Annotated in this window: 47 protein-coding genes (2 of these 47 only partly in view); 30 read left to right on the forward strand and 17 right to left on the reverse strand. The window is 68.1% G+C overall.

Annotated elements, in window-relative coordinates; translation table 11 throughout:
* The 14 genes from ahpF to ASF16_RS24900 form a co-directional block, all read left to right on the forward strand.
* Positions 1-709, forward strand: partial view of an alkyl hydroperoxide reductase subunit F gene (gene ahpF, locus ASF16_RS24835; RefSeq protein ID WP_056173797.1) — the 3' portion only. Its footprint begins 908 nt before the window's first position; the window shows 709 of its 1,617 coding nt (coding positions 909-1,617); its start codon lies off the left edge, out of view; the stop codon is at positions 707-709.
* A 343-nt stretch (positions 710-1,052) separates the two neighbouring features.
* Entirely contained in the window at positions 1,053-3,308 is a 2,256-nt protein-coding gene (locus tag ASF16_RS24840; RefSeq protein ID WP_056173799.1) for a TonB-dependent hemoglobin/transferrin/lactoferrin family receptor, read from the forward strand.
* Between the two features lie 41 nt (positions 3,309-3,349).
* On the forward strand, positions 3,350-3,697 hold the full coding sequence (locus tag ASF16_RS24845) for a hypothetical protein (RefSeq protein WP_056173802.1): 348 nt from the start codon (positions 3,350-3,352) through the stop codon (positions 3,695-3,697).
* Entirely contained in the window at positions 3,694-4,848 is a 1,155-nt protein-coding gene (locus tag ASF16_RS24850; RefSeq protein ID WP_056173804.1) for a hemin-degrading factor, read from the forward strand. Before ASF16_RS24845 ends, ASF16_RS24850 begins: the two co-directional genes overlap by 4 nt.
* Positions 4,838-5,728, forward strand: coding sequence for a hemin ABC transporter substrate-binding protein (locus ASF16_RS24855; protein WP_156372226.1), 891 nt, complete (start codon positions 4,838-4,840; stop codon positions 5,726-5,728). Before ASF16_RS24850 ends, ASF16_RS24855 begins: the two co-directional genes overlap by 11 nt.
* The gene (locus tag ASF16_RS24860; RefSeq protein ID WP_056173807.1) at positions 5,725-6,807 is read left to right on the forward strand and encodes an iron ABC transporter permease; all 1,083 of its coding nucleotides are present in this window, start codon (positions 5,725-5,727) and stop codon (positions 6,805-6,807) included. The genes ASF16_RS24855 and ASF16_RS24860 overlap by 4 nt, the downstream gene beginning before the upstream one ends.
* The gene (locus ASF16_RS24865; RefSeq protein WP_056173810.1) at positions 6,804-7,616 is read left to right on the forward strand and encodes a heme ABC transporter ATP-binding protein; all 813 of its coding nucleotides are present in this window, start codon (positions 6,804-6,806) and stop codon (positions 7,614-7,616) included. Before ASF16_RS24860 ends, ASF16_RS24865 begins: the two co-directional genes overlap by 4 nt.
* A 112-nt stretch (positions 7,617-7,728) precedes the next feature.
* Positions 7,729-8,115, forward strand: a complete 387-nt coding sequence (locus tag ASF16_RS24870) for a hypothetical protein (protein ID WP_082517144.1) — start codon at positions 7,729-7,731, stop codon at positions 8,113-8,115.
* A gap of 149 nt (positions 8,116-8,264) precedes the next feature.
* A complete protein-coding gene (locus ASF16_RS24875) occupies positions 8,265-9,536 on the forward strand; it encodes a TolC family protein (RefSeq protein WP_056173818.1) in 1,272 nt (423 codons plus the stop codon).
* Positions 9,537-9,573: 37 nt separating this feature from the next.
* Positions 9,574-10,131, forward strand: a complete 558-nt coding sequence (locus ASF16_RS24880) for a hypothetical protein (RefSeq protein ID WP_056173999.1) — start codon at positions 9,574-9,576, stop codon at positions 10,129-10,131.
* Positions 10,128-11,249, forward strand: coding sequence for an efflux RND transporter periplasmic adaptor subunit (locus ASF16_RS24885; protein WP_056173821.1), 1,122 nt, complete (start codon positions 10,128-10,130; stop codon positions 11,247-11,249). The genes ASF16_RS24880 and ASF16_RS24885 overlap by 4 nt, the downstream gene beginning before the upstream one ends.
* 13 nt (positions 11,250-11,262) lie before the next feature.
* The gene (locus tag ASF16_RS24890) at positions 11,263-14,382 is read left to right on the forward strand and encodes an efflux RND transporter permease subunit (RefSeq protein WP_056173825.1); all 3,120 of its coding nucleotides are present in this window, start codon (positions 11,263-11,265) and stop codon (positions 14,380-14,382) included.
* Between the two features lie 61 nt (positions 14,383-14,443).
* Complete coding sequence (locus tag ASF16_RS24895; RefSeq protein WP_056173830.1) at positions 14,444-14,833, forward strand: hypothetical protein; 390 nt, start codon at positions 14,444-14,446, stop codon at positions 14,831-14,833.
* Positions 14,834-14,930: 97 nt separating this feature from the next.
* Positions 14,931-15,503 carry a DUF4303 domain-containing protein gene (locus ASF16_RS24900; protein ID WP_056173833.1) on the forward strand — a complete coding sequence of 191 codons (573 nt, stop codon included), beginning with the start codon at positions 14,931-14,933 and terminating at the stop codon, positions 15,501-15,503.
* A 24-nt stretch (positions 15,504-15,527) separates the two neighbouring features.
* On the opposite strand, the gene ASF16_RS24905 is transcribed toward ASF16_RS24900, so the two are convergent.
* Entirely contained in the window at positions 15,528-16,349 is an 822-nt protein-coding gene (locus tag ASF16_RS24905; protein WP_056173837.1) for a pyruvate, water dikinase regulatory protein, read from the reverse strand.
* A 205-nt stretch (positions 16,350-16,554) separates the two neighbouring features.
* On the opposite strand from ASF16_RS24905, the gene ppsA reads away from it, so the two are divergent.
* The 4 genes from ppsA (at position 16,555) to ASF16_RS24925 (ending at position 22,167) form a co-directional block, all read left to right on the forward strand.
* The gene (ppsA, locus tag ASF16_RS24910; protein ID WP_056174003.1) at positions 16,555-18,945 is read left to right on the forward strand and encodes a phosphoenolpyruvate synthase; all 2,391 of its coding nucleotides are present in this window, start codon (positions 16,555-16,557) and stop codon (positions 18,943-18,945) included.
* 79 nt (positions 18,946-19,024) lie between these two features.
* On the forward strand, positions 19,025-19,396 hold the full coding sequence (locus tag ASF16_RS24915) for a DUF4212 domain-containing protein (RefSeq protein ID WP_056173840.1): 372 nt from the start codon (positions 19,025-19,027) through the stop codon (positions 19,394-19,396).
* The gene (locus ASF16_RS24920; RefSeq protein WP_056173843.1) at positions 19,389-21,512 is read left to right on the forward strand and encodes a VC_2705 family sodium/solute symporter; all 2,124 of its coding nucleotides are present in this window, start codon (positions 19,389-19,391) and stop codon (positions 21,510-21,512) included. The genes ASF16_RS24915 and ASF16_RS24920 overlap by 8 nt, the downstream gene beginning before the upstream one ends.
* Before the next feature lie 139 nt (positions 21,513-21,651).
* A complete protein-coding gene (locus ASF16_RS24925; protein ID WP_056173846.1) occupies positions 21,652-22,167 on the forward strand; it encodes a hypothetical protein in 516 nt (171 codons plus the stop codon).
* A gap of 187 nt (positions 22,168-22,354) precedes the next feature.
* On the opposite strand, the gene ASF16_RS24930 is transcribed toward ASF16_RS24925, so the two are convergent.
* The 3 genes from ASF16_RS24930 to ASF16_RS24940 all read right to left on the reverse strand — a co-directional run bounded on the left by ASF16_RS24930 (position 22,355) and on the right by ASF16_RS24940 (position 24,313).
* The gene (locus tag ASF16_RS24930) at positions 22,355-22,714 is read right to left on the reverse strand and encodes an FKBP-type peptidyl-prolyl cis-trans isomerase (protein WP_056173849.1); all 360 of its coding nucleotides are present in this window, start codon (positions 22,712-22,714) and stop codon (positions 22,355-22,357) included.
* A 175-nt stretch (positions 22,715-22,889) separates the two neighbouring features.
* Positions 22,890-23,204: a helix-turn-helix domain-containing protein gene (locus ASF16_RS24935; protein WP_056173851.1), complete on the reverse strand. Its 315-nt coding sequence runs from the start codon at positions 23,202-23,204 to the stop codon at positions 22,890-22,892.
* Between the two features lie 161 nt (positions 23,205-23,365).
* Positions 23,366-24,313, reverse strand: a complete 948-nt coding sequence (locus ASF16_RS24940) for a LysR family transcriptional regulator (RefSeq protein WP_056173853.1) — start codon at positions 24,311-24,313, stop codon at positions 23,366-23,368.
* A gap of 151 nt (positions 24,314-24,464) precedes the next feature.
* On the opposite strand from ASF16_RS24940, the gene ASF16_RS24945 reads away from it, so the two are divergent.
* The 3 genes from ASF16_RS24945 (at position 24,465) to ASF16_RS24955 (ending at position 27,811) form a co-directional block, all read left to right on the forward strand.
* Complete coding sequence (locus tag ASF16_RS24945; protein ID WP_056174006.1) at positions 24,465-25,421, forward strand: hydroxymethylglutaryl-CoA lyase; 957 nt, start codon at positions 24,465-24,467, stop codon at positions 25,419-25,421.
* A 44-nt stretch (positions 25,422-25,465) separates the two neighbouring features.
* Complete coding sequence (locus tag ASF16_RS24950) at positions 25,466-26,710, forward strand: CaiB/BaiF CoA transferase family protein (RefSeq protein WP_369817194.1); 1,245 nt, start codon at positions 25,466-25,468, stop codon at positions 26,708-26,710.
* 81 nt (positions 26,711-26,791) lie between these two features.
* A complete protein-coding gene (locus ASF16_RS24955; RefSeq protein ID WP_056173856.1) occupies positions 26,792-27,811 on the forward strand; it encodes a tripartite tricarboxylate transporter substrate binding protein in 1,020 nt (339 codons plus the stop codon).
* 686 nt (positions 27,812-28,497) lie between these two features.
* Here ASF16_RS24955 and ASF16_RS24960 read toward each other — a convergent pair.
* The 4 genes from ASF16_RS24960 to dnaG form a co-directional block, all read right to left on the reverse strand.
* The gene (locus tag ASF16_RS24960; protein WP_056173859.1) at positions 28,498-30,072 is read right to left on the reverse strand and encodes a methyl-accepting chemotaxis protein; all 1,575 of its coding nucleotides are present in this window, start codon (positions 30,070-30,072) and stop codon (positions 28,498-28,500) included.
* A 47-nt stretch (positions 30,073-30,119) separates the two neighbouring features.
* Positions 30,120-31,151, reverse strand: a complete 1,032-nt coding sequence (locus ASF16_RS24965) for a tripartite tricarboxylate transporter substrate binding protein (RefSeq protein WP_056173863.1) — start codon at positions 31,149-31,151, stop codon at positions 30,120-30,122.
* A gap of 309 nt (positions 31,152-31,460) precedes the next feature.
* Positions 31,461-33,833, reverse strand: a complete 2,373-nt coding sequence (rpoD, locus tag ASF16_RS24970; RefSeq protein ID WP_056173865.1) for an RNA polymerase sigma factor RpoD — start codon at positions 33,831-33,833, stop codon at positions 31,461-31,463.
* A gap of 256 nt (positions 33,834-34,089) precedes the next feature.
* Positions 34,090-36,168 carry a DNA primase gene (gene dnaG / locus ASF16_RS24975; RefSeq protein WP_056173868.1) on the reverse strand — a complete coding sequence of 693 codons (2,079 nt, stop codon included), beginning with the start codon at positions 36,166-36,168 and terminating at the stop codon, positions 34,090-34,092.
* A gap of 58 nt (positions 36,169-36,226) precedes the next feature.
* On the opposite strand from dnaG, the gene ASF16_RS24980 reads away from it, so the two are divergent.
* Together ASF16_RS24980 and ASF16_RS24985 are read left to right on the forward strand one after the other, a co-directional pair.
* The gene (locus tag ASF16_RS24980) at positions 36,227-37,321 is read left to right on the forward strand and encodes a PotD/PotF family extracellular solute-binding protein (RefSeq protein WP_082517140.1); all 1,095 of its coding nucleotides are present in this window, start codon (positions 36,227-36,229) and stop codon (positions 37,319-37,321) included.
* A gap of 2 nt (positions 37,322-37,323) precedes the next feature.
* Positions 37,324-39,009 carry a GGDEF domain-containing protein gene (locus ASF16_RS24985; protein ID WP_235507507.1) on the forward strand — a complete coding sequence of 562 codons (1,686 nt, stop codon included), beginning with the start codon at positions 37,324-37,326 and terminating at the stop codon, positions 39,007-39,009.
* A 235-nt stretch (positions 39,010-39,244) separates the two neighbouring features.
* Here the strand turns inward: ASF16_RS24985 and ASF16_RS24990 are convergent, their stop codons facing one another.
* Entirely contained in the window at positions 39,245-40,129 is an 885-nt protein-coding gene (locus tag ASF16_RS24990; RefSeq protein WP_056173872.1) for an AraC family transcriptional regulator, read from the reverse strand.
* Between the two features lie 164 nt (positions 40,130-40,293).
* Between ASF16_RS24990 and ASF16_RS24995 the strand changes: the two genes are divergently transcribed.
* Together ASF16_RS24995 and ASF16_RS25000 are read left to right on the forward strand one after the other, a co-directional pair.
* A complete protein-coding gene (locus ASF16_RS24995; protein WP_056173875.1) occupies positions 40,294-40,869 on the forward strand; it encodes a carboxymuconolactone decarboxylase family protein in 576 nt (191 codons plus the stop codon).
* A 281-nt stretch (positions 40,870-41,150) separates the two neighbouring features.
* The gene (locus ASF16_RS25000; RefSeq protein ID WP_082517141.1) at positions 41,151-41,825 is read left to right on the forward strand and encodes a pyridoxamine 5'-phosphate oxidase family protein; all 675 of its coding nucleotides are present in this window, start codon (positions 41,151-41,153) and stop codon (positions 41,823-41,825) included.
* Positions 41,826-42,187: 362 nt separating this feature from the next.
* On the opposite strand, the gene ASF16_RS25005 is transcribed toward ASF16_RS25000, so the two are convergent.
* From ASF16_RS25005 to ASF16_RS25015, 3 genes are all read right to left on the reverse strand, one after another.
* Positions 42,188-44,341 carry a DUF4135 domain-containing protein gene (locus ASF16_RS25005; protein WP_056173876.1) on the reverse strand — a complete coding sequence of 718 codons (2,154 nt, stop codon included), beginning with the start codon at positions 44,339-44,341 and terminating at the stop codon, positions 42,188-42,190.
* Between the two features lie 10 nt (positions 44,342-44,351).
* A complete protein-coding gene (locus ASF16_RS25010) occupies positions 44,352-44,837 on the reverse strand; it encodes a type III secretion system chaperone (RefSeq protein WP_056173879.1) in 486 nt (161 codons plus the stop codon).
* Positions 44,838-45,321: 484 nt separating this feature from the next.
* Positions 45,322-46,299 (reverse strand): LysR substrate-binding domain-containing protein, encoded by a 978-nt coding sequence (locus tag ASF16_RS25015; protein WP_056173882.1) that lies wholly within the window; start codon positions 46,297-46,299, stop codon positions 45,322-45,324.
* Positions 46,300-46,404: 105 nt separating this feature from the next.
* Here ASF16_RS25015 and ASF16_RS25020 point away from each other — a divergent pair, with 105 nt between their 5' ends.
* Together ASF16_RS25020 and ASF16_RS25025 are read left to right on the forward strand one after the other, a co-directional pair.
* Positions 46,405-47,163, forward strand: a complete 759-nt coding sequence (locus ASF16_RS25020) for a sulfite exporter TauE/SafE family protein (protein WP_056173885.1) — start codon at positions 46,405-46,407, stop codon at positions 47,161-47,163.
* A 174-nt stretch (positions 47,164-47,337) separates the two neighbouring features.
* The gene (locus ASF16_RS25025) at positions 47,338-47,778 is read left to right on the forward strand and encodes a cupin domain-containing protein (RefSeq protein ID WP_056173887.1); all 441 of its coding nucleotides are present in this window, start codon (positions 47,338-47,340) and stop codon (positions 47,776-47,778) included.
* Positions 47,779-47,946: 168 nt separating this feature from the next.
* Here ASF16_RS25025 and ASF16_RS25030 read toward each other — a convergent pair whose 3' ends face one another.
* From ASF16_RS25030 to ASF16_RS25050, 5 genes are all read right to left on the reverse strand, one after another.
* Complete coding sequence (locus ASF16_RS25030) at positions 47,947-48,267, reverse strand: hypothetical protein (protein WP_156372227.1); 321 nt, start codon at positions 48,265-48,267, stop codon at positions 47,947-47,949.
* Positions 48,268-48,290: 23 nt separating this feature from the next.
* Entirely contained in the window at positions 48,291-50,156 is a 1,866-nt protein-coding gene (locus ASF16_RS25035) for a gamma-glutamyltransferase family protein (protein ID WP_156372228.1), read from the reverse strand.
* Positions 50,157-50,313: 157 nt separating this feature from the next.
* On the reverse strand, positions 50,314-51,879 hold the full coding sequence (locus tag ASF16_RS25040; RefSeq protein WP_056173894.1) for an alkaline phosphatase: 1,566 nt from the start codon (positions 51,877-51,879) through the stop codon (positions 50,314-50,316).
* Positions 51,880-52,120: 241 nt separating this feature from the next.
* Positions 52,121-53,662: a GGDEF domain-containing protein gene (locus ASF16_RS25045; protein ID WP_056173897.1), complete on the reverse strand. Its 1,542-nt coding sequence runs from the start codon at positions 53,660-53,662 to the stop codon at positions 52,121-52,123.
* A gap of 133 nt (positions 53,663-53,795) precedes the next feature.
* Positions 53,796-54,770 (reverse strand): NADPH:quinone oxidoreductase family protein, encoded by a 975-nt coding sequence (locus tag ASF16_RS25050; protein WP_056173901.1) that lies wholly within the window; start codon positions 54,768-54,770, stop codon positions 53,796-53,798.
* Positions 54,771-54,922: 152 nt separating this feature from the next.
* On the opposite strand from ASF16_RS25050, the gene surE reads away from it, so the two are divergent.
* The 3 genes from surE to ASF16_RS25065 form a co-directional block, all read left to right on the forward strand.
* A complete protein-coding gene (gene surE / locus ASF16_RS25055; protein WP_056173904.1) occupies positions 54,923-55,711 on the forward strand; it encodes a 5'/3'-nucleotidase SurE in 789 nt (262 codons plus the stop codon).
* A 2-nt stretch (positions 55,712-55,713) separates the two neighbouring features.
* On the forward strand, positions 55,714-56,490 hold the full coding sequence (locus ASF16_RS25060; protein WP_056173906.1) for a protein-L-isoaspartate(D-aspartate) O-methyltransferase: 777 nt from the start codon (positions 55,714-55,716) through the stop codon (positions 56,488-56,490).
* Between the two features lie 233 nt (positions 56,491-56,723).
* Positions 56,724-57,055, forward strand: the beginning of a protein-coding gene (locus ASF16_RS25065; RefSeq protein ID WP_056173909.1) for a peptidoglycan DD-metalloendopeptidase family protein. It continues 598 nt past the right edge of the window; only the first 332 of its 930 coding nucleotides appear in the window; the start codon lies at positions 56,724-56,726; its stop codon lies off the right edge, out of view.

Below are 57,055 nucleotides of genomic sequence, written 5' to 3' on the forward strand. Positions count from 1 at the left end.
CGGTGTGAAGCTGGCCAATGGCGCCACGCTGCAGTCGAAGACGGTGATCCTGTCCACCGGCGCGCGCTGGCGCAATGTCAACGTGCCCGGCGAAGCCGAGTACAAGAACAAGGGCGTGGCCTACTGTCCGCACTGCGACGGCCCGCTGTTCAAGGGCAAGCGCGTGTCGGTCATCGGCGGCGGCAACTCCGGTGTCGAGGCCGCCATCGACCTGGCCGGCATCGTGGCCCATGTCACGCTGATCGAGTTTGCCGACCAGCTGAAAGCCGACGCCGTGCTGGTCAACAAGCTCAAGAGCCTGCACAACGTGACCATCCACACCAACGCGCAGACCACCGAGATCACTGGCGCTGACGGCAAGGTCAATGGCCTCAAGTACAAGGACCGCGCGACCAATGTGGAGCACCTGGTGCAGCTCGAAGGCGTGTTCGTGCAGATCGGCCTCGTGCCCAACACCGAATGGCTCAAGGGCACGGTGGAGCTGTCCAAGTTCGGCGAGGTCATCGTCGACTCGCACGGCCGTACCAACATCCCCGGCGTGTTCGCGGCGGGTGACTGCACGACGGTGCCGTTCAAGCAGATCGTGATCGCAGCGGGCGATGGGTCCAAGGCCGCGCTGAGCGCGTTCGACCACCTGATCCGCATGCCGGTGGTGGCCCAGCCTGTGGCTGCGGCGCCCGCAGCCGCGGCGGTGGCAGAAACAGTGTGACAACGGGCATAAAAATGGCCGCTGCCGCTTGATAGTAAAGCGCTAGAAGCTATTGATTTCATAGCAAATCGCCAGCTATTGCCGTGCAGATCCAGGGAGCCTTCGGGCTCCCTTTTTTCATGGTGCGGCCGATGGATGCCGCCTGGTGCAAACTGCTGCGCCCGGGGTGGGTGCCCAAACCCCAAGACGCTACAAGGAATAATTTGCAACATATGTATTGATAATTATTCTCATATAGAATAACCGCTTCGTTGCCAGCGGACGTGCCAGCACCCGAGCGGTGAAACGGCGCGCAGAGCCAGCTTCCTGTCATTGATTTCGACCAGAGAAGAAGGGCCCCCCCGTGGCGCACGCATCCGCACTCCGCTCCCGCACGTTCAACCTCCATCCCGTGGCCTGGCTCGTGGCCTGTGCACTGGGCACCGCCTGGAACGCCCAGGCCCAGGGCGCGCCAGGCCCGCTGGGTGCAGGGCAGCTCATCGCTGCCGGCCCGGCGCTCAAGGAGGTCGTCATCAGCGGCTCGCGCAGCGAGCAGGACCCGGGCGAGCTGCCCATGAGCATCGACGTGATCAACGCGCAGGCCATCGAAGAAGGCCAGGTGCGCGACATCCGCGATGTGGCGCGCGATCTGCCCAACGTGTCGGTCGCGCGCTCGCCCGCGCGCTTCACGCTGGCCAGCGGCTCCACGGGACGCGAGCAGAACGCGGGCTTCAACATCCGCGGCCTGGACGGCAACCGCGTGCTGATGATGGTGGACGGCATCCGCCTGCCGCGCAGCTATGTCTTCAGCGCCAATGCGTTCGGGCGCGACTACCTGGACATCGGCCTGCTGCAGCGCATCGAAGTCGTGCGCGGCGCCACGTCGGCGCTGTACGGGTCGGACGGCATGGCGGGCCTGGTCAACTTCATCACGGCCGAACCATCGGCCTTCCTCGACGGCGACAAGCGCATCGGCGGGCGTGTGAGCCTGGGCTACGACGGCGACGACCACGGCAAGCGCGTGGGCGCCACGGTGGCGGGCAAGGCGGGCGACACGGTGCAGTGGCTGCTGGGCGGCAACGTCACGCGCGCCAGCGAGCTGGACAACATGGGCACCAACAGCGCGGCCAATGCCGACCGCACCCGCCCCAATCCGCAAAAGGACCAAAGCGGCGCGCTGCTGGGCAAGGTCATCCTCACGCCCGGCGGCGGCCAGCGCCATGTGTTCACGCTGGAGCATGTGGACAAGACCTCCGACTACGAGCTGCTGACCGCGCGCTCCAAGCCGCCGCTGGCCGCCACGTCCGTGCTGGGCTCCACCTCGTTCACCGACATGCAGCGCAGCCGTGCGACGTGGGAGGGCGCGTGGCGAGTGAACTCGGCGCTGGCCGACGACCTGAAGGCAACGCTGAGTTTTCAGGACTCGCATTCGCGCGAATACGTCACCGAAGACCGCAACACCGCTGCCGACCGCGTGCGCGACGTGACCTACGACGAGCGCACCTGGCAGGCCAACCTGCAGGGCAGCAAGGTGCTGCGCGCGGGCGCTGGCGGCCTGGTGCAGAAGATCACCTACGGTTTTGACTACACGTCCGCCAAGGTCGAGAACCTGCAAACCGGTGTGACCCCGCCGGTGGGCGAGACCTTCCCGCTCAAGCGCTTTCCGGACACCACCGAGACCAGCGCCGCGCTGTACGTGCAGGACGAGTTCGTGACCGGCCCCTGGAGCATCACCCCGGGCGTGCGCTTCGACACCTTCCGCATCAAGGCCGACCAGGCCGGCTTCGGCGCGCAGGCCGTGTCCCTGTCGGGCAACGCCACTTCGCCCAAGTTCGGCGTGCTCTACCGCGCCAGTGAGCAGTGGAGCGTGTTCGGCAACTACGCGGCGGGCTTCCGTGCGCCCAACGCGGGGCAGGTCAACGCCTTCTTCGAGAACCCGGTCAGCAACTACCGCACGGTGCCCAACGCCAACCTCAAACCTGAAAAGAGCCAGAACTTCGAGCTGGGCGTGCGCGGCCGGCTGGACGCGCTGTCGGTCGAGGCTGCAGCGTTCACGGGCCGCTACAAGGACTTCATCGAAGACCTGCGCCAGGTCGGCGGCACCGGTGCGCCGGGCAACCCGCTGGTGTTCCAGTCGGTCAACATCGGCCGCGTCAAGCTCAACGGCTTCGAGGTCAAGGGCGAGATGCGCTGGGGCCAGTGGGCCGGTGGGCAATGGACATCGCCCTTCAGCTACGGCCAGACGCGCGGGCGCGACACCGCCACCGGCAGGCCGGTGAACACGGTGGACCCATCGCGCCTTGCGGCGGGCCTGCGCTACGACACCGGCGGCTGGATGGCGCGCCTGGATGCCACCCACGCCGCCGCCAAGAAGCCGAGCGACGTGGCGTTGGCCACGGGCAGCACGCAGTACCTCACGCCGTCGTACACGGTGCTTGACCTGTCGGGCCAGTGGCGCATCCGCAAGGACCTGCGCCTGAACCTCGGCATCTACAACCTGACCGACAAGAAGCACTGGCGCTGGGCCGACGTGCGCGGCCTGGCCGCCAACGCCAACTTCATCGACGCCTACAGCCAGCCCGGCCGCTCCGTGCGGGTGTCGCTGGTGGCCGATTTCTGAGTTCCGCTTTCAATCCCAGGCACCCACCCCAGGAGACCACCATGAGCCACGCTCCCGACCTGCCCGATGCAGGCAGCCACACCGACGAGGAATACAGCCTGCCCTGCGCCGAGGCGCTGCTGGCCGGCACGCTCGCCCTGATGACGGGCTACGTGCAGGCCTGCTGCGACAGCCACCGCGACGCCATGGGCCGCAAGATATCGGCCAACCTGCAGATGCTGGCGGACGCCGACGGCTTTACCGCCCACTTCCGCACGGTGGTCTGGAGCCTGCAAGGGCGTTGGGAAGAGCAGTGCAAGGCCCGCCAGGACACTGCTGCCACGGCCGCCATGGTGGCCGCCGAGCAGCGCCGCGTGCTGTGGCACACCGCGCCGGAGGCCATGCAATGATCGCCGCCGTGACGACCGCACAAGGCTTTGCGGCGGCTGCTGCGCCGATTGCCGCGCCGGACATCCGCGCGCAATTCGCCGCTGCACGCGCAACGGGTAAACGCGCCAAGGATGCGGCCGAGAGCATCGGGCTGTCGGAAGGCGCTGCAGTGGCGGCCCACGCGGGCGAGCACGACCACCCGCTCAAGGTGGTACCGCTGCAGGGCTCGTGGCTGCACCTTCTGCAGGCGCTCGAAGCCTGCGGCCCCTTGATGGCGCTGACGCGCAACGAAGGCACGGTGCACGAGAAGACCGGCGTGTACACGCACGTCTCGGCCACCGGGCCGGTGGGCATTGCGCTGGGCGAAGACATCGACCTGCGCCTGTTCTTTGCGCAGTGGCATGCCGGCTTTGCCGTGACCGAGCTGGCCAACGACCCCGCCAAGCCGCCATCGCGCAGCCTGCAGTTCTACAACGCGCAGGGCCGTGCGGTGCACAAGATCTTCACGCGCGACGCGACCGATCTGGCTGCGTTCGATGCGGTGATCCACCGCTTTGCACAGCCCAGCGCCGGCTATGTGTTTGGCGCCGCACCTGCGCCAGCGGCAGTGCTGCCTGACGCTGACATCGATGCCACCGCGCTGCGCGAGGCCTGGGCCGCGATGAAGGACACGCATGAGTTCTTCGGCATCACCAAGAAGTTCGGCGTGGAGCGCCAGCAGAGCTTTCGCCTGGTCGAAGGCCAGTTCGCGTGGCGTGCCACGCCGCAGGCCGTGCCGCGCCTGTTGGACGAGGCCGCGGTGGACGGCCTGCCCATCATGGTGTTCGTGGGCAGCGGCGGCTGCATTCAGATCCACACCGGGCCGGTGCGCAACATCCAGCCGCTCGATACGCCGCACGCGCAGTGGATCAACGTGCTGGACGAAGGCTTCAACCTGCACCTGCGCACCGACATGATCGCCAGTGTGTGGGTAGTCGAAAAACCCACCGCCGATGGCGTGGTCACCTCTGTCGAAGCGTTCGACCACGCGGGCGAGCTGATGGCCATGTTCTTCGGTGCGCGCAAGCCCGGCAAGCCGGAGCTGCAGGGCTGGCGTGACCTTGTGGCGGGCCTGCCCGAGCTGCAGGAGCAAGGGGATATGCAAGCGCAGGAGACAGCCCATGCCGCGTGACGAATGCATCGATGCGCAACAGGGCCGCAGGCAACTGCTGCGCGGGCTGGCCGCACTGCCGCTGCTGCCTGCTCTGGGCGCCGAGCGCGCACTGGCGGCCGGCCCGGCGCGCATCGTCTCGCTGGGCGGTGCATTGACCGAGGTGGTCTACCTACTGGGCGCACAGGGCCAACTGGTGGGCACCGACACCACCAGCCTGTTCCCCGAGGCCGCGCTCAAGACCGCCAAGGTCGGCTACATGCGCCAGCTGTCGGCCGAGGGCCTGCTGTCCCTAAAGCCCGACGCCGTGGTGGGCACCACCGAGGCCGGTCCGCCCGTGGTGCTGGACCAGGTGCGCAGCGCCGGTGTGCGGGTGGAGCTGGTCAAGGCCGACCACACCTGGGACGAGGTGCAGCGCAAGGTCGCCACCGTGGGCCGCGTGGCCGGCCGCGAGCGCGAGGCGCAGGCCTTGCAGGCCGACCTGGATGCGCAGTGGGCCGCGGTGCAAAAGCTGGTGGCCGCGTCCACGCGCCGCCCGCGCGCGATCTTCATCCTGTCGCACGGCGGCAGCCCCATGGTGGCGGGCACCGGCACGGCGGCCGATGCGCTGATCCGCTTTGCGGGCGCGACCAACGCCATCACGCAGTTCGCAGGCTACCGGCCGCTCACGGCCGAAGCCATGGCCAGCGCCGCGCCGGAGGTGCTGCTCAACAGCACGCAGGGCATCGAGGCGCTGGGCGGCGAGGCAGCCTTCTGGCAGCGGCCGGAACTGGCCCTCACGCCCGCGTTCCGCCGCAAGGCGCTGGTGGCCATGGAGGCCAGCCACCTGCTGGGCTTTGGCCCGCGCCTGCCCGGGGCCGTGCGCGAGCTGCACACCCGCACGCAGGCGATCACGGCGTGAGCGGCGTGGCCGTGGCGCAGCCGGTTGCGCGCTGGTCTTTGCGGCGCCTGTCGCCCCGCGCGGCGCTGCTGTGGGGCGTTGCGCTGGTGGGCCTTGCGTTCGTGTGGGCCAGCACGCAGGGTGCATACGCCATTGCGCCGGCCCAGCTGTGGCAGGTGCTGCTGCAGGCCGTGGGCGCGGTGCCGTCGGCCGAGCAGGCGCCTGAATATCTGGTGTTCATCAACATCCGGCTGCCCCGGTTGCTGATGGGCGTGGCGGCTGGTGCAGGCCTGGGGCTGGCGGGTGCGCTGATGCAGGGATTGTTCCGCAACCCGCTGGCCGACCCGGGCCTGATCGGGGTCAGCAGCGGGGCCGCGCTGGCCGCTGCGCTCACCATAGTGCTGGGCAGCCACTGGCTGCCCGACCTGCCGCGCACGCTGGGCAGCTGGACGCTGGTGGGCATGGCGTTTGGCGGCGGCCTGTTGGTCACGGCGCTCATCTATGGCCTGGCGCAGGCCGATGGCGGCACGCGCATGGGGCTGATGCTGCTGGCCGGCGTGGCGGTCAATGCGCTGGCGCTGGCGGGGCTGGGCTACCTCAACTTCATCTCCACCGACGAGCAACTGCGCAACATCCAGATGTGGCTGCTGGGCAGCCTGGGCGGCGCGCGCTGGAGCGCTGTCGCCCTGGTCGGCTCCATCGTGGCCTTTGCCTGCGGTCTGGGCCTGGCGCTCGCGCGCCCGCTCAATGCGATTGCCCTGGGCGAGGCGCAGGCGGCGTTGCTGGGCGTGCCGGTGGAGCGCACCAAGCGCCTGGCGGTGCTGGTCACCGCGCTGGCGGTGGGCGCGGTGACTGCCGCCACCGGCATCATCGGTTTCATCGGCCTGGTGGCGCCGCACTGGGTGCGCCTGGTGGCCGGGCCCGACCATCGCGTGGTGCTGCCGGGCTCGGCCCTGCTGGGTGCGGCGCTGGTGCTGGCGGCCGACGTGGTGGCGCGCACCATCGTCAAGCCGGCGGAGCTGCCGCTGGGCGTGCTCACGGCCTTTATCGGCGTGCCGCTGTTCCTGGCCATGCTGCGCCAGTTCCGGAGCAAGGTATGAACGCCGCCTCGCTCCATGCCGGCGATCCGCTGGTGTGCGATCAGTTGGGTGTGGGCCTGCCGGGCCGGCCCTTGCTGGCCACCGTGCATGCACGCCTGGCACCTGGCCGATTCACCGCCATCCTCGGGCCCAATGGCGCAGGCAAGTCGACGCTGCTGTCCATGCTGTCGGGCCAGCGCGCGCCGCGGTCGGGCTCGGTCAGCCTGGGGGGCAGGGCGCTCTCTGCGTTGGGCGCATTGGAACTGGCGCGCCTGCGTGCCGTGCTGCCGCAAGAGACGGCGGTGGCCTTCGACTTCACGGTGCAGGAGGTCGTGGAGATGGGGCGCTTTCCGCACCGCCAGTCGCCCAGCCGGAGCGAGGCGCGCATCGCCCGCGATGCGATGGAGGCCACCGGCGTGGCCCACCTGGCGCAGCGCGGCGTCAACACCCTGTCTGGCGGCGAGCGCGCCCGCGCCCACCTGGCCCGTGCCCTGGCGCAGATCTGGGAGCCCCGGCCCGACGGCGCTACGCGCTGGCTGCTGCTCGATGAACCCACCGCCGCGCTCGACCTGGCGCACCAGCACCAGGCCATGGCCCTGGTGCGCCGCTGGGCAGCGGAGCAGGGCATCGGCGTGGTCGCGGTGCTGCACGACCTGAACCTGGCGCTGCGGTACGCGCACGACGTGGTGCTGATGGGGGCGGGGCGCTGTGATGTGGGGCCCGTGGAGCAGACGCTGGACGCCGCGGCGATTGCACGCGTGTGGGGCGTGGAGTGTTCCGAAGTGCGCGCCAGCGACGGCGTGCCGCAGTTTTTGGTGGCAGCGGGATGATGCGCAGATGACGACGCGGTCATCCCTCCAAGCCTTGCCCTTGACCGCGTGGGGACATGGGCGTGGGCGGATGCTGCACCGCGCCATCTTGTCACTAGAATGCGCGCACACCATGCGCCGCCTGCTCCTCGTCTTCCTGCTGCTGTTCATGCCGCTCCAGTCCATCTGGGCGGCTGCATCGCCGTACTGCAAGCACGAGACGGCGCCGCAGGCATCGCACTTCGGCCACCATGCGCACGATCACCACGGTGATGGGCCGGCCGCGCAAGCGCAGCCGTCCGCCGCCAGCGAGACCCCTGACCACAAGGCACTGGCCACCGCCGCCACGGCGGACATGGACTGCCATGCCTGCCATGGTGTGGGCAGCGGCATGGCCTTGAGTGCGAGTGGTCAGGCCATCGTGGTCGCGGTCGCTGCGCCTGCCGCCCTGGTGGCACCGGCCTGGGTCCATCCCCCGCTCACCCGCCCCGAACGCCCCAAGTGGTCCGTCCTCGCCTGAGCGGCGAGGCGGGTTGCGGGCAACCCCTGTCCTGACGATGTGAAGCGGCCCATGCAGGCTGCTGCAGTGCCTGCGCGCGAGCGCATGCGCCGGCCATCGTGCCTCGCCGATTTCAACCCCGTGGCCCTGGGCCACTGCAGAGGAATCGGATGCAAAGAACGACAAACAAGAACCACCTGCCACGGCCGTTGTTGGCCGCTGTGGCGCTGGGGTACGCACTGGCCGTGGGCGGTGCGCATGCCCAGTCACCGGCTGAAACGGAAGCAGCACCACCACTCACCCTGAAATCGCTGTTCGAGCGAGCCTGGGAGCGCCAGCCCGAGGCGCAGTCCGCGGCGCTGCGGCGCGAGTCTGCACAGGCCGCGCGCAGCGGCGCATCGTCCTGGACGGCCGAGCCTGCCGCGCTGGAGCTGTCCCGCAAGAGCGACCGCCCCGGCAGCAACCAGGGCAGCCGGGAATACGAAGTGGGCGTGGCCCTGCCGCTGTGGCTGCCCGGCGAGCGCGCGCGCAAGGCCGCGCTGGGCGACGCCGAGATCAAGGCCGTGGAAAGCCGCCGCCTGGCCGCGCAGCTGCAACTGGCCGCCACCGTGCGCGAAGCCTGGTGGACCCTGCAACGCGCGCAGGCAGAACTCGGCCTGGCGCAGGACCGGCTGCAGAACGCGCAGCGCCTGGCGGCCGACGTGGCGCGGCGCTTCAAGGCGGGCGACATGTCGCGTGCCGACCAGACCCAGGCCGACGCCGCCGTGGCCCAGGCCGAGGCCGCGGTGGCCGAGGCCACGGGCGCACGCGATGTGGCGCAGGCAGCCCTGGCGGCCTGGGGCGGCAACGTGGTACTGGCCGACGGCACAGACCCCGAGGCCGAAGCCCTGCCAGCGCCCGGCCTGCCCGCCGACCACCCGGCCGTGGCCGACTGGCAGGACCAGGCCGCAGTGGCGCGCCGCGCGGCCGACCTGGCCGCCGTGCAGACCCGGGCCAACCCCGAGCTGACGGTGGCCGCCACGCGCGGGCGCGAGCAGGCCGGTGAGCGCTACCTGCAAAGCTTCACCGTCGGCGTGCGCGTGCCCCTGGGCGGTGGCGACCGTGCCCGCGCCAAGGAAACGGCTGCACGCGCCGATGCCCTCGACGCCGAGGTGCGCGCCCGCGTCGAGCAGGACCGCCTGGTCGCCGACGTGGCCGCCGCCACGGCCCGTGTAAAGGCCACACAGGCCCAGCGCGAGGCCATGGCCCGCCATGCAGCCCTGGCGCGCGACACGCGCGGCTTCATCGACAAGGCCTTTCGCCTGGGCGAGGCCGACTGGCCCACCCGCCTGCGTGTGGAGCTCGAAGCCGTGCAGGCCGAGCGCCAGTGGGCACGTGCCCGCATCGATGCCGCCGCCGCCGTCTCCACCCTGCGCCAGGCCCTGGGCCTGTTGCCGCAGTGAGCGCGCTGTTTATCACCACCTCATTTTTGTGATCACCATGCAACTCCTCTCTCTCTTTTCCACACTGGGCCTTGCCCTGGTGCTGGGCCTCGTGCCGCCGGCAGCCTTTGCCGATGCGGGGCATGACCATGGCGAAGCCCCCACCGCCGCAGCCGGCCCCGCCATCCCGCGCTTTGCCGCCACCTCCGACCTGTTCGAGCTGGTCGGTGTGCTCGATGGGCAAAAGCTGGCGCTCTACCTCGACCATGCGGGCGACAACAGCCCGGTGAAGGAGGCGCAGCTCGAGCTCGACATTGCCGGCACGCGCGTGCCCGTCACCCGCGTGGCGGACGGCGAGTTCCAGGCCGCGCTGGCTGCACCACTGGCCGAGGGCGTGAGCCCCATCACCGCCACCGTGGTGGCTGGCAAAGACACCGACCTGCTGGCCGGCGAGGTCGACATCCATGCCGCAGCGCATGCCCATGCCGAGCCCACGGGCCGGCGCAATGCGCTGGTAGCCGGCGCCGTGGCCGCCGTGCTGCTGGCCCTGGCAGCGGTCTGGGGCTTGCGGCGTGGCCGCGCCGCGCGCTCGCAGCGTCTGGGAGGTGCAGCATGAAGCGGCTGACCTCTCACCATTCCGTGACGGCCCTGTTGATGGCCGCTGCGCTGTGCGCCCCGTTGATGGCGCACGCTGGCGAAGGCCATGACCATGGCGATGCCCCACCGGCCGCCGATGGCAATGGCCCCAAGCGCCAGCCCGATGGCAGCGTGTTTTTGCCCAAGCCCGCGCAGCGCCAACTGGGCGTGCGCACCCTGGTGGCCGCCGAAGGCCAGCACCCCAAGGCCTTCGAGTTGGCCGGCACGGTGGTGATGGACCCCAACGCCGGTGGCAAGGTGCAGGCCGCGCTGGCCGGCCGGCTGGAGGCAGGCCCCAAGGGTCTGCCCGGCGTGGGCCAGGCGGTGCGTAAGGGCGAGGTGCTGGCCTATGTGGTGCCCACGGCGGGCGCCATCGAGCGCTCCAACCAACTGGCCCAGCAGGCCGAGCTACGCGCGGGGCGCGACCTGGCGGCGCGGCGTGTGGCGCGCCTCAAGGATCTGTCAGACACCGTGCCGCGCAAGGAGATCGAGGCGGCCGAGAGCGAGCTGCAAAGCTTCACCCAGCGCCTGGGCGCCGTGGGGGCGGGCCTGTCCACGCGTGATGCGCTGGTGGCACCCGTCTCTGGCGTGATCGCCTCGGCCAACGCGGTGGCAGGGCAGGTGGTGGATGCGCGCGAACTGGTGTTCGAGGTGGTGGACCCTGCGCGCTTGCGTGTGGAGGCCCTGGCCTACGACACCGCGCAGGCCCACAGCGTGGCCGGTGCCGCGCTGGCCGTGGGTGCGCAGCGCGTGCCGCTGCGCTTTCTGGGTGCGGCGCGCAGCCTGCGCGACCAGGCGCTGCCGCTGCAGTTTGCGGGCGACTCGGCGGTGCTGGGCACCCTGGCCCTGGGGCAACCGGTGCGCGTGTTCGTGCAATCCACCGAGCAGGCCGTGGGCGTGCAGGTACCGGTGGCCTCGCTGCTGCGCAACCCCGCCAACCAGACCATCGTTTGGGTCAAGGAGTCGCCCGAGCGCTTTGTGCCGCGCGTGGTCACCTTCGTGCCGCTCGACGGCGCCTCGGTGGCAGTGACCTCGGGCCTGAAGGCCGGTGACCGCGTGGCCACGCAGGGCGCCACGCTGATCAACCAGGTCCGCTGAAGGGAGTGCCGCAATGTTCAAGTGGTTACTCGAAAGCAGCCTGGCCAACCGGCTGCTGGTGCTCATCGCCGCCGGTGTGCTCATGGCCTACGGGGCCTTCACGCTGTCGCGCACGCCAGTGGACGTGTTCCCCGACCTCAACAAGCCCACCGTCACGCTGATGACCGAGGCCGGCGGCATGGCCGCCGAAGAGGTGGAGCAGCTCATTACCTTCCCGCTGGAAACCACGATGAATGGCCTGCCCGGTGTGGAGAGCGTGCGCTCCACCTCCAGCGCGGGGCTGTCCTTCATCTACGTCACCTTCGACTGGAGCACGGACATCTTCCGCGCCCGGCAGATGGTGTCCGAGCGCCTGTCGTCCATGGAGGAAGGGTTGCCCACGGGCGTCACGCCGCGCATGGGGCCCATCAGCTCCATCATGGGCGAGATCATGCAGGTGGCGATCCCCATCGACGTGCAGCGCACCACGCCCATGGCCGTGCGCGAGTACGCCGACTGGGTGCTGCGCCCGCGCCTCTTGGCGATTGCCGGCGTGGCGCAGGTGATCCCCATCGGCGGCGAGGTGCGCCAGTTTCAGGTGCAGCCCAACACGGCGCGCATGGCCGAGCTGGGCATCACGCACGACCAGCTCACGGGGGCGCTCAAGGGCTTCTCCAGCAACACCTCGGGCGGTTTCCTGGAGCTCAATGGGCGCGAGTACCTCATCCGGCACCTGGGCCGCACCTCGCGCCTGGAGGATCTGCAGAACCTGGCGCTCGCCGCGAAGAACGGCCAGCCGGTGCTGCTGCGCCAGGTGGCCGAGGTGACGTTTGCTGCGGCGCTCAAGCGCGGCGACGCGGGCTTCGAGGGCAAGCCGGCCGTGATCCTGGGCATTCAGAAGCAGCCCACGGCCGACACCATCGCGCTCACGCGCAGCATCGAGTCGGCGCTGGGTGATCTGAAGAAGTCGCTGCCCGCGGGCATGGAAGCGCCGCGCGTCACCTTCCGCCAGGCCAGCTTCATCGAGGCCTCGGTCACCACGCTGCAGGGCAAGCTCATGGGCGCCTCGGTGTTCGTGGCGGTGATCCTGTTCGTTTTCCTGGGCACGCTGCGCCCCACGGTCATTGCGCTCACAGCCATCCCGGTGTCGATCTTCATCACGGCGCTGGTGTTCAAGTACTTCGGCCTGTCGATCAACACCATGACGCTGGGGGGGCTGGCCATCGCCATCGGCGGCCTGGTGGACGATGCGGTGGTGGACGTGGAGAACGTGCTGCGCCGCCTGAAGATGGACCGCGCCAAGCACCCCCAGCACCGGCTGCACCCGCTGGAGGTGGTCAAGCTCGCGTCGATGGAGGTGCGCTCGGGCATCCTCTACGCCACGGCCATCATCGTGCTGGTGTTTTTGCCGCTGTTCGCGCTGCCAGGCATCGAGGGGCGGCTGTTCGTGCCGCTGGGCATCGCGTTCATCGTCTCCACCGTGGCGTCGCTGCTGGTGTCGGTCACGGTCACGCCGGTGCTGGCCTTCTACCTGCTGCCACGCATGAAGAACCTGGACCACGGCGACACGCGCGTGGTGGCCTGGCTCAAGGCGCGCTACCGCGGCGGGCTCACCCGGGTGCTGGCGCACCCGCGCGTCGCCATGGCGGTGGGTGCCGTGGCGGTGGTGCTGTCGGTGGCGGCGGTGCCGTTCTTTCCGACCACCTTTTTACCGCCGTTCAACGAGGGCACGCTGCTCATCGGCATGCGCCTGAACCCGGGCGTGACGCTGGCCGAATCGGCCGCGTTGGCCAGCCAGGCCGAGGTGCTGGTGCGCCAGGTGCCCGAGGTCACGCACGTGGGCCGGCGCAGCGGCCGGGCCGAGCTGGACGAACATGCCGAGGGCGTGCACGTGAGCGAGCTCGACGTGGGCCTGCTGCCCGCGGCCGAGCTCCAACGCAGCATGGCCGAGGTGCAGGCCGACATCCGCAGCCGTCTGGCGCAGATGCCGGCAGCGATTGCCATCGGCCAGCCGATCTCGCACCGCATCGACCACATGCTCTCGGGCGTGCGCTCGCAGATCGCGATCAAGCTCTTCGGCGAGGACCTCGATACCCTGCGCGGGCAGGCCGATGCGCTGCGCGCACGCCTGGCCAGCATCGACGGCCTGGCCGATCTGGAGGTGGAAAAGCAGGTGCTGGCGCCGCAGATCACCGTGCGCGTGGACCATGCCGCGGCCGCCCAGTACGGTGTGCCCGCAGCGCAGGTGCTGGCCACCTTGCAGGGCCTGGTGGAGGGCGAAAAGGTGACGCAGATCGTGGAGGGCAGCCGGCGCTTTGCGCTGGTGGTGCGCCTGCCCGAGAGCGCGCGCTCGCTGGACGGCCTGGCGCAGATCATGATCGAGACCCCACGCGGACGCGTTCCGCTGTCGCGCCTGGCGAGCATCGAGGACGGCGACGGCCCCAACCAGATCAGCCGCGACGACGGCAAGCGCCGCATCGTGCTCTCGGCCAACGCGCAGGGCAGGGCGCTGTCCGACGTGGTGGCCGACATCCGCAAGGTGGTGGGCGACACGCGCCTGCCGGATGGCTACTTCATCACCCTGGGCGGCCAGTTCCAGGCGCAGGAAGAGGCCAGCCGCCTGGTGGGCATGCTGGCCGTGGTCTCGCTGGTGCTGATGTTCGTGGTGCTGTACACGCGCTACCGCTCGGCCACGCTGTCGGCGCTGATCATGGCCAACATCCCGCTGGCGCTGGTGGGGGCGGTGCTGGGGCTGTGGATCTCGGGCCAGCCGCTGTCGGTGGCGGCGCTGATCGGCTTCATCACGCTGGCGGGCATCTCGGTGCGCAACGGCATCCTGAAGGTGAGCCACTACCTGAACCTGATGCGCGTGGAGGGCGAGAACTTCGACACCGCGATGATCGTGCGCGGCTCGCTGGAGCGCCTGTCCCCTGTGCTCATGACGGCCCTGGTCACCGCCTTTGCGCTGGCCCCGCTGCTGCTGGAGGCCGAACGCCCCGGCACCGAAATCTTGCACCCGGTGGCGGTGGTGATCTTCTCGGGCCTGATCAGCTCGACCCTGCTCGACACCTTCCTCACCCCGGCCCTGTTCTGGCTGTTTGGCCGCCGCGATGCCGAGCGCCTGCTGGACGACAAGAACGCCGAGGCTTTTTGATTTCTGTCGCTGTCTCAATGACCCTTTGACCACCCTTTGACCACCCTTTGAAAGGATTTTCATGAACACCCGATATTTCATCGCCACGCTCGCACTGGCCGTGAGCGGCGCTGCGTTTGCCGCCGGCAACCATGCCCATGGCGACGACCACAAGCCCCAGCACGGCGGCATTGTGGCCGGCACCAACGACATGGACTACGAGCTGGTCGCCAAGCCGAACGCCATCACGCTGTACCTGCGCGACCACGGCAAGGCCGCCAGTTCCGAGGGGGTGACCGCCAAGCTCACGCTGCTCAACGGCACGGAGAAATCCGAAGCCGTGCTGGCGCCAGCGGGCGAGGGCAAGCTCGAAGCCAAGGGCACCTTCAAGGTGGCAGCGGGCACCAAGGTGGTGGCGCTGGTGACCTTGCCGGGCAAGAAGCCGGCGAATGTGCGGTTTGCGGTGAAGTAAGCAGGCACCCACGCAGGCCAGCGCGAAAAGCGTCGTCAAAACCGCGTCTGGCGGCGGCGCTGGCTGCTGGCGGCCCTGGCTGGCCTACCATGCGCCCATGTCTGATTCCACCGACTTCGATTTCGCCGCGCTGGCCGAGGGCATCGCCCAGGCCAGCCGCGCCGCACTGGCCGACATCTCCGGGCGCTGCGGCCCGCACGACCCCGTGTGTGCCTTCACTCTTTACACCGACGACGGGGCCATGACCGTTTGCCCGGCCCTGTTGACCGAATCGCAAGAGCGCGCATTGACCGAGCGCCATCCGGACGATGCCAGCTACTACCGCTACAGCGCCTCGGAATGGCCGCTGGAGGGCGAGGGGGCCAACGGCGCATTCAATGACCTGTGCACGCTGGTGCGTGAGCATGTACTGGCGCTGGAGGACGGGCTGGAGGACGAAGGGGGCGAGGCCGCCTTCGTGGCCTTTCGCGCGCAATTGCTCGAAACCATGGTCCAGGTGCTGGAACGCCTGCGTCGCGAAGACCCGGCCTTCGGCCGCGAATCCCTGATGCTGCAGGTCTCGGTCTCGGATGGCGACGAACCTGCCATGGTCTTGAACGGGTGGGTGGCACGCCTGAACCCGCCCGCCCTCGCCGCCGGATTCAAGGCCTGGACCGACTCCTGGGACTGAAGGCTGCCGCTGTCCCTTTCCCTGTCAGTACACCAGCCGCTCCGGCCGGATCTCCTGCAGGATCGTCGTCGCGATCTCTTCGATCGACTTGGTCGTGGTCGACAGCCACCGGATGCCCGATCGCCGCATCATCGCCTCGGCCTCGGCCACCTCGTGGCGGCAGTTCACCAGGTCGGCGTATTTGGAGCCGGGGCGGCGTTCGTTGCGGATCTCGGACAGGCGCTCGGGCTGGATGGTCAGCCCGAAGATCTTGGCGCGGTGCGGTACCAGCGCGGGCGGCAACTGGCGGCGCTCGAAGTCTTCGGGGATCAGCGGGTAGTTGGCGGCTTTCAGGCCGCACTGCATGGCCAGGTACAGGCTGGTGGGGGTCTTGCCGCTGCGGCTCACTCCTACCAGGATCACGTCGGCGCCGGCCAGGTCGCGGTTGCTCTGGCCGTCGTCGTGGGCCAGGCTGAAGTTGATGGCCTCGATGCGGTCGGTGTATTCCTTGCTGCGGCTCACGTCACTGAAACGGCCGACGCGGTGGTGCGACTTGATGCCCAGCTCTTCTTCCAGCGGGTGCACGAAGGTGCCGAACATGTCCAGCAGCATGCCCTTGCAGCCTTCCTGGATGACGCGCAGCACCTCCATGTTCACCAGCGTGGTGAACACGATGGGCTTTTTGCCCTCCATCTCGGCGGTGTGGTTGATCTGGCGGACCGTCTGGTGGGCCTTGTCCACGCTGTCGATGAAGGGCAGGCGCACGTGGCGCGGCTTCATCTCGAACTGGGCCAGGATGGCATTGCCAAAAGTCTCGGCGGTGATGCCGGTGCCGTCAGAGACAAAAAATACGGTGCGCGTGTGCATGGAGCAGGGTGCCTTTCAGTGCGTCAGCCTGCCGCCAGTGCCGCAGGCCTACAATTGTGACAATTATCCAAATTCTCACCATGCACTTCGTCGGCCTACAACCACAACGACAAAGCCACCCGCCGTGCATGGCAGCTCGCCCATCGCTCCCACGTACAGCAAGGGGCAGGCGCGCAGACCCGGTTTCAACTTCTGGAGCTTTCCCATGTCTGCACTTTTCAGCCCGACCGCCCTGGTCGTACCGTTTGAAAACCTGAGAATGACCGATGTCGAGGCCGTAGGCGGTAAAAACGCCTCCCTCGGCGAGATGATCTCCCAACTGCCAGAGGGCGTGCGGGTGCCCACGGGCTTTGCCACCACAGCGCACGCGTTTCGCCAGTTCCTGGCGAACGACGGCCTGGCCGACAAGATCAGCGCCAAGCTCAAGAGCCTGGACACCGAAGACGTCCGCGCCCTGGCCACGGTGGGCGCCGAAATCCGCGCCATGGTCGAGGCCCAGCCCTTTCCGGCCGACCTGCAGGCCGCCATTGCTGAAGCCTTCGCCACGCTGAGCGCCGGCAACCCCGCCGCATCGTTCGCCGTGCGCTCGTCCGCCACGGCCGAAGACCTGCCCGACGCCTCGTTTGCGGGCCAGCAAGAAACCTTCCTGAACGTGGTGGGCATCGACGACGTGCTGCACAAGATGAAGGAAGTGTTCGCGTCGCTGTACAACGACCGCGCCATTTCTTACCGCGTCCACAAGGGCTTCGAGCACGACGTGGTGGCCCTGTCCGCCGGCGTGCAGCGCATGGTGCGCTCCGACCTGGGCGCCGCTGGCGTGATGTTCACCATCGACACCGAATCGGGCTTTGAAGAAGTCGTGTTCATCACCAGCAGCTACGGCCTGGGCGAGACCGTGGTGCAGGGCGCCGTGAACCCCGACGAGTTCTACGTGCACAAGCCCATGCTCAAGGCCGGCAAGAAGGCCGTGATCCGCCGCAACCTGGGCAGCAAGCTGCTGCAGATGGTGTTCTCCACCGCCGAAGAAAAAGCCGCTTCGGGCAAGCTGGTCAAGACCATCGACGTGGCCACCGAGCAGCGCAACCGTTATTCGCTGACCGACGCCGACGTGCAGCAGCTGGCGCACTACGCGCTGGTGATCGAGCAGCACTATGGCCGCCCGATGGACATCGAATGGGGCAAGGACGGCACCGACGGCCTGCTCTACATCCTGCAGGCCCGCCCCGAGACGGTGAAAAGCCAGTCCAAGGGCCAGGCCGAGATGCGCTACAAGCTCAAGGGCTCGGGCACCGTGCTGGCCGAAGGCCGCGCCATCGGCCAGAAGATCGGCACCGGCCCCGTGCGCCTGGTGCACAACATTTCCGAGATGGACAAGGTGCAGCCCGGCGACGTGCTGGTCACCGACATGACCGACCCCAACTGGGAGCCCGTGATGAAGCGCGCGAGCGCCATCGTCACCAACCGCGGCGGGCGCACCTGCCACGCGGCCATCATTGCGCGCGAGCTGGGCATTCCGGCCGTGGTGGGCTGCGGTGACGCGACCGAGCTGCTAAAAGACGGCACGCTGGTCACCGTGAGCTGCGCCGAGGGCGACACCGGCCACATCTACGACGGCCTGCTCGAGACCGAGGTCACCGAGGTGCAGCGCGGCGAGATGCCCGCCATCAAGACCAAGATCATGATGAACGTGGGCAACCCCCAGCTGGCCTTCGACTTCTGCCAGCTGCCCAACGAAGGCGTGGGCCTGGCGCGGCTCGAGTTCATCATCAACAACAACATCGGCGTGCACCCCAAGGCCATCCTGGACTACCCCCAGATCGATGCCGACCTGAAGAAAGCGGTGGAGTCGGTGGCCCGCGGCCATGCCAGCCCGCGCGCGTTCTACGTGGACAAGGTCGCCGAAGGCGTGGCCACCATCGCCGCCGCGTTCTACCCCAAGCCCGTGATCGTGCGCCTGTCGGACTTCAAGTCCAACGAGTACCGCAAGCTCATCGGCGGCAGCCGCTACGAGCCCGAGGAAGAAAACCCGATGCTGGGCTTTCGCGGTGCGGCGCGCTACATCAGCGAAGACTTCGGCGAAGCCTTTGCGATGGAGTGCGAGGCTTTGAAGCGCGTGCGCAACGACATGGGCCTGACCAACGTACAGGTGATGGTGCCCTTTGTCCGCACGCTGGGCCAGGCCGAGCGCGTGACCAAGCTGCTGGCCACCCACGGCCTCCAGCGGGGCAAGGACGACCTCAAGGTCATCATGATGTGCGAGGTGCCGAGCAACGCCATCCTGGCCGAGCGCTTCCTGGAGTTCTTCGACGGTTTTTCCATCGGCTCCAACGACCTGACCCAGCTCACCCTGGGCCTGGACCGCGATTCGGGCCTGGAGCTGCTGGCGCAGGACTTTGACGAGCGCGACCCCGCCGTACTGGCGCTGGTGGAGAAGGCCATCAAGGCCTGTCTGGCCGAGGGCAAGTACATCGGCATCTGCGGCCAGGGCCCCAGCGACCACCCTGACTTTGCGCAGTGGCTGGCCAAGGAAGGCATTTCGTCGATCTCGCTCAATCCTGACAGCGTGATCGCCACCTGGCAGCAACTGGCGAGCTGAAGGCCCAGGCCCTCAGGCACGGCGGTATGCGCGGACTGTTTGCATTCCCTGCCGCAGTGTCGGCGCCGTGGTGCCTGTGATGCCGCTCCCGCAGCAGCACCTGCACCAGCCCGGTCGCCCTGCGGAGGCCGAGATGGCGGGCCCGTTCCCGCCCGACCTGCACGACGTGCGCCACCTCAAGCTCAAGGCAGGCCTGCTGCTGCTGTGGGCGCTGGTGTCGTTCGTGGCCACGTACTTCGCACGCGACCTGCAGTCCCTGGTGGTGGGCGGCTGGCCACTGGGCTACTGGATCGCAGCGCAGGGCGCGGTGGTGGTGTTCATCGGGATCGTGGTGGCGTACTGCTGGGCCATGAACCGCTTCGAGCGGCAGGACGCTGACCTTCAGGCCTCGGCACCCGCGCAAGCCCACGCGCAGGGGCCGGCTGCCGACGGCGCGCGCACCCATGGCTGACCCAGGCGCTGGCCCCCACAGCACCGACGCACACGGGCGGGCGACCTCGGGGCCGGCCTACCTGTGGCGTCTGCACCGCATCCTGGCGCTGTATGTGATCGGGGTGCTGGCCTTTTTGGCGCTGATGACCTGGGCCGAACACCAGGGCCTGTCGCGCCACTGGATCGGGCCGATCTTTCTGTTCATCACCGTCATGGCCTACGCCGGCATCGGCGTGTACGGCCGCACCAGCGACCCCGAGGAATACTACGTGGCCGGGCGGCGCATTCCGCCCATGTACAACGGCATGGCCGCAGCGGCAGACTGGATGAGTGCGGCGTCGTTTATCAGCCTGTCCGGGGCCTTGTACCTGCAGGGCTTCTCGGGCACGCCGGGGCAGGCGGGGGGCCTGGCCTACCTGCTGGGGTGGACCGGGGGCTTTTGCCTGGTGGCGATGCTGATCGCCCCGCACCTCAGGGCCATGGGCCTGTACACCGTGCCCGACTTCTTTCACGTGCGGTTCGGCGGCCGCTGGCCGCGCGTGATCGCGGCGCTGGCGGCGGTGCTGTGCTCGTTCACCTATGTCGTTGCGCAGATCTACGGCGTGGGGCTGATTGCCTCGCGCCTGACCGGGGTGCAGTTCGAGATCGGCATCATGCTGGGCCTGGGCGGTGTGCTGCTGTGCTCTTTCCTGGGCGGCATGCGCGCCATCACCTGGACGCAGGTGGCGCAGTACGTGGTGCTGCTGCTGGCCTTTTTGATACCCGTGTCCTGGCTGGCCTACAAGCAGCTGGGCAGCCCGCTCGCGCCGCTGGTCTACGGCACGCAGATCAGCAAGATCGCGGACCTGGAAGCGCAGCTCCTTGACTCCCCCGCCGAGCACCAGGTGGTGCAGACCTACCTGCAGCGCGCCAAGGACTACGAGGCGCGCCTGCAGGACGTCGAGGGCGCGCTGGAGCGTGAGCGCGAAAAGGGCCGCGAGCGCATCCGCACGCTGCGCACCCAGAACGCCGATGTGGGGCTCATCGTCACCGCCAGCCGCGAACTGGCCGCGCTGCCGCGCGACGCCGCTGCTGCCCGCGAGCGCTGGACCCGCGAGATGCGCGAGAACTACGAGCGCGCCCGCCCCCTGGGCGGGCTGCCGCTGCACAGCCAGGCCTACGTGGGCGACCCGGACGGCACCCCGGATGAGCAGCGCGACTATGAACTCACGCGGCGCAACTTCCTCGCGCTGATGTTCTGCCTGATGGTGGGCACCGCGGGGCTGCCGCACCTGCTCACGCGCTACTACACATCGCCCACCGTGGGCGGGGCGCGGGCGTCGGTGGCGTGGTCGCTGTTCTTCATTGCGCTCTTGTACCTGAGCGCCCCGGCGCTGGCGGTGCTGGTGAAGTTCGAGGTCATGCAGAACCTGGTGGGGAGCAGCTTCGAGGCGCTGCCCAACTGGATGGCCCAGTGGGCGCGCGTGGACAGCTCGCTGCTGTCGATCGAGGACGTCAACGGCGACGGCATCGTGCAGTTCGGCGAGATTCGCCTGGGGGCCGACTTGATCATGCTGGCCACGCCCGAGCTGGGCGGGCTGCCGTATGTGGTGTCGGGCCTGGTCGCCGCGGGCGGACTGGCGGCGGCGCTGTCTACCGCAGACGGCCTGCTGCTCACCATCAGCAACGCGCTGGTGCGCGACCTGTATTTTCACGATGCGCCGCGGCGGGCCTCGCCCGAGCAGCGGGTGATTTTGACCAAGTTCACGCTGCTGGCGGTGGCCTTGTCCGCCGCCTTCGTGGCCGCTCTCAAGCCGTCGGAAATTTTGCCCATGGTGTCCGCATCGTTTTCGCTCGCGGCATCGGCTTTCGTGCCGGTGATGGTGCTGGGCATCTTCTGGCGCGGCACCACACGCCAGGGGGCTGTGGCCGGCATGGTGGCAGGGTTGGGTGTGGCGGTGTACTACATGCTGTCGCACGTGCCCGCCCTGCGTGCGACGCTGCCGCCCTGGCTGCTGGCGGATGGCCTGTGGTTCGGCATCCAGCCGATATCCGCTGGCGTGTTCGGCGTGCCCGCGGGCGCTGCCGTGGCGACCGTGGTGAGCTGGATCACCCGGCCCGCGCCCGAGCTGCCGCGCATCCGCTCCGAGATGTAGCGCTGCCCTGTGGCTTCCCAGGAGCACGGAATGCCGTGGTTTATGTGAAAACCCCGATATTCAACTGTGTCAAAACGTGAGAGTCTGGGAAAGCATGTGCGGCCGATGGGCGGCCGCGTGCGCAACCTCAAGGAGATTCATGGTTCTCGTCAAGACGCAGGCAGGGCAGGAAGCACTCAAGGACCGGCGTGGCAGCCTCAGTTCTCGCCAGCGTTCGGCCTTCATACTTTTTGACGGCAAGCGCACGACGGGTGAAATCCTTGCAGCCACCGCAGCCATGGGTATCACCCAGGACGACGTGCAGGCCATGCTCGCGCAGGGCCTGCTGGAGCCGCTGTCAGGCAAGTCCGCATCAGGTCCCGTAGCGGTGGCTGGCACGCCGGATGTGGCGGCAGCGTCACTGGCAGACGCGATGGACCTGGGCACGGTGGCTACCGCCGGAGAGGGCTCGGGCCGCACGCCCAAGGAGCGCTACCAGGCGGCCTACCCGATTGCCACAGAGCTTACTGCGGGCCTGGGCCTGCGCGGCTTTCGGCTGAACCTGGCCGTCGAAGGTGCAGGCAGCTTCGACGACCTGGCAGCGCTGGCGCCGAAGATCCGCGAAGCGGTGGGCGATGCGAAATTCGAGCGGTTGGACCAGGCACTGTTTGACTAGTGATGCCCCCTGAGCCGCTCTGCGGCTTCCGCCGGAGGGGGAGGCACCCGGTGGCCTGGCGGAGTCAGATCCACGGGTGCACTGGCGTTGGGGGCGCGCCAGTTTTGGACAGCGGGATCGATAAAAGCAAAAAGCGGCCCGGAGGCCGCTTTTTGCTTTTGCGCCAAGGCGCCGTAGGAGGGCTGGATCAGCGGCCGACCTTGAGCAGTTCGACGTCGAACTTCAGCGTGGCGTTCGGGGGGATCACGCCGCCGGCGCCGCGGGCGCCGTAGCCCAGGGCTGCGGGGATGATCAGGGTGCGCTGGCCGCCGATCTTCATGCCCTGCACGCCTTCGTCCCAGCCCTTGATGACCATGCCGGCGCCCAGCGAGAACTCGAAGGGGTCGTTGCGGTCGCGGCTGGAGTCGAACTTGGCGCCTTGCTCGCCGTTGTTGTACAGCCAGCCGGTGTAGTGCACCGACACGTTCTGGCCCTTGGCGGCTTCAGCGCCTTCGCCCACGGTGGTGTCTTCGTACTGCAGGCCGGATGCGGTGGTGGTCAATGCCATGGTGATTCCTTGAGTGCTATTAAAAATATAGCTCCTAGCGCTTTGTGGATGGGCGCTAGAAGCTGTTCAGACTGTCATTTTAACGGCTGCCCCGGGTGAGCCTGCCAAGAGGCCCTGCAGACCCTGCAGAGCGGCAGGGCTGGTGCGGGGCAGGGGGAATTGGCAGCCCCGGGGCTCAGGGCGTTTGCTTCTTGGCGCGGCCGGCGACCCAGCGGGTGGCGAAGGCCTGCACGTCCGACAGGCGCTTGAGCAGGTCGGCGCCCGAGGGGGTGACGGTGTAGCCGTCGCTGCCGTGGTCCACGAAGCCGGCCTCGCGCAGTTCCTTGATGCGGGTGTTGAGCGTGTTGGGGGTGATGCCCCCCACGCTGTCCTGCAGCAGGCGGAAGGTCTGGGGGTGGCCGTCCTTCAGGGCCCACAGCACGCGCAGTGCGTAACGGCATTCGAGCCGCTCGAACAACTGGTTGATGGCGGCATTTTCTTTGGAGCTCATGGACGCTTCTCCTCGCGCAAGTGTTGGTTCGAAAGTTCGTTCTGGGCGGATGCGAGACCGGCCCGACGATGTGCGTTGACTATAGCTCGGAACCTAATTTGCTACAAGTTTGGTAGCTCAGAACGCACAGCACATATGCGCTAAACACCAAAAATACGGCGTTACATATCAAACTGTTGCGGAGCGGCCACGCCGCCGGAGTCCGGACCGCCGGCTCCCAGCCGGGCCAGATGGTCTACCAGCAGACGCGCCGCCGGGGTGAGCATCTGGGCGCTGCGAAAGCAGATGGCGAAGCGTCTGCGCGCCCACGGGTCGGACAGCGGAATCACCCGCACCGGGGCGATGTCGGCAAAGGGCTGGGCCACTTCTTGCGGCACCACGCTGATGGCCAGGTTGGCGCGCACCACCCGCAGCGCAGCGTCGAAGTTGGACACCAGCACGCGGTGGGCGAGCATCTTTCCCTCCACCGCCGCCGCGCGGGCCAGCAGCACCTGCACGGCGCTCAGGGCGGGCATGCTGACGAATTCATGGTCCAGCACGTCGGCAAAACGCACGCTCTGGTGCTGCGCCACCGGGTGCGAGGCGTGGGCCACCACCGCCAGGTGGTCGTGGCGGTAGCCGCAGACTTCGAGGCCCGACAGGTCGGCCGCGTCCCAGCAGATGCCGATGGAGGCGCTGCCGTCGCGGATGCCCTGCACCACGTCCGGGCTGACGCGCTCTTCGAGGCTCACCTGGATGTCGCGGTGCGCCGGGTCTTGCAAAAACGCCGCCACGTCGTCGGCCAGCGACTCGGCCATGACCGAGGCCGTGACCAGCATGCGCACATGGCCGCGCGTGCCGGTGGCGTAGGCGGCCATGTCCCGCTCGATCTGGCCCACGCTGGCCAGCATGGTGCGCGCGTGCTCCAGCAGCGTCTCGCCCGCCGGGGTGGGGATGACGCCGCGCCGCTTGCGCACCAAGAGCGGCGTGCCCACCGTGTCCTCCAACTGCGCCAGCCGCTTGCTGATGGCCGAGCCCACGATGGCCTCCTGCTCGGCCGCGCGCGCAATGCTGCGGTGCTCGCATACGGCGGCGAAGAGGCGCAGGGTCTGAAGGTCGAGGTCGCGCATGGATGCTGAGATATTCCGTTTGGGAATCATAGAGCTTCCACAATGTATTTTCTGATTCAAATGGGAATTCCTAGAATTCGCCATAGGTCGCAGACACAAGAAATGGAGACGTCCCGTGAGCAGCCCCCCATCGACAGGCGCCTCTTTCGAACTGCCGCGGGCACCGCGCCCCGCAGCCGCCGCCCTGGTGCGCGAAGTCGGCCTGCGCGATGGCCTGCAGAGCATTGCCACCATCGTCTCCACGGCCCGCAAGATCGAGTGGGTGGACGCGGCCTACGCGGCGGGCCAGCGCGAGATCGAGGTCGGCTCCTTCGTGCCCGCCCGTCTGCTGCCGCAACTGGCCGACACCGCCGAGGTGCTGGCCCACGCCAAGACGCTGCCGGGGCTCGTCGCCTCGGTGCTGGTGCCCAACTACAAGGGGGCGGAACGCGCGCTTGAATGTGGCGCCGACCTCATGGTCGTGCCCCTGTCGGCCAGCCACGCCCACAGCCTGGCCAACCTGCGCAAGACGCCGGACGAGGTGGTGGCGGAGGTGGCGCGCATCCGCGCGCTGCGCGATGCCAGCGGCAGCCGCACGCTCATCGAAGGGGGCGTGGGCACGGCGTTTGGCTGCACGCTGCAGGGCGAGGTGGCCGAGAGCGAGGTGCTGCGCCTGATGCAGGCCCTGCTCGACGCGGGTGCTGACCGCGTGAGCCTGGCCGACACCGTGGGCTACGCCGACCCGGCCTCGGTCGCCCGGCTGTTCGGCAAGGCCCGGGCGCTGGTGGGCGACCGGCTGGCCTGCGCGCATTTTCACGACACGCGCGGCATGGGGATGGCCAACGTCTATGCCGCGTGGCAGACAGGCATTACCCGCTTCGACGCCTGCCTGGCCGGCATCGGCGGCTGCCCGCACGCGCCCGGCGCCAGCGGCAACGTCACCACCGAAGACCTAGTGTTCATGCTGGAGCGCATGGGTGTGGCAACCGGTATCGACGTGGCCGCGCTGCTGGCACTGCGCGAGCGCGTGGCGGGCTGGCTGGCTGGCGAGACGCTGCACGGCACGCTCTGGCAGGCCGGGGTACCGCGCACCGGCGCGGGAGCCACCTCCCTGGCCGCCACCCACTGACCTGATCCACCGCCGCGCGTCCTTCCATCCCGTATCGTCACCCCATGACTTCCCACACCGATTCTTCCTTTGCCCCGCCCACGCCGCCCGACACTCCGGCCCCCCGCGCCTTGCCCCTGCAGGGCATGCGCGTGGTCGAGTTCACCCACATGGTCATGGGCCCCACCTGCGGCATGGTGCTGGCCGACCTGGGGGCCGAGGTCATCAAGGTCGAGCCCGTGGACGGCGACCGCACCCGCCACCTGCTGGGCGCGGGCGCGGGCTTCTTCCCCATGTTCAACCGCAACAAGAAGAGCATCGCCATCGACCTGCGCAGCCCCGAGGGCCTGGCGGCCGCGCGCAAGCTGGCGGCATCGGCCGACGTGGTGGCGCAGAACTTCAAGCCCGGCGTGATGACCAAATACGGCCTGGACTACGCGGCGCTGAGCCAGCTCAACCCGCGCCTCATCTACGTCAACCACACGGGCTTTCTGCCCGGCCCGTACGAGCACCGCACGGCGCTCGACGAGGTGGTGCAGATGATGGGCGGCCTGGCCTACATGACCGGCCGGCCCGGCGACCCGCTGCGCGCGGGCACCAGCGTGAACGACATCATGGGCGGCATGTTCGGCGCCATCGGCGCCATGGCCGCGCTGATGCAGCGCGGCATCACCGGGCGCGGGCAGGAGGTGGACTCGGCCCTGTTCGAGAACAACGTCTTCCTGGTGGGCCAGCACATGATGCAGTACGCCGTCACCGGCCAGCCAGCGGCGCCCATGCCCGACCGCATCTCGTCCTGGGCCGTGTACGACGTGTTCAGCGTGAAGGACGGCGGGCAGATCTTCCTGGCCGCGGTGAGCGACGCGCAGTGGCAGACTTTTTGCGACGCTATGGGCTACGCCGACCTGAGGGCCGACCCGCAGCTGGCCACCAACAACGACCGCGTGCGCGCGCGGCCCACGCTGATGCCGGTGCTGCGCGAGCGCCTGGCGCAGCACCCGGCCGACGCACTGGCCGCGATCTTCGAGCGCAACGGTCTGCCATTCGCACCCATCCGCCGGCCCGAAGAACTGTTCGACGACCCGCACCTCAAAGCCACAGGGGGGCTCGCCGACATCACGCTGCCCGATGGCGAGTGTGCGGGCCACACCGCGCAGGTCACGCTGATGCCGCTGCGCATGGACGGCCAGCGCCTGGATGTGCGCTGCGACCCACCCCGCCTGGGCCAGCACACGGCCGAGCTGCTGCACAGCCTGGGCTACACGCCCGAGGCCGTGGCGGCGCTGCACGCCGCGGGCGCGATTGCCTGATTTATTTCTCGACGGCCCGGGGCACCCACGCGGCGCAGACCGCAGCCCCGGGATTGCATGACAACGACTGGAGACAAACCCATGACCACCCTTGCCCCCGCCATTTCCTCGTCCCGCAGCCTGTTCACACGCCGCCAGGCCCTGGCCGCCAGCGCCGCTGCGTTGGGTGCCGCCGCCTGGTGCCTGCCGCGCACCGCCCGCGCCCAGGGCGACGGCAAGCCGCTGCGCGTGATCCTGCCGCTGTCGGCGGGCTCGGGGGCGGACGGCGCCATCCGCGCCATCAGCAACAGCCTGTCCAAGGCGCTGGGCCAGCCGGTGGTCATCGAGAACCTGCCGGGCGCGGGCGGCATCACCGGCACGGCGCAGATCGTGCGCGCACCCAAGGACGGCTCGGTCATCGGTGTGGTGTCGAACAACCACGTGGTCAACCCCAGCGTCTACAAGAACATTCCGTTCGACTCGCTCGCCGACATCACGCCCATCACCATCCTTGGCGCCACGCCCTTCGTGCTGGTGGCGCACCCCGGGGTGCCCGCCAGGACGGTGCAAGAGCTGATCGCCTATGCGAAATCCAAGCCCGGCGTACTGAACTACGGCTCGTCGGGCAACGGCACCATCCTGCACCTGGGGGCTGCGATGTTCGTGGACCAGGCCAGGCTGGACATCAAACACATCCCATACCGCGGCATGGGCCCGCTGATGAACGACATCCTGGGCGGCCAGGTGCAATTGGGCGTGGTGGCGGTGGCGCCTGCGGCCGCGCACATCAAGTCGGGTGCCCTGCGCGCGCTGGGTGTGACCACGGGCAGCCGCGTGGCGTCGCTGCCCGGTGTGCCCACGATTGCCGAGCAGGGGCTCCCCGGCTTCGAACTGGACGGCTGGATCGCCCCGGTGGGACCGGCCGGGCTGTCCAAGGCCGAACTGGCGCGGCTGTACAACGGCTTCAAGGCCGCCATGGAGATGCCCGAGGCACACGATGCGCTGATCGCACAGGGCTATGAGATCAAGCTCACGCCGCCCGAGCAGGCCGCGGCGTTCTTCAAGAGCGAGGCTGCGCGCATGGCGCAGGTGGTGAAGAACGCGAATGTGAAGGTGGATTAAATTGAAACACCCCCTGAGTCGCTTCGCGCCTTCACCCCTCTCTCGCTGCGCGGGAGGGGGACGCACCCGGTGGCCTGGCAGAGCCAGTTCCACGGGTGCGCTGGCCTGGGCCGTGCCAGTTTCATGCGTCGCGGGTGGCGTGAAGCGGCTGTACCCCTCACCATCCCTTGCCCCGAACCGTTCACCCTGAGCTTGTCGAAGGGCTGCGCTGAGGTCGTGCCCCGGCTTCGACAGGCTCAGCCCGAACGGGCGGATTTGGATGTGGATGTGGATCCCAGTCCGTCACCAGCCCCTGAACCGTTCACCCTGAGCTTGTCGAAGGGCTGCACTGAGGTCTTGCCCCGGCTTCGACAGGCTCAGCCCGAACGGGTGGATGTGGATGTGAATCCCAGCCCGTCCCCAGCCCCTGAACCGTTCACCCTGAGCTTGTCGAAGGGCTGCACTGAGGTCTTGCCCCGGCTTCGACACGCTCAGCCCGAACGGGTGGATGTGGATGTGGATCCCAACCCGTCCCTAGCCCCTGAACCGTTCACCCTGAGCTTGTCGAAGGGCTGCACTGAGGTCGTGCCCCGGCTTCGACAGGCTCAGCCCGAACGGGTGGGGGCGGGCGGGCAGGACACTTGGCCTATCTCAGGCTCTAACCACACCCTCGCCAAGACCGTATCAAAGGTCCGGCGTGCGAGATATCAAGCCTTTGGACCTGGCAGCGCCGCGTGGTGCTGCCGCACCCGGAACACCGCCACGGCCTCCACCATCTGGCGGGCCTGGCCGCTCAGGCTGCCCGCGGCGGCGGCGCTTTCTTCCACCAGCGCGGCGTTCTGCTGCGTGACGTCGTCCATGCGCACGATGGCCTGGGTCACGCGCTGCATGTCCGAGGTCTGCGCGGCGCTGGCCTGGCTGATCTCTTCCATGAGGCTGCTCACCTCGCGGATGGAGGACACCACTTCGGCCATGGTGGTGCCCGCGTCGCGCGCCAGGTCGGAACCGGCCTGCACGCGCTCCACGCTGGTCTGGATCAGCGCCTTGATCTCGCGCGCAGCGCTGGCGCTGCGCGTGGCGAGGTTGCGCACCTCGCTGGCCACCACGGCAAAGCCGCGGCCTTGTTCGCCCGCGCGTGCGGCCTCCACTGCGGCATTGAGCGCGAGGATGTTGGTCTGAAACGCAATGCCGTCGATCACGCCGATGATGTCCGAGATGCGGCGCGAGCTGTCCTGGATGCCCTGGACCACTTCCACCATCTGCGTGACCACGTCGCCGCCGCGCTGCGCGACGGTGGCGCCGTTGCGGGCAAGTTCGTTGGCGCGCTGTGCGTTCGACGCGTTCTGCTGCACCGTGGCCTGCAGCTGCTGCATGGACGACGAGGTCTCGTCCAGCGAGGCGGCCTGCTCTTCGGTGCGCATGCTCAGGTCGGCATTGCCCTGGGCGATCTCGGCGCTGGCGCTGGCCACGCCTTCGGCATTCCTGCGCACGCCGGCCACCACGTTCTCCAGGTTGTCCTGCATGGCGCGCAGGGCTTCGAGCAGCTTCGCGGGTTCGTCCCGGCCTTCGACACGGATGCTGGTGGTCAGGTCGCCCGCCGCCACCTTGTGGGCCAGCGACACGGCCACGCCCAGCGGGCGCACCACCGAGCGGGTGAGCAGCCAGCCGGCGCAGGCGCCCAGCGCCGTCACCAGCGCCAGTGCCACCAGGCTGCTGACCAGGGCCCGCCGCGCGTCCTGCGCCGCCTGCTGGGCAATGGCCGCACTGCTGGCCGCCACCTGCTGGCTCAGTTCGGTCAGCAGCTTGGCCGGGCCCTGGTCGATGTCGGCCACGTCGGCGTCACCCGCGGACGGCACGAAGCCCAGCGACTGGAACACTTCGAAGCCCTTGCGGTAGCCCTGCGCCATCTGCGTGTGGGCCTGGGTGAATTTTTGCAGCGCAGCCTTTTCCTGCGCGTCGGTCAGCTGCGGCTCCAAAGACTTGGCGGCTTCGGCCACGCGTTTTTCGCTGGCCTGGAACGCGGCCCAGTGCAGCTCGCGCTTGCGCGAGTCCTCGCCGCGCAGCAGGGTGTTCTTCCACTCCAGCACCTGCGTCTTGAAGTCGCTTTCCATGCGGCTCACGGCGCGCTCCTGCGCCACGCGTTCCTGCACCGTGGTGTCGTAGGTGCCCAGCGTGCGGTACAGCGCCGCAATGCCGAACAGGGCGGCGCCGATCATCAGCGCCAGCACCAGGCCGAGCGCCGTCGCCATGCGGGCGCCGATGGAGTGGTTGGACATCTTCATGGGTCAGTTCCAGAGATCAGCAGGGGTCTTGCCTTGGGCCGCAAGGCTCAGGCCTTGAGCTTGAGCAGGTAGACCATCACGCGCGCGGTGGTCAGGTCCAGCTCCATGAACTCCGCCAGGTCCTTGCCCGCCAGCCAGGACGGGTCCCAGCGGTTGGTCTTGAGCGTGCGCAGCCACGACTCGTGGCCGGTGGCGGCCTCGACGGCGGTCAGCATGTCCGCCGTGCGAGCGGCCGACACGCCCTTGCCGGTGAACACGCCACGCCAGTTGGCCATGGTGGCGTCCAGGCCCTGTTCGCGAAAAGCGGGCAGGCCGAACACGCTGCGCCGCGACGACACGCCGATGGCGCGCAGCTTGCCGGAGGCGATCGCATCGCTGAACTCGCTGTAGCCCGACAGGCCCAGTGCGGCGTTGCCCGACAGCACGGCGTCGACCACTTCCGAACCGCCGGCAAAGGGCTTGTAGACCAGGTTCTCGGGGTTTGCCTTGGAGGCGCGGGCCAGCACGCCGGCAAAGATGTGGTCCACCCCACCGGCCGAGCCACCCGCCACGGGCACCGCGCGCAGGTCGGCGCGCAGGGCGTCGGTCAAATCCTTGGTGTTCTGAATGGGGGACTTGGCGGCCACGGCGGCGACCAGGTAGTCGCTGGTCAGGCGCGCCAGCGGCTGGATCTGGGTCAGGTCCACGGCCGGTTTTTGCAGGGCCACGGCGCCCACCATCACCATGCCGCCCATCAGCAGGGTGTTGGCGTCGTTGCCGTATTTCTCGGCGTACTTGGCCAGACCGATGGTGCCGCCCTTGCCGCCGATGTTCTCGTACTCGACCTGGTCGGCTGCGCCCACGCCCACCAGGGCCGCGCCCAGCGCGCGGCCGGTCTGGTCCCAGCCGCCGCCGGGGTTGGCCGGGATCACGATGCGCAGCGTGGGGGCCAGCTTGGGCGCCTTGGCGTGCGCGTTGCGTGCGGCCGCACCTGTGGCCTGCGCCCAGGCAGCGGGCGCCATCGTGGCGCCCAGGGCGCCCACGGCGCCGGCAGCAGCGGCGCGGGCAAGGATGTCGCGGCGGTTGAAGGATGTGGTCATGCGGTGTCTCGCAAAAAGGTGGCAGGTCGTTGAACGGGCACGCGCAGGATGCACAGGGGGCAGGTGTCTGAACCGGAATCCGGTTCGGAACACAAGGCCTGCTCCTGGAGATTGCCGAACTGCATGACAGTCTCCCTCAGCGGTGTGTAATAGTCGCGTTACAACCTGTCATTTTGCTGTCTAGAGCGTCCGGGTTAACGCGGGTCTGTGGTGGAAACAGCAGAAAAAATGGCAAAAGCCCTGCACCGCAACGCGGCCAGGGCTTTTTGAGGGGTTCGCGGCATTGAATGCCGCGTCTTGTGCGCCGTGTTACAGCGAGTCGATGAAGCTGCGCAGCTTGTCCGAGCGGCTGGGGTGCTTGAGCTTGCGCAGCGCCTTGGCTTCTATCTGGCGGATGCGTTCGCGGGTCACGTCGAACTGCTTGCCCACTTCTTCCAGCGTGTGGTCGCTGGTCATCTCGATGCCGAAGCGCATGCGCAGCACCTTGGCTTCGCGGGGCGTGAGGCCGTCCAGGATGTCCTTGACCACGTCGCGCAGGCCGGCCTGCATGGCGGCTTCGATCGGGGCGGTGTTGGCACCGTCCTCGATGAAATCGCCCAGGTGGCTGTCGTCGTCGTCGCCGATCGGCGTTTCCATGGAGATCGGCTCCTTGGCGATCTTCATGATCTTGCGGATCTTGTCTTCCGGGATCTCCATCTTGGCCGCCAGGATGGACGCATCGGGCTCGAAGCCGAACTCTTGCAAGTGCTGGCGGCTGATGCGGTTCATCTTGTTGATCGTCTCGATCATGTGCACCGGGATGCGGATGGTGCGCGCCTGGTCGGCGATCGAGCGGGTGATGGCCTGGCGGATCCACCACGTGGCGTAGGTCGAGAACTTGTAGCCGCGGCGGTATTCGAACTTGTCCACCGCCTTCATCAGGCCGATGTTGCCTTCCTGGATCAGGTCCAGGAACTGCAGGCCGCGGTTCGTGTACTTCTTGGCGATCGAGATCACGAGGCGCAGGTTGGCCTCGATCATTTCCTTCTTGGCATCGCGCGAGGTGGCTTCACCTTCGTTCATGCGCTTGTTGATGCCCTTGAGCTCGGTCAGCGGCACCACCACGCGCGACTGCAGGTCCATCAGCTTTTGCTGCAGGTCCTGGATGGGCGGGATGTTGCGCGCGATGATGGACGACCAGGGCTTGCCGGCGTTGGCCTGCTTCTCGACCCACTGCAGGTTCAAGAGGTTGGGCGGGAAGTCCTTGATGAAGGTTTCCTGCGGCATGCCGCACTTGTCCACGATTATGCGGCGCAGCTCGCGTTCCTTCTTGCGCACGTCGTCCACCTGGCCGCGCACCATGTCGCACAGCTTCTCGATGGTCTTGGCGGTGAAGCGGATGGTCATCAGCTCGGCCGACAAAGCGGCTTGCGCCTTGACGTACGCAGGCGTGCCGTAGCCTTCCTTGTCGTACACCTTGTGCACTTTTTCGAACAGCTCGCGCAGCTTGTCAAAGCGCTCCAGCGCCTGCTTCTTGAGTTCTTCGAGCTTCTTGGTCAGCGCCTTGGAGCCGCCCTTGCCGTCGTCGTCGTCGGCTTCGTCGAATTCGTCGAAGTCTTCTTCGGCCACATAGTCGTCGGCCTCGTTGGGGTTGGAGAAGCCGTCCACGATGGTCGAGATGACGACCTTGCCTTCGCGGATCTCTTCACCCATGTTGAGGATCTCGGCGATGGTGGCGGGCGACGCGCTGATCGCCTCCATCATGGCCATCAGGCCGCCTTCGATGCGCTTGGCGATTTCGATTTCGCCTTCGCGGGTCAAGAGCTCGACCGTGCCCATTTCGCGCATGTACATGCGCACCGGGTCGGTGGTGCGGCCGAATTCCGAGTCCACGGTGGACAGTGCGGCTTCGGCGGCTTCTTCGGCTTCTTCCTCGGTGGCGCCAGCGGGGGCGTTGTCCGTGATGATCAGCGCTTCGGCGTCGGGCGTCTGCTCGTACACCGCCACGCCCAGGTCGTTCAGCGTGGTGATGACGGCTTCGAGGGTTTCGGCATCGACCAGCTTGTCGGGCAAGTGGTCGTTGATTTCAACGTGCGTGAGGTAGCCGCGGGTCTTGCCCAGCTTGATCAGTGCCTTCAGGCGCGCACGGCGCTTGGCCATGTCTTCTTCGGACAGGACGGTCTCGTCCAGGCCGAATTCCTTCATCAAGGCGCGTTCCTTCGCCTTGCTGATCTTCATGCGCAGCGGCTTGACCTTCTCGACCGTGGCTGTGGCCTCCGGCGTGTCCTCGACTTCGCCTTCCAGGTCCGCTTCGATGTCGGACAGGTCGGTGTCGTCACCGCTTTCCTCGGCGCCTGCGGCGGCCTTGGGCTTGCGGCCACGCTTGGCGGGCGCCTTGGCTTCGGCGTCGCCAGCGGCCTTGGCGGGACGGCCAGGGCGCTTCTTGGGGGTATCGTCTTCGTCGGATGCAGCAACTGCCTTGGCACGGGCAGGCTTCTTCTTCAGCAATTCATCGGCAGCTTTGGTCAGCTCGGCAGAACTTTTCACGGGCACTGGTTGGACTTTCTTGGCCGCTGTGGCGGGTGCGGGGGCGGACTTTTTGGCCGCGGCCTTCGCGGGCGCCTTGGCAGCAGGGGTGGAGACGGCCTTCGCGGCGGTAGCTGGAGCAGACTTGGGCGGCTTCGCGGACTTTTGAGCGGGCATGGGCACCTCAGAATCAAAAACGGACACAAAGAAAACGCAAACGCCACAGATCCCGGCGCGGGTGGCAAAGCGAGCCCCGAAAGGCATGCGCTTTTTGAGGGGAAACCCTCAGGGGCAAGATGTCTGGGCGATCATTTGGTGTGCAGTCCTTGCGATGATTGGGCTGTTGTGCGCGTTTGTCACGGTGGCCCGGTTCGGAGGTGCTGCTGTCGCTCTTGCCGCTAACTAACCCTACATTATACCTCTTGGCAGTATTTCAAGCGGTCTTGGCGCCCACGCCCAACAAAACCCTGCGTTTCTGTTCCAGCTCGCGGTAGCGCTCCAGGGCGGTCGCGTCGGTGGCGGCCTGCAGCATCAGCAGTTTTTGCTGCTCTTCGATGTCCTCGACCTGCATGCGGTTCAGTAAATCGCGCAGTTCCGTGCGCAGCTCCTGCAAATCGCCTTCGGTCTGGGCGTGCGAGCCGGTCATCACCTTCACGGCCAGCGCCTCGCACTCGTGATCGCGCAGGCTTTCGCGCAGCACCGCCCAGGCCAGGGGCCCGTGTTCATGGAACTGTGCCTCCAGCCAGCCAAAGAGCGGGCCGTGGGGCGGCTGCAACGCGCACAGAGTGGTGTGGTCGTCGTGCGTCAGCTCTTCCAGAAACGCCATGTGCGACAGCAGCAGGCGCGCGGCGTGGTCCGTGCGGCTGGCGGTGGGTGTGCGCGGCAGGCGGGGCTGGGGCGGCCAGGGGGCGTCCTTGTCGCGTTTTTTCCAGTTGCTTTTCCAGTCGCCGCCCTTGCGGAACGGGGGCTTGTTGCCGTAGCTGCCGCCTTGGCCGCCCTGTCCCGTGCCACCGCCGCCCCCGCCGCCATAACCGCCTTGGTAGCCACCGTCATATCCCCCGGCTGGTTCGCCCTGGGGCGGCCACGCCCCCCCGTCGGGCGGGGTGTCCCAGGAAGGCGGTTCGTGGTCGTAGGCCGCAGGGGCCTGCCGGGGCTGTGGATTGCCTGTGCCCCCATGGCCGGAGTGGGAGGACCGCGGTGTCTCGCGCGCCGTGGCCTGGCCCCACAGGTCCGCCAGGTCCTGTGCCTTGAGCTGGGTCAGGTCCGCCAGCTCGCCCAGCACCTGGCGCTTGAGCACGCCGTCGGGCAGCGCCGTCCACAGCGGGCGCGCGTTGCTGGCCATGTGGGCGCGGCCCTCGGCGGTGGCCAGGTCGCAGCCGTCGCTGGCCGATTCGACCAGAAAGCGGCTGAGCGGCACCGCCTCACTCACGTGCTTGGCAAAGGCGTCGGTGCCGTTTTCGCGGATGAAGCTGTCCGGGTCGTGCTCGGCCGGCAGAAACAGGAACTTGATGCTGCGCGTGTCCGTGGCGTGGGGCAGGGCGCCATCGAGCGCCTTGCGCGCTGCGCGCCGGCCGGCGGCGTCGCCGTCGAAGCTGAACACCACCGATTCGGTAAAACGCAGCAGCTTGTGCACATGCTCGGGCGTGCAGGCCGTGCCCAGCGTGGCCACCGCGTTCGGAAACCCCAGCTGTGCCAGCGCCACCACGTCCATGTAGCCTTCGGTGACGAGGGCGTAGCCGTGCTCGCGGATGGGGGTGCGGGCCTCGAACAGGCCGTACAGCTCGCGCCCCTTGTGGAACACCGGGGTCTCTGGCGAGTTCAGGTACTTGGGCTTGTCATCGCCCAGCACGCGCCCGCCAAAGCCGATGCATTCGCCCTTGACGTTGCGGATGGGGAACATCACCCGGTCGCGGAAGCGGTCGTAGCGCTTGTCCTGCCCGTCCTCGCCCACGATGACCAGACCGCTTTCTTCCAGCAGCGGGTCGTCGTAGTGCGGGAACACGCTCGCCAGGCTGCGCCAGCCCTCCGGCGCGTAGCCCAGGCCGTAGCGCTTGGCGATGGCACCCGAGACGCCACGCCCCTTGAAGTACGCGATGGCCCGCTGCGATTCGCGCAGCTGGCGGCGGTACGCGTCGCCCGCTTTCTCCAGCACATCGGTCAGCGTGGCCTGCTTCTGGCGGGCGGCGGCGGCGCGCTCTTTCTCTTGCGGGGAGATGTCGTCGTCGGGCACCTGCAGGCCCACCTGCTGGGCCAGGTCCTGCACCGCCTCGACGAAGCCCATGCCCGCGTGGTCCATCAGAAAGCTGATGGCGTTGCCGTTCTTGCCGCAGCCAAAGCAGTGATAGAACTGCTTGGCGGGGCTCACGCTGAAGGAGGGGGATTTTTCGCCGTGGAAGGGGCACAGCCCCATGAAATTGGCCCCGCCTTTCTTGAGCTGCACGTAGCGGCCCACGATGTCGACCACATCGACGCGGGCAAGCAGTTCCTGGATGAAAGACTGGGGGATCGTCACCAGCCTATTGTCCGCGTAAACTGTTTGTTACCAAGTATTGCAAAAAAGGCTTTCGGGCATGGTGGCAATGGCACGGTGGCGGGCGACGCACGCGTCCAGCACCTCTGCGCTGCGGCGCAGGGACCTGGCTGCGCTGCTGCCTTGGGCTGCTGCAGTATTCGTCCCCGTGCCCGCGCGGGCCGCCACGGTGCTGCGCGTGCTGTCCTGGCCGGGCTATGCCGACCCCGACATCGTGGCGACGTTTGAAAAGCGCCACGGGGTCAAGGTGGAGATCACCACCGTGGCGTCCGACGACGTGATGCGCGCCAAACTGGCCAGCACCGCAGCGCCGGGCTTTGACCTGGTGGCCGCCAACACGGCGGAAATCGCCCGGCTGGTGGCCAGGCGCCTGCTGGCACCGTTGCCGCTCAACAACATCCCCAACACGCAGCGCCAGTTGCCGCGCTTTCGCAACCTGCAGGCCATCGCTGGCCTGGCCCAGGGCATGGATGTCTATGGCATGCCCTACACCTATTCGGAGATGGGCCTCATCTACGACCGCCAGCAGTTCACGACTCCGCCGCAGTCCATCGGCGTGCTGTGGGAGCCGCGCTGGCGCGGCCGGGTGCTGGCGTTCGACGGCAGCAGCCACGGGTTTTCGCTGGCGGCCATGTACCGGGGGCTGCCGCCGTTTCACATCGCCGCCAGCCAGTTCGGCCCGCTGGCCCGGGACCTGGTGGCGCTGCGGCGCAACGTGCGCTCGTTCTACAGCCTGCCCGAAGAATCGCTGGAGCTGTTTCGCAAGCACCGCATCGCGGTCATGCATGCCAACTACGGCCAGCAGCAGCTCAAGCAATTGCGCGACGCGGGGCTGGACGTGGGCTACGTGGTGCCGCGCGAGGGGGCGCTGGCCTGGCTCGACTGCTGGGCCATCACCCGCCGCTCCACGCAGGCGGGCTTGGCGGCGCAGTGGATCGACTACATGCTCAAGCCGGCCGTAAGCCGCGAGCTCACGCGGCGCCAGGGCCTGGCCAACACGCTGGAGGAGCCGCCCGCGCTGTCGGGCGATGCGCCCGCCGGCACCATCGTGTGGCTGCAGCCGGTGGAGGACGAAGCCCGCCGCGCGCAGCTGTGGCGGCGCATCCTGTCGGGCGACCGGCCCGCGAGGTTCTGACGATGGCGTCGCCTCACAGCCGCGGCGTGACCTGGGGCATTGCGCTGCGCCTGGCCGTGCTGCTCGCGTCCTTCAGCGTGCTGGCCGCGCTGCTGGCGGGCTACTACACCTTCGAGTCCAGCCGCACGCGCCTGCAGGGGCGGGCGGAGCAGGCGCTGCTGGCCACCACGCAGGTGCTGGCGCGGCACCTGCAGGCGGGCTTCGGCGCAGTGGCGCGGGACGCCGCCTTCCTGGCCAGCGTGGCCAGCATCGAGCAGGACCGCAACGTGCTGGCCGATGTGTTCCGCGCCAGCCTGATCACCCACCCCAGCTACCTGCAGATCCGCTTCATCGCGGCGCAGGACTATGGCCTCGAGCAGGTGCGCATCGACCGCAAGGGTGACGCCTGGATACGCGCTGGCGACGACGAGCTGCAGGAGAAGGCGCACTTCCCCTTCGTGTTCGAAACCCTGGCGCTGGGCGCGGGCGAGGTGTATGTGTCGGAGTTCGGCATCAACCACGAAGGCGCGGACGATGCCGAGGCGCTGCCGGTCTTCAGCATGGCCTCTCCGGTGGTGCGCGGCGGCCAGGTGCGGGGCGTGGTGGTGGTGCGGGTGGCGGCGCAGCGGTTCTTGCAGAGCTTCCATGCAGCGCTGCCCGCGCCGTATGGCTTCTTCCTGAGCAACCGCTGGGGCGACTTTCTGGTGCACCCGGATGCCACCCAGGCCTTCGGCTTCGACCGCGGGCAGCGCATTCTGGTGCAGGACACCTTTGCGCCCGCCGCCCCGCTGATCAGCGGCGCCCGCACGGAGGCCGTGTTCAGCCAGCCGGCCACCGACGACGACGAGGAGGCGCGCGCGTTCTCGTTCGTGCGCATGCCGTTCGGGCGGGAGGGTGAGGGCCGGTTCATGGTGGTGGGGCTGTCGCAGCCGCTGGCTGCGGTGCAGGGCGAGGTGCTGGAGCTCGGCCGCAGCGTGTTCAAGATCCTGCTGGTGCTCAGCGCGGTGGGCGTGCTGCTGGCCGCAGGGGTGTCGCGCCTGGTCACGCAGCCGCTGCAGGCCATGGTGCGTGCCGCGCAGGCGTTTTCGCAGGGCCGGCCCCACAGCGACCTGCCGCTGCAGCGCAAGGACGAGATCGGCGAGCTGGCGCGCAGCTTTCACGACATGGAGCAGCAGATCGGCCGCCAGATCACCGAGCTGAACGCCAGCCGCGACGCCATGGCCCACCTGGCCCACCACGATGCGCTCACCGGCCTGCCCAACCGCCGCATGTTCGAGCAGCGGCTGGCCCAGGCGCTGGAGCTGTCGCGCCGCAGCGGCCGCGCCTGCGCGCTGCTGTTCGTGGACCTCGATGAGTTCAAGCGCATCAACGACGCGCACGGCCATGCGGTGGGCGACCTGGTGCTGCAGGCTGCAGCCCGCACAATCGTGGGGGCGGTGCGCCAGTCCGACACGGTGGCGCGGCTGGCGGGCGATGAGTTCACGGTGCTGTGCGAGAACGTCGACTCCGAAGACGCAGCGCTGCAGATCGCCGCCAAGCTCGAGCGCGCCTTCCACGTGCCCCTGAGCATCGAAGGCCGCCCGCTGCCCGTGCGCCCCAGCATCGGCGTGAGCCTGTTCCCGCGCGATGCGCAGGACGCGCACACCTTGCTGGCCAACGCGGATGCGGCGATGTACCGCACCAAGCAAAGCCATCGCCGCCGCGTGTGAGCGGTGCGGGGGGATGCACACGCGTTGCCACTCAGGGCCACTGTCCCCGGGTGCTGAAAGTGATAGGCGCTACTGTTTTGATAGCTGTTCGCGCTTGTCCAGAGAGCGGTAGAGGCATTTTTCATTTATGAAAAGCGCCCTGTACGCTGCTGCAGTGCCCGCGCCCGCCAGGCCTGCACGCCTCCGTCTCGCCTTCCTACCGCCTTCCTACCGCATCACCGCGCCCTGGCGTCCGTCACGGCTGCCCCATGGCATCGAGCCACGCGCGTGGCGACAGCCCCAGCTTTTGCGCGAACACGCGCGACAGCGCGGACGGGTTGGCGTAGCCCAGCTCCTGCGCCATCGACTTGATCGACCGGCCGCCGCGCAGGTGGGCCTGCGCCAGCGTCAGCCGCCAGTGGGCCAGGTAGTCCGCAGGCGTCTCGCCCACCACTGCCTTGAAGCGGGCGGCAAACGCGCTGCGCGACATGCCGGCCTGCGCGGCCATCTGCTCCAGGCTCCACGGCTCGCCGGGCGCTTCGTGCAGGGCCGTGAGCGTGCGCGCAAGCTGCGGGTCGGCCAGCCCGGTGAGCAGGCCGGGCGGCATCTGCGCCCTGCCGGGGTGGTCCAGCAGCCAGCGCAGCAACTGCAGCAGCACGACCTCGAAGAGCCGGTCGGCCAGCACGCGGTGGCCGCAGCGCAGGTGGTCGGTTTCGGCAAACAGCAGGTCCAGCGACAGCTGCAGTCCCGGCACGTCAGCCAGCGGCAGCAGCACCAGCGGGGGCAGGGCGCGGGCCAGCGGGTGGCTGGCGCCGCCGTCAAAGTCGAGCGCGGCGCAGGTGAAGTCCGAGCCGTCCACCGGCGCGTTGTGAAAAAAATGCTCCAGCGGCCGCGCGTAGAACAGCAGGCTGGGCTCGCAGACCTCCAGCCGCTCGGGCGGGCCGGCCAGCGGCTGGTGGGTGACCACCATCTCGCCGCGCCGCAGCACATGCAAAAACCCCCGCCCGGGCGCGGCCGCGAAGTGCGTCACCCCGCACAGCGGGCCGGTGTGAAAGAGATGCGCCCGCACCCGAAAACGCTCCAGCAGCGACGACAGCCGGTCGAACGGCGCGGGCTGCGGGGTGGAGTCGCTCTGGGTCATGGCCGTGGTTTTGGATGAATGGGTATGAATTGTAGATGATTCATTCCCAATGGTGCGGCTCTCGGCCAGACACTGCAGGGGTGCTGAGTTCATCAAGCACCCGGTGCCCCAACCCCCTGGGCGCCGGCCTGCAACCTCTTTCCCAACACTTCAAGGAAACCACCATGACCTCCCAGACCGCTGCTGTCTCCGCCTCGCCCCGCATTCCCCTCGTGGACCGCGCCACCGCCACCGGCCCGGCCCGCGCGCTGCTGGACCAGATCCACGGTGCTTTCGGCGCCACACCCCACATGTTCCGCGCAGTGGCCCACTCACCGGCGGCATTGCAGAGCATGTGGAGCGCTTTCGGCGCCCTGGGAGGTGGTGTCATCGGTGCCGCGCTGGGTGAGCAGATCGCCGTCGCCGTGGCCAACCGCAATGCCTGCGACTACTGCCTGGCCGCTCACACGGCGCTGGGTCGCAAGGCGGGCGTGAGCGGCGACGCGCTGGCCGCCGCGCAGTCGGGCGAATCGGCCGACCCGCGCACCGCCGCCGTGCTGCGGTTTGCACTGCAACTGGTCAACGAGCGCGGGCAGGTCGACGCCGCCGACGTGCAGGCGCTGCGCGACCAGGGCCTGGACGACGAGCACATCGTCGAGATCGTCGCCCACGTGGCGCTGAACCTGTACACCAACTACGTGAACGTGGCGCTGGCGGTGCCAGTGGACTTTCCGGGCGTGAAGCTGCGCCCCGCGCGTTGAGGCGCTGAGGCGCTGCGCTGACAGTGAGGCGTCACGGGTCAGCGCTGGCTTCAGGGCTTTCGGCTGTGCAGTTGCTGCTGCAGCTGAAGCCACGCCGCAAAGCGTGGAGCGGAGGCGGCGCGGTGACATTGGAGGCGTCATGGCGGGCGGCATGGGGGAGACGTTGTCACGCATGCTCCGCTGCAATGTCCAATGTCCAATGTGATTTGCCAGCGGCGGCCGTCTCGCGCACCATGGACCCCGGCCCTGATCCTTGCCATCACCTACCGACCAAGACCGCCATGCCACCTCATCCCGCCACCGAAACCGCCGCCACCGCAGGCCCCGCCCTTGCGCAGGCGGACCCCCATGCCATCGACACCTTGGCCGCCCTGGAGGCGCTGATGGGCCAGCCCGGCGATGCCTCCCTCCACAAAGAGGTGCCCTACGTGCACCCCACCTACCGCGCGATGATCGAGGCCGCACCGTTTGCCGTGCTGGCCACCACCGGCCCCGGCGGGCTCGACGCATCGCCGCGCGGGGACCCGCCGGGCTTTGTGCAACTGCTGGACGATAAGACCCTGTTGCTGCCCGAGCGCCGCGGCAACAACCGCGCCGACAGCCTGCGCAACATCCTGACCGACCCGCGCGTGGCGCTGTTGTTTCTCATTCCGGGTGTGGGCGAAACCCTGCGGGTGAATGGCCGCGCCCGCATCAGCGTGGCGCCCGAGCTGCTCGCGCGCTTCGTGGTCAACGGCCAGCCGCCCCAATGCGTGATCGTGGTGAACGTGGACACCGTGTTCTTCCAGTGCGCGCGGGCCATCCAGCGCTCGCGCCTGTGGGACGCCGTGCCCGCCGGCACCCCGCGCCCGGTGCCCACGCCGGGCGCGATCCTGGCGGCCATCACGCACGACGCTTTTGATGGTGCTGCGTATGACGAAGCGCTGCCAACGCGGCAGCAGGCTACCTTGTATTGAGGGGAGAGCCGCGCTAGGTCCGCGCTTGATTGCTTTCGCGTTGTCGCCGTCGGTCGCATGGGCTCGCACCCTCAGCGCGGTGTGCTTCCGGAACTCGGCCATTTCAGATGCAGTTTCCCGCTGGGGTGCGTGCTCGACTGCGATGCCTGAAGCTACGCCGATCCAATCCGAAGGTTCGTCCCCAACTGGCTTTCAAGGTCAGCTGCGGCCCACGCTCGTAATGCTGCGCGATGTCCTCGGGGTCGCGCGCTTCGTTCAGCCACTGGATGCGTTCCCTGTCGATGAAGCCTCTGGCTCAAGCGGGGTCTAGAGCCTCCTTGGAACGGCGCCGAGCCAATGCCCAGCACCGTGCATATGTAGGTTTACCCTACCAAGTTCGCCATGCTGGCTTTCATCGCCAAAACCGTCGCGGGGTTGTTATGGATATCGGCGATGCGGGCCAGTGCATCGCCAAGCCCGTCATAGCCGAAGACGTGACCGACGTCGGGCACCACGGCTGCACCGTTGCGGTCGTGGTGGAACACGTCCTGCGCGTTGCCGAGCTGTCGGGTGAAATACGCCACGTCGCCGATCGCGAAGTCCTGTCTGGCCACGGCGTCGAAACGGTGTTGTACATCTCCCAGAGCATAACGTTGGTCCACGTCGCCGACGGTCAGGTTGCCCGCCACGGCGCGGTCAGGCGCCAAATCGGAGTTGAGCTTGCGCACTTCGAGCGTCTGCAGCTGCGACAGGGTCGTGATGGGGTGGTAGCGCACGTTCATGCCGCCGAAGTGGTTGTGCAGTAGCGTGGTGAGTTGCCCGTTGGCAGGGTTGGCGGCCAGGGCGTCGAGCACCTCGTCAAAGCCTGTCTGCGCTTCCGCTTGGAACGCGGCTCCGTGTATGGGATCGTCCAGCCGCGCAGGATGCCCATTGAAATTGACGAAATTCGCGGTGGCGCTCGGCGCGACATTATGCTGGGGAACGAACGCACCGCCTCCGCCCACCATGAAGGGCAGGCGGAACTCGTTTTCGTCCACGCTGGTCAGCGCCCGGTCGAGACCCGTGGCGCCCACACTGGGCAGCGCGCCGGTACGGTCGAGCACCGAGCGGCTGAAGGCGATCTCGAGGTCGGTCATGTGCGGCCTCCCGCCCGAGACGATGAAGTTTCCTTGGTGCAAATCGGTCACGCCGCACAGATAGGCCACGGCCGCCTGGCGACCCATGTCGCGGAAGTAATTGCCGGCCAGGGCGGCGTTGGCGCCGCAATCGAAATCCGCCGCCTGGTGCGAAAGGTGCTGCACGAAGCCGTATTCGTCGCCGTTCAAGCCACCCAGCATGTAGCGGTAGGTCGGTATGGTGTTTGCGCCGACGGCATTATTTACGATGTCGGCCACGCTGCCCGGTACGCCACCTGCGCCGCCTTCGCCCGCGATGCAGGCGTCTACCCGGCAGTCGCGTGGTTTGTAGACCACAGGATCGTTCGGAAAATTGGCGAAGGTCATGATCATCACCCGCTGGCCGCCATGGTGCGGGTCACTGCCGGTGACGTGGATGCCGGTCACATCACCCGCTGCCGCACCCGCGAAGAACGTGTTCTCGATGCCGGCGATGTCGGCCTGCGCGCGCTGCAGCATGTCGTCGATGTTGCGGGTAAAGGCCACCATTTCGGTGTCCAGCGCTTGCAGCATGCTGGGGTTCTGGGCGAACAGCGCCACCGGGTCGGCTGCCAGTTGGAGAGCCAGCGCGTCATGGTTCGGGTGGGCCATGATCTGTGTGCTCATCATCATGCCGATGTGGTTGTCCAGCGACTCTGCGAGCTTGCCCGCCAGTTGCGTGAGCAGCGGGCAATTGGGGCGCGGGTCGGCCGCCATGGCGCGCGGGGCCATGTTCGCCAGCGCAGTGCGCAGGAAGGCCTCGTACATCGGCTGTCGCGCCGCGTTGGGCGTGGCCATGTTGGCCACGGCGTGGTTGACCACCGCGGTAGCCTGAACGTCGGCCGCGGTGCCAAGGGCCGCGCTGGCTGCCATGCGTGTGGCTTCCTGGTCCAGGGCCATGGCGCCCGATGCTTGGTAGGCGTTCACGATCTGCGTGGCGACCTGGCCGGTCATAACGTTGGCCTGCAAGGGTCCCGCGTTGTTGCGCAGGAAGCTGGTTTCTCGCGCCTCCAGTTTTTGTGTGGCGAAGGCACCGATGGGGGGCTGGCCGGCGAGCGCGGTGTTCCGGTGGTTTTCCAAGGCGGCCTGGCCCAGGGCGGTGCGCACTTCGCGAGCGGACAGCGGTGTCTGGTTGACGTGCGCGGGCGTGAACACGCGGTTGGCTACGGCCGCGCCATACTGGGTTGTGAGCGCGTTGGCAAACTCTTGCCGTACCGCCTGATTCTGCGCCTGGATCGTGGTGGCACGCGTGAAGAACAGCGACACACGCTCGCCCAGCGACCCGGTGACAGCGCGAAGCGCGTTGCCAGCATTGGCCAAGCTGACGCTTTGCGCAGCACCGCCGGAATAATTGATGAAGGATTGGATACCGACTGGTGGCATGGCGTGCTCCTCAACCGCGCAGCATGCCGGATGCGAACGCGCCAAGCGTAAAGCTTCCCATGCCCGGAGCGGCTGCCTCCTCTGGCGGGCGTACCAGCGCGTCGAACTTGTCCACCCACGCGGCCGTCATGTCGATGAACCATTGCAGCACAGCTAGCACCTCTTCGCCGGTGATGTTGTGCGCGGGCGTTTGGTAAGCCAGCACGACCGTGTCATCATCCTTCGCCAGCGCGAGTGTCGCACCACCGGTTTCCTGCCAGAACAAATTGGCACGCAACAGGTCCGCCAATGCGCGGCTGCGGTCCGCCGCGCCCTTCAGCGAACCCACGGGTGCGAACCAAACCACCTGGGCTTGCGCCTCCATCCACCCAAGGTTGACCACGATCTCGTCGTCGACCACCAATTGGCACGTTCCATCATCGGCGGGCTGCAGGCCCGGGAGGTTGAGTGCCGTGCGCACAGCAGACAGCACGAATTCGAATTGAGGATGAATCAAGCTGGTACTCCTTGTAGTGGTGGCCTGTAAGTCACAAGCCGGCTACAAAGGTTCCATCTCGAACACTATATGCTCTGGTCGGTGACAGGGGATTTCCGGTCACATAAGGCGTATGTCAATGCTGTGGCTGCAGCCCGCATAGACCGCGCTTTGCGCGATGGCTGCTCCAGGTGCTGCTCGAGCAAGCTTTTCAGCCGTTCCATAAACACGCGCACCCTGCGCGGCAGGCCAAGGCGATGCGCCACGACAGCGGCAAAGGCAGGGGCGGTGCCTGCAGATTCGTCAACACTTCTACCAGTGTCCAGTGCGCGAGGTGCTGCTGAAGCCTAAGCTCCAACTGGGGCGCCTGTACCATACCCAAGTCAGCAAGACTGGTGGCCTAGTGTCGGTGTATGCACGAGCGCAAAGTGGTTCGTCACTGAGAACCGTCGGGTCGGTGCTATCGCAGGTCAAGGCGCAATTGGCGCGCGAGATAGGTATTTTCTTATGCCTGCTCTGCTGCAAACCGCGTAGCCGCGTCTCGCAGTGCCTGCACGAGCAGCGCCACCTCGGCATGCTGCGCGTCCCGCTGCCGCTGGAACAGCGTGATGGGCGGCAGCGTCCAGCCGAAGCGGTGCGGCACGATGGCCACGCCGGCGATGCGCACCAGCTCCTGGGCAATGTCTGCCGGCACGATGGACACGGCCCGTTCGCTGGCCGCCACCAGTTCGCCGATGACCTTGGACGACAGGCTTTCCACATACGGCTGCGGCGGCACCACGCCCGCGCGCAGGAAGAAGTCGGTGATCTGCTCGCGCATGGGCGTCTGCCGCGCGCCCAGCACCCAGTCCAGGTCGGCCAGCTCGGCCCAGGCCAGGGGCTTGCGGGCCAGGCGCGCCGACAGGCGGCGGTGGGCAATGAGGCGCGGCTCCTGGTGGTAGAGCACCTCGTGCACCAGCCCGTCCATGTCGAGCACGGCGGAGGTGCGGCCGATCACGCAGTCGAGCTCATGCCCGCGCAGGCGCTGCAGCAAATGGTCGCTGGTGCCTTCGTGGATGCTGACCGTGGCGCGCAGGCCGCGGGGCCGCGTCTGACCGATGGCCGCAGCCAGCAGGCGCCCCGGCACGAACGGGATCACCCCCACCTGCAGGTGCGCCGCGCGGCCAGCACTGGCGGCCTCCATGTCGCGTGCCCAGTGGCCCAGGTCCTGCAGCAGGGTGCGCGCGCGGGCCAGCGCCACGGTGCCCAGCGCCGTGGGCACCATGCCGCGCGTGGACCGCTCGAACAGCGGCGCGCCGAAGATCGCCTCCAGCTCGGCCAGCGCATGGGTGATGGCCGGCTGGCTCGTGGCCATGTGGTGCGCCACGCGGGTGAGCGTGCCATGCGCCTCGATCTGCTGCAGCAGCACCAGGTGGCGCATCTTCAGGCGCGAGGCCAAGCGGGCGTGGATGGCGTCGGGGTCGAGGGGCAGATGCGCAGGCATGGCTGGTTTCGGGCTATTAGTAAATCAATATGGTTTGATATTAATTGCTGATGCTTTGCTTATGAGAACTCTCCACAATGCACGGCAACAACGGAGGGGAAGGTGATGGACTCATCAGTGGTGTGGGTGGTGGCCCTGGGGGCCGTGGCGGCGGGCTTTGTGCAGGGCTTGTCGGGCTTTGGCTTTGGCATGGTGGCCATGTCGTTCTGGGCCTGGACGCTGGAGCCGCGCCTGGGCGCGGTGCTGACGGTGTGCGGCGCACTCACCGGCCAGCTGGTGGCGGCGTTCTCGGTGCGCCGGGGTTTTGACAAGGCGCGGCTGCTGCCCTTCGTGCTGGGCGGCCTGGCGGGCATTCCGCTGGGCGTGGCCGTGCTGCCACGCCTGGACATGGACGCCTTCAAGCTCGTGCTGGGCACGCTGCTGGTGCTGTGGTGCCCGGCCATGCTGATGGCCAAACAGTTGCCCCGCATCACCCGCGGCGGGCGTGTGGCGGACGCGGTGGTCGGCCTGGCCGGTGGGGTGATGGGCGGCCTGGGCGGCTTCACCGGCGTGCTGCCCACGCTGTGGTGCACCCTGCGCGGCATGGACAAGGACGTGCAGCGCGCCATCATCCAGAACTTCAACCTGGCGATGTTGCTGGTGACCTTCGGGACTTACGCGGCCACAGGCCTGATCAACCGCGAGGCCCTGCCCCTGCTGGCCATCGTGGTCCCCGCCATGCTGTTGCCCACGCTGCTGGGCGCCCGGCTGTACCACGGCATCAGCGACGCGAGGTTCCGGCAGATCGTGCTGGGCATGCTGACGCTGTCGGGCGTGGCGATGCTGGTGGCGAGCGTGCCGAAGGTGCTGGCGCGGTGGCTGTAGTGACACACCGTCAGAACCCTGACGGCCTGGCAGCGCGGCCGCGCGTTCGGGCCTAACATGCTCCCCGGCACACGCCCCGATGCACGCAGGCGTGGCCGCCGCACCAGGCTGCATCGACGTCAACGCCAACGTCAAAGCAACCGCAGCCGCGGCTTCATCCACCGAGGAGACTTCATGACAACAACACACAGCAAAACCCTGGCCCGCGCTGCAGGCGCCGCCGTCGCACTGGCATTGGTTGCCGCGCCGGCGCTGGCCGACGTGTTCACCAAGGAAGAGCTGATCAAGGCCAACAAGGAGGCTGCAGGCGGCGGCAAGGGCACGCTGGTCGGCGAATACGCCTTCACGCGCGACAAGGCGCTCAAGGACCACGCGATCAAGGAGATCAGCTGGCTCACGCTGCAGCCGGGCGACTCCATCGGTTTTCACAAGCACACGACCAACGAAGATACCTACATCATCATTTCCGGCCGCGGAACCTTTCGCGACAAGGACGGCAAGGACGTGGCCGTGAAACCGGGCGACGTGACGATCGTGCGCAAGGGCGAGTCCCATGGCCTTGCGAACACCGGCACCGAGCCGCTGGTGTTTGTGGATGTGATCGCCGAGCAGTGACGCCAGCGCCGGCGGTGCTTTGATGGCACGGGTGACGGCACCAAGAGCGTTCTGCACAGTGGATGGCAGAATGCTCTTTTTTTGATAGCTGCTGGCGCTTGTCCAGTGCGCGGTAGCGGCACTTTTTCCTGGGATTGCGTGCCACCCTGGGCGCATCCATATGGCTGGCTAGCCGCTCGCCGAATTTTCCCAATCCTTTGGACCGGTCCGCATGATCACGAAAGCCCCGAGGACCGTGCCGATCGGTACCGCAAAAAGCAGCAGGATTCCCAGGGTCCGAGACAAGCTGCGACCCCACAGCAGCCCATTGCGAACGCCCCTCAATGCCAGGGCGTGGAGTACCAGCGGTGTGCCGAACACGGCTGCAAAAATGAGCACGCCGGTAGCGCTGGCCTTGTCGCCTGTGAGGTGGATCGCGCTCAACAGTGCCGCCATCAATCCGTAGAAGATGGCCAACCCGAGATGAATTCGGGCGAGTGATTTGTTCATCGTGCGTGCGCCGTGGTCCGCGTTCAGTCGCCCATCACCACACCCTCGCGCCGCGGGTCGGCGCCGCCCATCCACAGCTTCTTGCCATGGGCGTTGCCCAGGGTGATGGCCTGCAGGCCGCTGGTCATGTTCATCTCGCGCACCTCGGCGCCGCGGGCGCGCAGGGCCTCCACCGTGGCGGGCGGGAAGCGCTTTTCCTCCAGCAGCGTGGGCCCGTTCATGGAGCCGAAGTTGGGCAGGTTGATGGCCTGCTGCGGCATCAGGCCCCAGTTGAGCACGCCGTACAGCGTCTTGGCGGTGTAGTGGATGATGGCCGCGCCGCCGGGGCTGCCGCCGCTCATCAAGAGCTCGCCCGTGGCCTTGTCGAACACCAGCGTGGGGGCCATGGACGAGCGCGGGCGCTTGCCGGGCTGCACGCGGTTGGCAATGGGCTGGCCCTGCGCGTCGGCGGGCGCGAAGCTGAAGTCGGTGAGTTCGTTGTTGAGCAGGAAGCCCCCGCTGCGTGCGGCGCTGGTGGTCACCATCTGCCGCGCGCCGAACTGGTCTTCGATGGTGGTGGTCATGGCCACTGCGTTGCCGAAAGCGTCGACGATGCTGATGTGGCTGGTGCCGTACTCGGGCTGGTCGGGCATGGGCGCGTAGCTGGTCTTCACCGCGCCGGGGTTGCCGGGCTGCGCGACCTTCAAGCTCTGCGCGCCGATGAGCTTGGCGCGGTCGGCCAGGTAGGCGGGGGCGAGCAGGCTGCTCCAGCTGCCCGCGGGGGGCTGCACGAAGTCGGGGTCGGCCACGTACTGCGCGCGGTCGGCAAAGGCCAGGCGCGCGGCTTCGGTGTACAGGTGCAGCCAGTCGGCCGAGGGGATGCCGTCCTGCAGCGGCTTGGCGGCGGCGTCGGTGTTCTTGAGGATGCCCAGGATCTGCCCGATGGCGATGGCGCCCGAGCTGGGCGGCGGGAAGCCGCAGACGCGGAAGTCCTTGGTGGCGACCTGGTAGTCGTGGCACAGCGCCTCGCGCTTTTTAGGCTGGTAGCCGGCCAGGTCGGCCAGGCTGAGCTTGCCGGGGTTGGTGGGGTGCTTTTGCACCTTGTCGACGATGGCCTGGGCGATCTCGCCCTCGTGCAAGGCCTTGCTGCCTTCGGCGGCGATGCGTCGCAGCACGGCGGCCAGTTCGGGGTTGCGCAGGTTCACGCCCACGTCGCGGGCATCGCCATCGGCCTTGTAGAAGTAGGCGGCGGCCACCGGGTCCTTCTTGAGGTGCGGGTCCGCCGCCACCAGGGTATTGAGCCGCGCGCTGATCTTGAAGCCGCCCTCGGCCAGGGTGATGGCGGGCTGGAACAGCGTGGCCCAGGGCAGCTTGCCGTGCTGCTTGTGCGCCAGCTCCAGCATGCGCACGGTGCCGGGCACGCCGACCGAGCGGCCGCCCACCACGCCGTCGTAGAACGGCACGGGTTTGCCGTCGGCGCCGAGGAAGAGTTTTTCGTCCGCAGCGGCGGGGGCGGTCTCGCGCCCGTCGTAGGCCTCCACCGCCTTGCCGTTGCTGTGCAGCAAGAAGGCGCCGCCGCCGATGCCGCTGGACTGCGGCTCGACCAGGGTCAGCACCATCTGCACCGCAATGGCCGCGTCCACCGCCGAGCCCCCGGCCTTGAGGACCTGGTAGCCCGCATCGGTGGCCAGCGGGTTGGCGGCGGCTACGGCGAACTTCTCGGTGGCCCAGCCTGGTTTTTCGGTGTAGCCCGACGAGCCCTCCGGCTGTGCCGGCACGGTGTAGGCGAACTGCGAGGGGCTGATGGTGCCAGCGCAGCCCGCCAGCAGTGCAGCGAGCGCGGTGCTGGTGATCAGGCCAGGGCGCAAACGCCGGGACGATGCCGGGGCCGGCGAGACGATGGGGGACATGGGCTTCTCCTTCGTGGCAAGCAAGAAGCGGCCATCGTACGGTGCCCAGTCCGCGTACGGGCTTGCCGTTACATTGCGCTACAGGCGCACGGCTTGAAGCTTTTTACGGCCCTGCCGCTGTCTGGATAAGCGCTACCAGCTATCAAAAGAGGAGCGTTCACGCCGCCACGGGCCCGGCGCGGCCGTCTTGCACGACGAACTTGGCCAGGGTGCTGACGCCGCTGTCCGCGCGCATCGGGTCGTCCACGGTGCGCAGGGTGGTGGTCCAGCGCTCGGGCGTGATGTCGGCAATGCCGTAGCCGCGCAGGTCGCAGCGGGCCAGCAGCACGTGGGGGTTGTGCCGCGCCACGGCGTCCACCTTGTCCTGCGTGGTGCCCGAGCGCGAGCTGATGGAGGTGCCGCAGAACTCGCTGGCGATGACGGGCGAGTCGGGGCGGTCTGCGTCAGCGTGCACGCGACAGACGTAGTTCTGGTGGATGTCGCCGCCCAGCAGCACGGTGTTGCGGGGCGCGTGGCGGGCCACCGATTGCAGCAGGCGCGCGCGGGCCGCGGGGTAGCCGTCCCAGTTGTCGGTGGTCACCGTGCCCGACGGGTAATGGCGGGGCGAGAACAGCGTCTGCTGGGCGACCACGCTCCAGCGGGTGTCGTTGGGCGTAGCCGCGTCGCTGGCGAGGCCGGCATCGAGCCACTGCTCCTGTGCCGCACCCAGAAAGGTGCGGGCCGGGTCGGCCAGCTCGGCGCAGCCTCCGCCACGCACGGCCCCCGCGCTGGCGGATTCGGGCGTGCGGCAGGCTTGCCACGTGCGGTACTGGCGGGCGTCCAGCACATGAAGATGGGCCAGGCGGCCCCAGCGCAGGCATCGGTAGACCTGCAGCGCGTCCCACCGGGTGTCGGGGAAGGGCCGGGCCAGACTCGTGGCGCGCAGGGGCATGTTCTCGTAGAACGCCTGCCACGCGGCGCCGCGCATCGCCAGGAAGTGCGGTGTGTCGCCCCGGCCTGCGCCCGCGGCGTAGTCGTTTTGCACTTCGTGGTCGTCCCAGGTCACGGCCCAGGGGCAGGTGGCATGGGCGGCCTGCAAGGCCGGGTCGCTCTTGTGCAGCGCATACCGGTCGCGGTAGTCGGCCAGCGTGGTCGCCAGCTTGAGGCTGTGGGTGCGCGCCAGGTCCGATGCATTCTTGGGCGTGGCGTATTCGTAGATGTAGTCGCCCAGGAACAGCACCAAGTCGGGTTGGTCGGCCGCCAGGTGGCGCCACGCGGCGTAGTGGCCGTGTTCCCACCGCTGGCACGAGGCAAAGGCCACCCGCAGCGCGCCCGGCAGGTCGCCCGCTGCGGGCGCGGTACGCGTGCGGCCCACGGTGCTGACCGCATCGCCCAGCATGAAGCGGTAGTGGTACCAACGCCCCGGTGCCAGGCCGCGCAGCTCCACATGCACGCTGTGGCCGAGCTGCGGCAGGGCGGGCGCCTCGCCCTTTTGCACGATCTTCGCAAAGCGCGCATCGTGCGCCACCTCCCACCGCACGGTGTGGGCGGCCTGCAGCTGCGCCGCATCGGCCAGCACCAGGCGCGTCCACAGCACCACCCCGTCCGGCGCCGGATCGCCACTGGCCACGCCCAGCGCAAACGGGTGGGTGGACAGCGACGGCGCGTTGCTCCACGCCCAGCGGGGCAGGGCAGTCGCTGCGGCCGCGTAGGCGGCGAGTTGTAGAAATGCGCGGCGGTCCATGGTCGGTGACGTTTCAGGTGATGGGCAACAGCAGCCCGAGCAGGCGCTGCTTTGAGCAGCATCCTAATCAAGCGGACGTCGATACCGGCGCGCCCCCAGGCCAGTGCCACCGTGGAACTGGCTCTGCCAGGCCACGGGTGGCGTCCCCCTGGGGGGAAGGCGCCGCAGGCGAATCAGGGGGGCTTCCAAGCTCTGCGTCCCCCTGGGGGGAAGGCGCCGCAGGCGACTCAGGGGGGAGTGACTAGGCCGGCATCACCCGGTTCTTGCCCGACCGCTTGGCCAGGTACATGCCCTGGTCCGCGCGGCGGATGGCGTCGGCGCTGCTTTCGCTGTCTGCCAGCTGGGCCACGCCGGCGCTGAAGGTGATGAGCACCTTCTCGGTGCCCTGCAAAAAGAACCGGGTGGTCAGCTCGCGCTGCAGCCGGGTCATGGCGGCCACGCCGCTGTCGACCGTGGTGTCGGGCAGCACCAGCACGAATTCTTCACCGCCATAGCGCGCCAGCAGGTCCTGCGGTCGCATGACCTCGCGCGTGACCTGTGCCAGGTGCACCAGGGCCGCGTCGCCGCCGGAATGGCCCAGGCGGTCGTTGATGGTCTTGAAATTGTCCACGTCGAGCAGCGCCAGGCACAGCGGCGAGCCCAGGCGGCGCGATCGGGCGATCTCGCGCTCCATCGCCTCGTCCAGGCCCTTGCGGTTGAGCGATCCGGTCAGCGGGTCGTGCCGTGCCTGGGCGCTGGCGCGGTCGAGCTCTTCCTGCAGCTTGGCCACCTCGGCGCGCTTGGCTTCGGTGCGCTCGCGCAGGTCCTGCAGTTCGTCGTGGGTCACGCGGCTGTCCAGGGCCATGGAGCGGGTCGCGCTCATCACTTCCTGCAGCACCGGGGCGATCTCCTCGATGGTGTTGGCCTTGCCGATCAGGTCGGCGCAGCGCTCCATCGTGCCCTGGTAGGTGGTGCTGGAGGCGGTGATCCGCGCCAGGCGCTCGATGAAGGTGGTGAGCATCTCCTTCATCTGCTCCTGCGCCTCGACCGTGCGGGCCTTGGCCTCGGCCTGCTTGAAGATCACGTCCTTCAGGCGGCGCTGCACGTCGTCCAGCCGGCGCAGGGTCAGCGGCGGGGTGGATGCTGCCATCAGCGCCTGGGCCTGGCCCTGCAGCCAGCGGTCTTCGGCGCTGAGCACGGCGATGTTCTCGAACACCATGTGCAGCAGATTCAGCAGGCCGCTGCGGATGGCGCCTTGCTCTTCGGTGGCAAAAGACAGCCGATAGGTGAAGTTGCCCAGCATGAGCTGGGCGGTGGAGATGGGGGGCGCGGGCTCGCGCAGGAAGGTGACGAGCTGCTGCGCCATCTCGATCACGCGGGCGTCGTCATCGCCCAGTGCGGGCAGCACGTTGTCCACCAGGCGCGCCAGGAGCTGCGCAAATTCGTCGGGCAGGATGGCGGCGGGCGGGGCGGCGTCCGCAGCCGTCTCGATGGGCGTGGCCGTGGCCGACATGGGGTTCAGCCCCAGGTTGGCGTAGCCGACCATGGTGCTTTGCAACGACGACCAGTCCTTCTGGATGATCGCCCGCTCGAATTGGCCCAAAAGGCGCTTTTGCGCCGGGGTCTGCCCCGGCAGCACCCGCAGGATCTGGCTCAGCGGTCCTTCGGGAAATGGCTGCGGGCTGCGAGTTTCGGCGATCTCGTCATACAGCGCCAGGTAGTTGTCGGGCGTGGGCTGCAAGCGGCGTATGGCCAGCTGCTTGAGTGTCTCGCGCGCGATTTCGGAGGGTGGACGGTCGGCCATGTGCTGACACCAGGGTCTGAGGGGGCTAAGTCCCCAAGTGTGACACAGCAGCCGCTGTTTGGGTGCCGCCCCCGGAGGGCAAAAACGCCGGTGACCCGGGGTGGCGGGCGCGGGTTGATGCGCCCTGCCGCTGTCAGTTGACCATGACCAGTTTGCCCATCACGCCGCGCGACCCCATGTGCGCGTAGGCGGCCGGCAGCTCGGCCATGGGCATGGTGCGGTCGATCACCGGCTTGATCCTGCCTTGGGCGTACCACTGCGCCAGCTCGCCCATCATGGCGGCGTTGGCCTTGGGTTCGCGCTTGGCGAAGTCGCCCCAGAACACGCCCACGATGGACGCGCCCTTGAGCAGCGCCAGGTTGAAGGGCAGGGCCGGGATGGGGCCGGACGCAAACCCCACCACCAGGTAGCGGCCGCGCCAGGCGATGGAGCGGAACGCGGGCTCGGCAAAGTCGCCGCCCACCGGGTCGTAGATCACGTCGGGGCCCTTGCCGTCGGTCAGTGCCTTGATGGACTCGCGCAGGTTGTCCTTGCTGTAGTTGATGGTGGCGTCCGCCCCGATGGAGGTGCACAGCGCGCATTTCTCGTCGCTTGAGGCCGCTGCGATCACGCGCGCGCCCATGGCCTTGGCGATCTGGATGGCCGAGGTGCCCACGCCGCCGGCGGCGCCCAGCACCAGCACCGTCTCGCCGGACTTGAGCGCGGCGCGGTCGACCAGCGCGTGGTAGGACGTGGCGTAGATCATGATGAAGGCGGCCGCGTCCACATGCGAGAAGCCGTCAGGCAGGGGCATGCACAGCGCAGCGGGCGCGATGGTGTGCGTGCCGAAGCCGCCTGTGCCGGACAGGCAGGCCACGTTCTGGCCGACCTTCAAGTGCGTCACGCCGTCACCCACTGCCGCTACCACGCCGGCATATTCGGAGCCGGGCACAAAGGGCAGCGGCGGCTTCATCTGGTACTTGTTCTGCACGATGAGCAGGTCGGGAAAGTTCAGGCTGGCGGCCTTGATCTCGATGAGCACCTCGCCGGCTTGGGGCGTGGGCGTGGGCAGTTCGGTCCAGGCCAGGGCGTCGACGCCGACGGGGTTGGTGCAAAGCCAAGCGTGCATGGAATGGGTCTCCGGTCAATTTTGTGAGACGCATGATATGTGGGGGGCCCGGGCGCGCGTTGTCCCACGAGCGACGGCCTTGGCTGGCGCGCGAGGGCGGGGCGGGCGGGGCACTGCGACCTACAATCGGTTGCAACCCCCTGCTGCAACCCATGAAAATTCTGATCTCCAACGACGACGGCTACCAGGCTCCGGGCATCGTGGCATTGCACGACGCGCTCAAGACCCTTGACGGGGTCGAGGTGGAGGTGGTCGCGCCAGAGCACAACAACAGCGCCAAGTCGAATGCGCTGACGCTGCACTCGCCGCTGACCGTCACCAAGGCCTACAACGGCTTTCGGTACGTGAACGGCACGCCGGCCGACTGCGTGCACATTGCGCTCACGGGGCTGCTGGGCTACCGGCCCGACCTGGTGGTCTCCGGCATCAACAATGGCGCCAACATGGGCGACGACACCATCTACTCGGGCACCGTGGGTGCGGCGATGGAGGGCTATCTGTTCGGCGTTCCGGCCATCGCGTTCTCCCAGGTCGACAAGGGCTGGGGCGAGATCGAGGCGGCTGCGGCCAAGGCCCGCGAGATCGTGGAGCAAATGCGCGCGCAGCAGTTGGTCAATGAAACACCGTGGCTGTTGAACGTGAACATTCCCAACCTGCCCCTGGATGTGCTCAAGCCCATCAAGCTGTGCCGTCTGGGCCGCCGCCATGCGGCCGAGCGCGTCATCGTGCAGGAAAGCCCGCGGGGTGAGGCGATGTACTGGATCGGCAGCGCGGGCGCTGCCAAGGACGATGCAGAGGGCACGGACTTCCACGCCACCGTGCAAGGCCATGTGTCGATCACCCCGCTGAAGGTGGACCTGACCGACCACGACAACCTGGGTTATTGGGCGCAGACGGCGTCGCGCCTGGCGTCAGGGGCGGCCCACGCCCCGAAGGCGTGACGATGCAGCAGCGCCGCCCCGGATTCCCGGCCCGTCTGCCGGGTACAGCGGCGCCCGCGCCCGCCCGACCGGCGCCAGCTGCCCCGGCAGGCGGTCGATCGCAGGCGCCTTCGCCGTCGGGTGTGGGGCTCGACTCCGCGGCCGTGCGCGCACGCATGGTGCAAAAACTGGCCGCCGGCGGCATCACGTCGACGGCCGTGCTGCAGGCCATGGGGGCCGTGCAGCGCCACCAGTTCGTGGACAGCGCGCTGGTCAACCAGGCCTATGAAGACACCAGCCTGCCCATTGGGCTCGGCCAGACCATTTCAAAGCCCAATGTGGTGGCCCGCATGTGCGAGTTGCTGCTGGGCGCTGAGATCGCGCGCTCCGGCGGGCTGGGCCGGGTGCTGGAGGTCGGGACCGGATGCGGTTACCAGGCGGCAGTGCTCAGCCACTTGGCGCGGGAGGTCTACACCCTGGAACGGTTGCGCGGGTTGCACGACAAGGCGCGCAGCAACCTGCGGCCGTTTCGTCTGGCCAATGTCCATCTGCTCTTTGGGGACGGGATGCTGGGCTATGCCAAGGGTGCGCCGTACGCGGCCATCATCGCGGCGGCAGGCGGTGATGCCGTGCCGCAGGCGTGGTGCGAACAATTGGCGGTCGGTGGACGGCTGGTGGCACCCATGGCCGTGTCAGGCGGCCAGCAGATGTTGCTTGTGATCGACAAAACCCCGCACGGATTGAAACAAAACGTGCTGGAGCCCGTACATTTTGTCCCCCTAAAATCGGGGGTTGCCTAGAGGGCCGCAGTTTTCTTGCGCGTGTCCTCCTTGGGCCATGAGGTCAGCGATTGTCATTGCACAAACGTTGACCTCATGGCCCAGCGCATTGGGAAAGCCGGGAAAAGGTCCGGCTGCTGCTCTGCAGCCCGCTTGCGGTATTCATCTCTTGGCGCATCGTGCGCCTTGTTGCCGGGCCTTTTACCGGTTTTCGTGAGCACACGAGTGCACAACACGGTTCAAAGGGAATGCTTATGTTCGTATCGCGTGGTCTTGTGGTCGGGTTTACCGTGGCGCTGGCGGGGCTTGCCCTCACCGGTTGCGGCACCCGGCTGAACAGGGCTCCAGTGGAAGACCGGGGCACCTCGTCCCAGTCTTCTGCACCTTCAGCGGGTGCGCAGTCCGGCGTGGTGGTGGGTACACCCATCAAGCCATTGCCCGGCGCAGAAAACGCTGGCAAACCCGGCTACTACACCGTCAAGCCTGGGGATACCCTCATTCGCATCGGGCTCGAATCCGGCCAGAGCTGGAAGGACATCGCCCGCTGGAACAATCTGGAAAACGCCAACCTGATCGAAGTCGGCCA

It is taken from the genome of Acidovorax sp. Leaf78 (genome assembly GCF_001422735.1).
Classification (GTDB): Bacteria; Pseudomonadota; Gammaproteobacteria; order Burkholderiales; family Burkholderiaceae_C; genus Acidovorax.

Excerpts from the sequence above, each read along its gene's own strand:
- ASF16_RS25000 (WP_082517141.1), top strand. The coding sequence starts at position 41,151 with ATGCCACCTCATCCCGCCACCGAAACCGCCGCCACCGCAGGCCCCGCC.
- ASF16_RS25020 (WP_056173885.1), top strand. The coding sequence starts at position 46,405 with ATGGACTCATCAGTGGTGTGGGTGGTGGCCCTGGGGGCCGTGGCGGCG.
- ASF16_RS24875 (WP_056173818.1), top strand. The coding sequence starts at position 8,265 with ATGCAAAGAACGACAAACAAGAACCACCTGCCACGGCCGTTGTTGGCC.
- ASF16_RS24925 (WP_056173846.1), top strand. The coding sequence starts at position 21,652 with ATGGTTCTCGTCAAGACGCAGGCAGGGCAGGAAGCACTCAAGGACCGG.
- ASF16_RS24895 (WP_056173830.1), top strand. The coding sequence starts at position 14,444 with ATGAACACCCGATATTTCATCGCCACGCTCGCACTGGCCGTGAGCGGC.
- ASF16_RS24935 (WP_056173851.1), bottom strand. The coding sequence starts at position 23,204 with ATGAGCTCCAAAGAAAATGCCGCCATCAACCAGTTGTTCGAGCGGCTC.
- ppsA (WP_056174003.1), top strand. The coding sequence starts at position 16,555 with ATGTCTGCACTTTTCAGCCCGACCGCCCTGGTCGTACCGTTTGAAAAC.
- ASF16_RS24950 (WP_369817194.1), top strand. The coding sequence starts at position 25,466 with ATGACTTCCCACACCGATTCTTCCTTTGCCCCGCCCACGCCGCCCGAC.
- ASF16_RS24995 (WP_056173875.1), top strand. The coding sequence starts at position 40,294 with ATGACCTCCCAGACCGCTGCTGTCTCCGCCTCGCCCCGCATTCCCCTC.
- ASF16_RS24880 (WP_056173999.1), top strand. The coding sequence starts at position 9,574 with ATGCAACTCCTCTCTCTCTTTTCCACACTGGGCCTTGCCCTGGTGCTG.
- surE (WP_056173904.1), top strand. The coding sequence starts at position 54,923 with ATGAAAATTCTGATCTCCAACGACGACGGCTACCAGGCTCCGGGCATC.
- ASF16_RS24905 (WP_056173837.1), bottom strand. The coding sequence starts at position 16,349 with ATGCACACGCGCACCGTATTTTTTGTCTCTGACGGCACCGGCATCACC.
- ASF16_RS24980 (WP_082517140.1), top strand. The coding sequence starts at position 36,227 with ATGGTGGCAATGGCACGGTGGCGGGCGACGCACGCGTCCAGCACCTCT.
- ASF16_RS24915 (WP_056173840.1), top strand. The coding sequence starts at position 19,025 with ATGCCGCTCCCGCAGCAGCACCTGCACCAGCCCGGTCGCCCTGCGGAG.
- ASF16_RS24930 (WP_056173849.1), bottom strand. The coding sequence starts at position 22,714 with ATGGCATTGACCACCACCGCATCCGGCCTGCAGTACGAAGACACCACC.
- ASF16_RS24850 (WP_056173804.1), top strand. The coding sequence starts at position 3,694 with ATGATCGCCGCCGTGACGACCGCACAAGGCTTTGCGGCGGCTGCTGCG.
- ASF16_RS24870 (WP_082517144.1), top strand. The coding sequence starts at position 7,729 with ATGCGCCGCCTGCTCCTCGTCTTCCTGCTGCTGTTCATGCCGCTCCAG.
- ASF16_RS24845 (WP_056173802.1), top strand. The coding sequence starts at position 3,350 with ATGAGCCACGCTCCCGACCTGCCCGATGCAGGCAGCCACACCGACGAG.
- ASF16_RS25025 (WP_056173887.1), top strand. The coding sequence starts at position 47,338 with ATGACAACAACACACAGCAAAACCCTGGCCCGCGCTGCAGGCGCCGCC.
- ASF16_RS24960 (WP_056173859.1), bottom strand. The coding sequence starts at position 30,072 with ATGAAGATGTCCAACCACTCCATCGGCGCCCGCATGGCGACGGCGCTC.
- rpoD (WP_056173865.1), bottom strand. The coding sequence starts at position 33,833 with ATGCCCGCTCAAAAGTCCGCGAAGCCGCCCAAGTCTGCTCCAGCTACC.
- ASF16_RS24990 (WP_056173872.1), bottom strand. The coding sequence starts at position 40,129 with ATGACCCAGAGCGACTCCACCCCGCAGCCCGCGCCGTTCGACCGGCTG.
- ASF16_RS25045 (WP_056173897.1), bottom strand. The coding sequence starts at position 53,662 with ATGGCCGACCGTCCACCCTCCGAAATCGCGCGCGAGACACTCAAGCAG.
- ASF16_RS25035 (WP_156372228.1), bottom strand. The coding sequence starts at position 50,156 with ATGTCCCCCATCGTCTCGCCGGCCCCGGCATCGTCCCGGCGTTTGCGC.
- ASF16_RS24890 (WP_056173825.1), top strand. The coding sequence starts at position 11,263 with ATGTTCAAGTGGTTACTCGAAAGCAGCCTGGCCAACCGGCTGCTGGTG.
- ASF16_RS24955 (WP_056173856.1), top strand. The coding sequence starts at position 26,792 with ATGACCACCCTTGCCCCCGCCATTTCCTCGTCCCGCAGCCTGTTCACA.
- ASF16_RS24865 (WP_056173810.1), top strand. The coding sequence starts at position 6,804 with ATGAACGCCGCCTCGCTCCATGCCGGCGATCCGCTGGTGTGCGATCAG.
- ASF16_RS24940 (WP_056173853.1), bottom strand. The coding sequence starts at position 24,313 with ATGCGCGACCTCGACCTTCAGACCCTGCGCCTCTTCGCCGCCGTATGC.
- ASF16_RS24985 (WP_235507507.1), top strand. The coding sequence starts at position 37,324 with ATGGCGTCGCCTCACAGCCGCGGCGTGACCTGGGGCATTGCGCTGCGC.
- ASF16_RS24920 (WP_056173843.1), top strand. The coding sequence starts at position 19,389 with ATGGCTGACCCAGGCGCTGGCCCCCACAGCACCGACGCACACGGGCGG.
- ASF16_RS25015 (WP_056173882.1), bottom strand. The coding sequence starts at position 46,299 with ATGCCTGCGCATCTGCCCCTCGACCCCGACGCCATCCACGCCCGCTTG.
- ASF16_RS25030 (WP_156372227.1), bottom strand. The coding sequence starts at position 48,267 with ATGAACAAATCACTCGCCCGAATTCATCTCGGGTTGGCCATCTTCTAC.
- ASF16_RS25060 (WP_056173906.1), top strand. The coding sequence starts at position 55,714 with ATGCAGCAGCGCCGCCCCGGATTCCCGGCCCGTCTGCCGGGTACAGCG.
- ASF16_RS24900 (WP_056173833.1), top strand. The coding sequence starts at position 14,931 with ATGTCTGATTCCACCGACTTCGATTTCGCCGCGCTGGCCGAGGGCATC.
- ASF16_RS24965 (WP_056173863.1), bottom strand. The coding sequence starts at position 31,151 with ATGACCACATCCTTCAACCGCCGCGACATCCTTGCCCGCGCCGCTGCT.
- ASF16_RS25040 (WP_056173894.1), bottom strand. The coding sequence starts at position 51,879 with ATGGACCGCCGCGCATTTCTACAACTCGCCGCCTACGCGGCCGCAGCG.
- ASF16_RS24855 (WP_156372226.1), top strand. The coding sequence starts at position 4,838 with ATGCCGCGTGACGAATGCATCGATGCGCAACAGGGCCGCAGGCAACTG.
- ASF16_RS24885 (WP_056173821.1), top strand. The coding sequence starts at position 10,128 with ATGAAGCGGCTGACCTCTCACCATTCCGTGACGGCCCTGTTGATGGCC.
- ASF16_RS25005 (WP_056173876.1), bottom strand. The coding sequence starts at position 44,341 with ATGCCACCAGTCGGTATCCAATCCTTCATCAATTATTCCGGCGGTGCT.
- ASF16_RS25050 (WP_056173901.1), bottom strand. The coding sequence starts at position 54,770 with ATGCACGCTTGGCTTTGCACCAACCCCGTCGGCGTCGACGCCCTGGCC.